Consider the following 57,671-nt stretch of genomic DNA (forward strand, 5'->3'; position numbering starts at 1 on the left):
GATTACCAGGCCTTTTTCACCTGCCAACGAGCACCCAATGAAGTCCCCCTCCGGTTTGCTGCTATCGGGTATTGAGCTGGATCGCGACAGTGCCACCCCGCTTTACCGCCAGCTCTACCTGCAGATTCGCAAACAGATCCTCACCGGGCGCCTGCAAGGCGGCATCCGCCTGCCGTCGACGCGCACCTTGAGCCAGGAGCTGAACCTCTCGCGCATCACCCTGCTCAATGCCTTCGATCAACTGATCGCCGAAGGCTTTCTGGTGTCGCGCACCGGTGCCGGTACCTATGTCGGTGACGAGTGGGAGCGCTCAGGCCAGGGCAGCACGCCGCCAACAGCTGCAGCGCCGCGACTGTCCGACCTCAGCCAGTCGATGCTGTCGTTGCGCAGTCATCATTTTCGCGGTGTGTCCTACTCGCACTACAGCCCCGATACGCCAACCTCCTTTCTACCCAGCCACGGCGCATTCGAAGCCTTTCCCCAGCTTGTCTGGAAGCGTCTGATCAGCCGTCATGTGCAAAAACCGAGCAAGGCGATGCTCGGCTATGGCGAGTTGCAGGGCCTGGAGGATCTGCGTCGGGCCATCGCCGACTATGTGTTCGATGCCCGCGGCATCGACTGCAGTGCCGACCAGGTGGTGATCGTTTCCGGCGCCCAGCAAGCCTTCAACCTGCTGGCCATGCTGCTGCTCAACCCCGACGACCCGGTATGGATGGAAGATCCCGGCCATATCGCCGCACGCATCGCCTTCCAGGCCCACGGCTGCCAGGTCGTGCCGGTGCGTATCGACGACCAGGGCATTGATGTGCAGCAAGGCATCGCCGACAGCCCCGACGCCCGCCTGGTGTTCACCACCCCCTCGCGTCAGCACCCGCTGGGCGTCACCCTGAGCCACGGCCGACGCCTGGAGCTGATCGAATGGGCCGCGGCCAACCAGCGCTGGGTCATCGAAGACGATTGCGACAGCGAACTGCGCTACAGCGGGCGGCAATTGCCGGCGCTGTATGCCATGGACCAGAGCGATCGGGTGATCTACGTCGGCACCTTCAGCAAAGTGCTGTTCCCGTCGCTGCGCCTGGGCTATGTGATTCTGCCGCAGGCCTTGGTCGAGCCGTTCTGCACTATTCGTGCGGTGATGGACCGCAGTCCGCCCACCCTGTTGCAGGCAGTCACCGCTGACTTCATGGCGGAAGGTCATTTCATCGGGCATATCCGGCGCATGCGTGCGCTTTACCAGGCCCGTCAGCTGTGCCTGCTGGAAGTACTTGAACGCCGGCTCGGGCACTTCTTCACCATCGCACCGGTTGAAGCCGGCATGCACCTGATTGCCTGGCTGCCGCAGCACCTGGACGACCAGGAAATCGCCCGCCAACTGGCTCAGCACGGCGTCCACACCTATGCCTTGAGTGACTACTGCCTGCAGCGCTACCTGCCCCCTGCCCTGTTGATCGGCTTTGCCGGCACCGCGCAGGAGCTGGCCGAAGCCAAGGTCGAGGCCCTGGTGCAGGCGCTCAAGGCCATGGGACAGCCGGTATAGCCGTCGGCCAGTGGCCTTATCATTTGCTTCGTAATGGATCTATCGAGCGTTCCCCAGCGGCGCGATAAAGAACGCGCCGGTAGAACCGGTGCCCGCACCAGGAACGACTCGAATGAATGCTATCCAAGAACGCTTCACCCGGTTGCTCGATAACAAGACTAAAGGCGCCGCAGCGCCGGTGCTGTTGACCCGCGAACTGGCCACCCGCCTGATCGAACGCATTGATCAGGTGCGTTTGTTTGCCCATGCCTATCCGTTACTGACCAACCTCACCCACGGGCGCCTGACGCCTTCCGACCTGCTCGACTTTGCCTATCGCCATGAGCTCAAGGGTTTGAGCCTGCACATGCTCGACGGCGAGCACAACAGCCTCTCGCAGATGAATGCCGGGCAATTGCGCGCCTTCGCCGACAAGGCCCGCCAGCTCGAACTTGAAGTACACCTTGAAATCAGCAGCACACTGAAGCCGGACGTTGATGCGGTGATCGCCGTGGCCAATGCCATCGGCACCCGCAACATCCGCGTGTACTCGCGCTACGAAGGCACGCTGTCGCAGGTCATGGACACCATCGCCGGCGATCTGCACTACCTCGGCCAGCAAGCTGACCTGCATAACCTGAACTTCGACTTCGAGCAGCATGAAGAGCTCAAGAGCGATGAAATCGCCCAGTTGCTCAAGCAGGCCAATCATCCGCGTCTGCATGCACTGTTCGACTTCGGCAACATGATCAACGCTTGCGAGCAACCGCTGGAGGCCTTGGCAAACCTGGCCCCGCACATTCGCCAGGTACACCTCAAAGGTGTGCGGGTCGTCCCGGAAGCACAGGGCTTTGGCCATTACGGTGTGCTTCAGGGTAGCGCCGAAGACGACCTGCCCAGCCCGCGCATGGTGTACGAGCTGTTGATGCTCGGCGAACAGCGTCCGCAGGTGATCGCCTTCATCCTTGAACAGGAAAACCACTACATCGCCCCGGCGTTCCGGCAATCCAACGAACCTGCCGACCCCTTTATCGCCTACCGCGAAATGAGCGATACACCGCTGCCTGCAGGCTTCACCCTTGAGCAGATGCTAGCCGGCGAGCAGCGCTGGGCGAACAACCAGGTCAGCTATGTCAAAGGCCTGCTCGCCGAACTGCGCACCCTGGCCGAACTGAGCCTGGCCACCAGCGCCTGACACCGCGACCCCACTACGCCTGGAGAATAACAATGACTGCGCAAGACAAGGCCAAATGGTTCAAATTCCTGATACTGATCCTCGGTGGCGGCACCATCTACAAGCTGGCCAACCTCAAGGACGCGTTCTACGTACCGATGCAGACGTTCATGGGCTTGTCCCATACCGAGATCGGATTGCTGCTCAGTGCCAACGCCATTATCGCGACCGGTCTGTTCGTGGTCGGCGGCCTGCTTGCCGACCGTTTCGACACCCGTAAACTGATTCCTGTCGGCCTGCTTGGCACGGGCGCGCTGGGCTTGTATCTGGCGACATTCCCGCCGTTCAGCAGCCTGATGATCGTCTTTTGCCTGCTGGCAGTGTGTGCCGACTGCATCTACTGGCCGGCGCTGCTCAAGGCCATTCGCGGGCTGGGCAATGACAAGGAACAGGGGCGCCTGTTCGGCCTGCTCGAAGGCGGTCGCGGGGTGGTCGACACCCTGGTGGCGTTCTCGGCGCTCGGTGTGTTCATTGTCATGGGTGCTGCTGAAGCGGGTCTGAAAGCCGCCATCGTGTTCTATTCGCTCATCGACATCGCCGCAGGCGTGCTGACCTGGTTTCTGCTCAAGGGCAACCACAGCGCACCGATCGTTGGCCCGAAGAAAAACCCGCTGGCCAACCTGCTGGAAGCGATCAAGGTCCCGGCAATCTGGGTGGTCAGCTGCAACGTGTTCATGGTCTACATCGTTTACTGCGGCCTGACCTACTTCATTCCCTACCTCAAGGAAGTCTATGGCTTGCCGGTTGCGCTGGTCGGTGCCTACGGCATCATCAACCAGTACATGCTGAAGATTCTTGGCGGTCCGGCCGGTGGCTTCATTGCCGACAAACAGTTCAAGAGCCCCAGCCGTTACCTGAAATGGGCATTCCTGGCACTGCTGCCGTTGATGGTGATCATCCTCATGGTGCCCAAGAGCCCGGGTTACATCTATGCAGGCATGGCCGCGACGTTGTCCTTCGCCTTTATCGTGTTCTCGATGCGTGGGGTGTTCTGGGCGCCTATGGGCGAAGTGGGGATCGCTCCGCACATTACGGGCTCAGCCTTCGGTATCGGCTGCCTGATCGGCTATGCACCGGGCATGTTTGCCTATGTGGGCTACGGCGTCATTCTTGACCACTTCCCAGGGCAGCAGGGTTACAACTATGTGTTCATGGCGATGATGGGGCTGGCGGTGATCGGCTTTGTAGTTGCCAGCTTGATGCACCAGTTGGTGCGCAGTAATGCTCAGGTTGCAGGTGCAGGGGCGCAAACAGCGGTATAAGCAATCGCACTGTGGGAGCTGGCATTGCCAGCGATGCAGACGGCGCGAATTAGCTGACACCGTGCCGCTACCATCGCCGGCAAGGCCGGCTCCCACATCATCAAGTGATCCCCATCACATCTCTACTTGCGTCCCCAGCTCGATCACCCGGTTGAGCGGCAGATTGAAGTACTTCAGGTTGCTGTTGGCGTTCTTCAGCAAGAACGCAAACAGCCCCTCACGCCAACGCGCCATGCCGATACGTTTGGTCGGGATCACCGTCTCGCGGCTGAGGAAATAGGTCGTGCCCATCGGGCTGAAATCCAGCGCCGGTACATGGCACAGCTGCAACGCGGCCGGCACATCGGGCTCTTCGATAAAGCCGAAGTTGAGGTTCACCCGATAGAAACCATCACCAAAGTCCTGTACCTCAAAACGCTCGGACACCGGCACCCGTGGGCGATCCTGAGACACCACAGTCAATAACACTACCCGTTCATGCAGCACCTGGTTATGCAGCAGGTTGTGCAGCAACGCATGCGGCACGGCGTCGGCCCGGGCAGTGAGGAACACCGCTGTGCCCTGTACCCGGTGCGGCGGCTGCGAGCGGATGCTGCTGATGAACAATGGCAGTGGCAAGGCCGATTCATCCAGGCGCTCGACAATGATCTTGCGCCCGCGCTTCCAGGTGGTCATGAGGATGAACAGCGCGATACCGGCGATCACCGGGAACGCCCCGCCCTGGAAGATCTTCGGCGCGTTGGCGGCAAAGTACAGGCTGTCGACCAGCAGGAAACCCAGCAACAGCGGCACTGCCAGCCAGCGTGGGGTCTTCCACAACAGCAGCACCACTGCCGCCGAGAGCAATGTCGTGATCAACATGGTGCCCGTCACCGCCACCCCGTAAGCCGCCGCCAGGGCACCGGAGGATTCGAAGCCGATCACCAGCAGCACCACACCGACCATCAACGCCCAGTTCACCGTGCCGATGTAGACCTGCCCTTGTTCCTGGCTAGAGGTGTGCTGGATGAACATGCGCGGCACATAGCCGAGCTGGATGGCCTGGCGGGTCAGCGAGAAGGCGCCGGAAATCACGGCCTGGGAGGCAATGATGGTCGCCAGCGTGGCCAGCCCGACCATCGGCAGCAACGCCCAGTTCGGCGCCAGCAGAAAAAACGGGTTACGCACCGCCTCGGGGTTGCCGAGGATCAGTGCGCCCTGGCCGAAGTAGTTCAGCACCAGGCCTGGCAACACCAGCAGAATCCAGGCGCGGGCAATCGGTTTGCGGCCAAAGTGGCCCATGTCGGCATACAGCGCTTCGGCACCGGTCAGGGCCAGCACCACGGCGCCCAGAATCGCCACACCGATACCCGGGTGCACCACAAAAAACTGCACCGCCCAGGCTGGATTCATAGCCAGCAGCACTTCCGGGCGCTGGACGATGCCGTACACACCCAGTGCGCCCAGCACGCTGAACCACAGGACCATGACCGGCCCGAACAGGATGCCGATGCGTGCGGTCCCGTGTTTCTGGATCAGGAACAGGGCCACCAGCACCACCACGGCGATCGGCACCACCCAATGCCCGATGCCATCAAACGCCAGCTGCAGGCCCTCCACTGCCGACAGCACCGAGATTGCCGGGGTGATCATGCTGTCGCCGTAGAACAGCGCCGCGCCAAACAGGCCGAGCAACACCAGCACCCGGCTCAAACGCGGATAGGGTGCCGCCGCGCGCCGCGCCAAAGCGGTCAGCGCCATGATGCCGCCCTCGCCCTGGTTGTCGGCACGCAGCACGAACAGTACGTATTTGATCGTCACCACCCAGATCAGCGACCAGAACACCAGCGACAGAATGCCCAGCACGCCGTCATGGTTGGCCTGCACGCCGTAATGACCGGCGAAGACTTCTTTGAGGGTGTACAGCGGGCTGGTGCCGATGTCGCCATAAACCACGCCGACGGCGGCGATGAGCAGGCTGATTGATGAGTTTTTTACGGGGGAATGGGCGGTTGCGGAGGATGCGGCTTGGCTCACGATAGGACGTCTCGGAACGGAGGGTCTGGAAACGCTGCCAGTATCCCTTTATGCGTAACGAGCCTTCGTAAAGAGTCCGTAATTTTTTTTAACAATTAACTTTATATCGCGGGGCAAGTCGAGTCGTCGCACCGCCGCTCCCACAGTGGTTGTCTGTGGGAGCGGGCTTGCCCCGCGATTGAATTAGCCCAGCAACGCGCTCAAGTCGAGCCCTTGGGCGCTGAGCGGTGGGCACCAGTAGTAACCACCGGTCAGCGGCCGGCTAAAGCGGTACAAGGCGTCTACCACACCGTCTTCCAGGCCGCTCATGCGCCGCAGCTGCACTTCAAAGGCATCGAACGAGTGACCGAAGGCCAGAAACGCCAGGCCCGCACCGCGCTCATCGGCCCACGGCATGGAGCGACGCACGATAAACGCCTCGGGCTCATAACTTTCCTGGGCCGTGCGTTTGACGTGAGCCGACTCCGGCGCGTCATCCAGTTCTTCATTGTCAGCTTTACGGCGGCCAATGATGTTGTCCTGCTCTTCCTGCGGCAGCGCCTTGAAGCAATCCAGGTCGTGGCGCCACAGCTGGAAGGCGGCAAAGCTCGAACCGCTCAGGCCGGGTACGTCAGTGGCCAGGATAGCGGCGTCGACCGCGGCGTCTTCCACCGGGTTTTCCGTGCCGTCTTCATAACCGGTCAGGTCGAAGCCGGTTTTGTGACGGAAGGCATCGGTGGCTTCAACCAGGCTAAAGGCCGGTGCCAGCAGTTTTTCCAGGGCCTGGCTGAGCAACCACAGGTCGCCGCGGTCGTCACCGCGCAACCACAGCCACAAGTCGTGCTGGGTGCACGGGTTGTCCACCGCCGCGGTCAGCTGCGGAAACGCACGCAAGCCCTCGATGCTACGACCCAGCACCTGCACCAGCGGCGCACCGAACCCAGCCACCACGCGGCTGCCATCGACCTGCTGTTGCAATACGTCAAGCACACCTGGCAGCGCGGCCGACGTGTGCAAGGTGAAGAACAGGTGACGGGCTTGTGCTGGAATCGGGGCGGCGAGAACGCCTGGCTGGAATTGCATTGGTGATCGGATCCTTAAGTAAAGCGTGAATGCTACTGCCTGGCGCCTGGGTCCACAAGGATCAGCGGGGAGCGGAGTACACGGCTCAGAATCCTCGCCTACACTGCCGTTCATCCCTTTTTTGTGAGCCTCCGACATGACTGCATCGCCACTGCTCAGTGCTTTTCTGCCGATTGCCTTGGGCTTCATCATGCTGGGACTGGGCCTGACCCTGACCCTGGCCGATTTCGCCCGCGTGGTGAAATTCCCCAAACCGGTACTGATCGGCCTGGCCTGCCAGATTCTGCTCCTGCCTTTTATCTGCTTTCTGATCGCCAAAGGTTTCGGCCTGGCTCCCGCGTTGGCAGTAGGCCTGATGCTGCTGGCGGCCTCCCCTGGCGGCACCACGGCCAACCTGTTCAGTCACCTGGCCCATGGTGATGTGGCCTTGAACGTGACCCTGACTGCGGTCAACTCGCTGATTGCGATCCTGACCATGCCGCTGCTGGTAAACCTGTCACTGGCCTACTTCATGACCGCCGACCAGGCCATTCCCCTGCAATTTTCCAAGGTGCTGCAGGTGTTCGCCATTGTCCTGGTGCCGGTGGCCATTGGCATGTTGATCCGCCGCTTGGCGCCGGGGTTTGCCGCGCGCTTGGAGCGGCCGATGAAGATCATTGCCGCGCTGTTTCTGGTGTTCACCATCGTCCTGGCGATGGTCAAGGACTGGCAGACGGTCGTTGACTATGCCCCGGTGGTAGGCGGCGCAGCACTGCTGTTTAACCTGCTGAGCCTGGGCATCGGCTACTGGCTGCCGCGCTTGCTGCAGATCCCCAAACGCCAGGCGATTGCCATCGGCATGGAGATCGGCATCCACAACGGCACCCTGGCCATTGCCCTGGCGCTTGCGCCGAGCTTGCTGAACAACTCGACCATGGCGATTCCGGCGGCGATTTACAGTTTGATCATGTTCTTCACCGCAGCGGGCTTCGGCTGGTGGGTGAACCGCGGGCATGACACCGTCCCGGTAGGAGCGGGCTTGCCCCGCGATGCGCGATGAAATTCAACCCCGAGGGGGACGAGGCGCCCCCTCAGACTCAGTCAGCCTAACCAGTCGAGCGTCACCAACAAGCGCCTTTCGCCGATTGGCGGTTGCGGCGAGCGGTGAATCAGCCCTCCTCCCTCATTGCCGATCCACTTCTCGCCCTTTGCCAGCAGTACATGGCCGGCCTTGCACCGCTCTATCAACCCCGCATCGCCGGGCTCGGCCGCCGGGTCGCCCAGACGATGGCGCGCCATCACCCCTTCACGCAACCACTCACTGCCCACCCCGGCGTAGCTGGTGATCAACCTGACAGGCACATGGTCGACATGAAAGCGTGGGCACATGGCCTTGTCGAGAATACGCAGACGCAGGCCGATACGTTTGGTGTCGAACAGGCAGGCAAAGGCGCTGACCAGCCAGCTCAGGTCCTGCACAAAGGCCCCCTGCCCGGGCAGATCACTATAGCCCTCGACCAGGCCACTCAAGTTCGGCGTATGCTCCGGGCTGGCCAGCTCAAGCACGATGGATTGCCCCAGCGGCTCGCCCTGAGCGAGCAAGGCCGTGGCAAAATCGTTGATTTGCGCCGGTAGCTGGCGCTGCCAGACGGCCAGATTTACCTCATCGCGCAGCACCTCACAGAGCACGTTGATCTGCTCGCTGCTTATCTGCCTTAACGGCTGACGATCATTCATGTTTCGGGCTCCGTCAGGTTCAGGCGTGGCGCAGATGTTTTTCACGTTGCTCCTGGCGTTCTTTGGCTTCGATGCTCAGGCTTGCGGTGGGCCTGAGCAGCAAGCGCTTCAAGCCGATCGGCTCACCGCTTTCCCGGCACCAGCCGTATTCGCCGCAGGCCAGGCGTTCGAGGGCTTCATCCATCTTGTCGAGCAACTTTTTCTCCCGTTCCAGCAGACGCAATTGCCAATGGCGCTGCTCTTCGGCACTACCGATGTCGGCGGGGTCGCTGCTGGTGTCGCGCTCGCGCAGGGCTATGAATTCTTCGTCGATCCGGTTTTGCAGCTCGGCACGCTGGCGAAGCAACAAGCTCCGGAAGAACTGCTGTTGCGCGGCATTCATATAGTCATTCGCCGGCTGAGCCAGCAGCTCGGCCTCGGTGAATACGGTGGACATGGATGGAGGCTCTACCTGATGTAATGATGTTATAACATAACATATCTTATTCATCGAGAGCACACGCCATGATCCGCAAAAACCCTTCCGGCCATCTGCCTGTGATTGCCGAGTCCGCCTACGTGGATAAAACCGCAATCATCTGTGGCAAGGTGATTATCCATGACAACGTCTTCGTCGGCCCCTATGCGGTTATTCGCGCCGACGAGGTAGATGAAACCGGCGACATGCAGCCGATCATCATCGGTGCCAATTCCAACATCCAGGACGGCGTGGTGATCCACTCCAAGTCGGGTGCGGCAGTGACCATTGGCGAACACAGTTCCATTGCCCACCGCTCGATCATTCACGGTCCTTGCCAAGTGGGACATCGCGTATTCATCGGTTTCAATAGCGTGCTGTTCAACTGCGCCGTAGGTGATGGCTGCGTGGTACGGCATAACGCCGTGGTGGACGGCTGCGATCTGCCTGCGGGCTTTCACGTCACCTCAACCCAGCGCATCGGGCCGAACACCGATCTTGCCAGCCTGCCGCGCGTCAGTGCCTCGGCCAGCGAATTCTCCGAAGACGTGGCCCGCACCAATATCGACCTGGTGCGCGGCTACAAAGCCCTGCAGAACGAGTTTTGACCATGAGCAACCTACTGATCCGTAACGCCCGCCTGGTCAACGAAGGTCGCGAGTTCGATGCCGATGTCTGGGTGCATAACGGTCGTATCGAGAAAATCGCCAGCAGCATTGATGGGGGCAGCGCGGACATCGAAATCGATGCCGCCGGCCAGTACTTGCTACCGGGGATGATCGACGATCAGGTGCACTTTCGCGACCCTGGCGCCCCGCACAAGGGCAGCTTCGCCACGGAGTCGCGCGCGGCAGTGGCCGGCGGCATCACCAGCGTGATGGACATGCCCAACACCAACCCGCCCACCTTGACCCTGGACGCTCTGACCAACAAGGAGCGCCGGGCTGCTGCCTGCTCACGGGTTAACTACGGCTTTCACTTTGGCGTCAGCACCAACAACCTGGATACCGTCGCCGGCCTTGACCCCAAGCGCGTTGCCGGAGTGAAGGTTTTCATGGGCGCATCCACCGGCGACATGCTGGTCGATGACATGCCGTCCCTTGAGCGCTTGTTCGCCGACTGCCCGACAGTGCTGCTGGCACACTGTGAGTACACCCCACGGATCCGCACGCGTGAGGCCGAGTTCCACGCGCACTACGGCGCTGAGATACCCCCGGCCATGCACCCACTGATTCGCGATGCCGAGGCCTGCTACCAGTCCTCCAGCCTGGCAGTAGCGCTGGCCAGGCGATTCGACACCCGCCTTCATGTGCTGCACTTGACCAGCGCCCGTGAACTGAGCCTGTTTCGCTGCGCTCCGTTGGCAGAAAAACGCATCACTGCCGAGGTCTGCGCCCATCATCTGCTGTTTGATGACAGCGACTACTCGCTGCTCGGCCACTTGATCAAGTGCAACCCGGCAATCAAAACCCGTGCCGACCGCGATGCCCTGCGCCAAGCCTTGCTCTGTGGCCAACTGGATGTAATCGGCACCGACCACGCTCCACACACCCTGGAAGAAAAGCAACGGCCCTATGCTCAGGCTCCTGCCGGCCTGCCATTGGTGCAGCACGCCCTCCCCGCCTTGCTGGAACTGGTAACCGACGGCGTGCTGCCACTTACCACTCTGGTGGAGAAAACCAGCCATGCGGTGGCCGAACTGTTTGCCGTCGAAGAGCGTGGCTTTCTGCGTGAAGGCTACTGGGCCGATCTGTGTCTGATCGAGCGCCTGAATGAACCGTACCCGGTGCTATCCGAGCCGTTGTTCGCGCACTGCGGTTGGACGCCGTTCCAGAGCCGAAGCCTGCGGCACAAGGTGCATACTACCCTGGTGTCCGGCCAAGTAGCCTGGCACCAAGGCCACGTACAGGATGACTGTGTAGGCCTGCCGCTACGCTTCAATCGCTAACCTCTACTTTCGGGAACTGCCCACGAATTCAGCGGGGGCGTTCTCACTCCCATACGCCATCCAAACATCAATTTATCTAGATGTCAGCCTTCAAACATATGGATTCATTCTGATGTATGGCTCCTTTACTCTTAATTCGCTCCTTTCCCCAAGGAGCACGTTTCGTCGGTACGCCTGAACACAAGGCGATCCTAAAAATAATGTGTTTGCCGACTCAAGGAATTCCTATGTCAACCTCGTTCGCACCTAACCGTGCCTGTCGTTGCACACGCGTCAGCAGCTCCACTTCTTCTGGAGGTGGGCAATGAGTGCTTCACCATCTCGGCAAAGCGCCGATGAACATCTGTTACACAGCCAAGGTTATTCCCAGGAATTGCACCGTGGGCTTTCCCTTTGGTCATCCTTTTCCGTCGGGTTCGCCACGGTGTCACCTGTGGTCGGGATCTATTCGGTGATGTCATTGGGGGCGATGAGCGTCGGCCCCTCCTGGGTCTGGGTGGTCCCGCTGTGCCTGGCATTGCAGTTGCTGGTGGCCCTGGTCTACGCCGAGCTGGCCTCGCAGTACCCGCTCGCCGGCGGTTGCTACCAGTGGGTCAAGCGCCTGGCGGGTGACCGCTGGGCATGGTTTACCGGGTTCATGTATCTGGCCTCGGCATTGGCCTCATTAACCACAGTGGCCTATTTGGGCGGGTTCTGGTTATGGCTGTTTTTCACCGGCGAAGCGCCCTCAGCCAATGCGCAAGTGTTCAGTGGCGCGGTGCTGTTGCTTCTGGGGCTTGGGGTGAATCTGTTCGGTATCAACCCGCTGAAGTACTTCGTCAGCGCGGGCATTATTGCTGAAGTCATCGCATCCGTTGTTATCGGCGTGTTGTTGCTGGTGTTTTTCCGCAACCATTCGTTTTCGTTGTTGCTTGAAGGTTTGACCTCTGCACCCGGTACTGACAGTTCATATTTGTCGGGTTTCCTGACGGCTATGGCGGTCGGCGGCTGGGCCTTCCTCGGCTTTGATGCCTGCTCGCAAGTTTCCGAAGAAACCGCGGATGCCCGGACGTCGACCCCGCGTGCCATCTTGCGTTCGATGATTCTGGTCGGCTTGACCGTGATGCTCACCGCATTTGCCGTCACCTTGTCCTACACCGATACCGCCGCCATGGTTTCCGGCCAGGTCATCGATCCAGTCACACCCGCCGTTGTCGACGCTTTTGGCGCCTGGTCGGAACGACCGTTCGTGGGTGTTGTACTGGTGGCGTTCATCGCCTGTGTTGTGTCGGTACAGACTTATATAGGTCGCGCGATTTTCGGCATGGCACGGGATTCAATCCTGCCTGCTTCGGCTTTCCTGCGCCGCGTAGACAAACGCAAAGTGCCCTTTGTGGCGATGGTGTTCAGCACCCTGTTCGCCAGCTTTGGCTTGACGCTGGGCTTGAACGCCACAGCCGTTGGCACCTTGATCGCGTTTGGTAGCGGCGGCTTCTTCGTGGTGTTTTTGATCGTAGTGACCTGCGCCCTGCTCGCTCGCTTGAGCGGCAAATGGAAAGCCGAAACGGGAACCTTCAGCCTTGGCCGCTGGGGTGTGCCGATCAATCTGGCAGCGTTCTGCTGGCTGGTATTCGAAAGTATCAACGTAGCGTGGCCACGTGAATCGCTCGCACCACCCGGGGCCCCGTGGTTCCAGGTGTGGGCGGTAATCCTGGTGTTCTCGATCCTGGCGGTACTGGGCCTGATCTACATGATTTACGCCAAACCCTATCAACGAACGCTCAATCCACAACCGAGCCTGCAATAACGCCCCTTGTCTTGTCGTGCCAGGCGCATCAGTCATGCGCCTAGCCGGTCTGGAGTTTCAAATGTCCTCTGTTCACTACTGGAATTACCCCACCGATATTTTCTGCGGATCCGGTGCACTTGGCGCACTGGCCGAACGGTGCAAATTGCTGGGGATGCACAACCCGTTGCTGGTCACCGACCCCGGCATGCTGGCCCTGGAACCTTTGGCGCTATTGAAGGCTCACCTGACGCAAGCCGATATACCGTTTGCTGTATTCAGCGATGTTGCCAGCAATCCGACCATGCAAGACGTCGCGCTAGGCGTTGAAGCGTTCAAGGCTGGCAAGCACGACTCGCTGATCGCTTTGGGCGGCGGCAGTGCCATGGATGCGGCCAAGGGCATTAGTCTTGCCGCCGTCGATGTTCAAGGTCTGGACCGTTTCGAATGGTCGCAGGTCATTGTCCACTATCCCACCCTGACGGACTTTCCACACCTGGACCTTCCGCGCCTGATAGCCTTGCCGACGACCGCTGGCACCGGCTCGGAGCTGGGTCGCGAAGCTGTGCTGACGCGCAGCGAAGACAGCATCAAGCGGGTAATCAGTCACCCTGAGCTGCTCCCGGCAACGGTAATCCTCGACCCGGTACTGACTCGCGGTTTGCCAGCGGCTTTGACGGCGGCGACGGGAATGGACGCCCTGACCCATCACATCGAAGCCTTTTGCTCGCCCTTGTATCACCCAATGTCTTCTGGTGTTGCGGTCGAAGGCATCCGGCTGATTCAGCAACACTTGGTCCACGCCCATAGCGACGGCCAGAACATGGTCGCCCGGGAAGGCATGCTGGTCGCTTCCGCCATGGCCGCAGTGGCCTTCCAGAAGGGTCTGGGCGGCGTGCATGCCCTCGCCCACCCGCTGGGTGCCCGCTATCACAAGCATCACGGCCTGTTGAACGCGATCCTCTTGCCCTACGTCTTGCTTGCCAACCGGGACACCATCGAAACAGGCATCGGCCGACTTGCACGCTACCTGGAATTGCCTCAGCCAGATTTCGAAGGTTTTCTCGACTGGGTACTGGAGCTGCGCAAACGCCTCGGCATACCTCATTCGCTGAGTGAAATCGGTCTTGATGCAGACGATGCTGCATGGGTCGGAGAGCAGGCGCTTGCCGACATTTCCTCTTCCGATACCAATGCCTGTGTTCTCGACGCCGATGATTACAGCCAAATTTTCCGCAACGCCGTTCACGGCGTTCTGCAGGGAGCGAAACCATGACCGCCGCGCATTACATCGGAGGGCGCTGGGTATCAGGTGACAGTGCTGATTGCATCACCGTTTACGATCCGTCTCTGGGCGAGCCTTTTGCCGAACTGACTGCGGCAACGCCCTCACAGGTCGATCAGGCCATCGCCGCTGCGCGTCAGGCGCTTCCCGCATGGCGCAACAGCAGTGCGTCCCAACGTGCAGCCTATTTGAAGGGTTTCGCCGAACAGATCGAACTGCGTCGCGAAGCACTGATCACGCTGCAAATGCAAAACAACGGCAAGCCTCGCCACGAAGCTGTGGTGGACATCGATGATGCCATCGCTACGTTCAACTATTACGCCGGTCTGGCCGAACGGCTGGATGATCTGCAGGACCGTGAGGTGCTGCTGTCCGTACCCGGTTTCACCGCCCACACGCGTTTTGAAGCGGTGGGTGTTGTCGGCTTGATCGTGCCGTGGAACTTCCCCTTGGTCACCAGCGCCTGGAAGCTCGCACCGGCGTTGGCCGCCGGCTGTACCGTAGTGATCAAACCATCGGAAATCACTCCGCTGATCGAACAGACTTACGGACATATCGCCGATGCCCTGGGCCTGCCGGCGGGCGTGTTGAATATCGTTGGTGGTAAGGCCGAAACAGGCGCAGCGCTCAGCAACCATCCGGGCATCGACAAGTTGTCGTTTACCGGTAGCAACGCAGTCGGCAGCCAGGTGATGAGCAGCTCGGCCGCCCATTGCCGGCTCGTCACCCTGGAGCTGGGTGGCAAGTCCGCGATCCTGGTATTCGACGATTGCGATCTGGACCAGGCGGTTGAATGGATTGTCGCCGGTATCTGCTGGAATGCCGGGCAAATGTGCTCGGCGACTTCGCGCCTGCTGGTACAGGACAGCATCGCTGATGCGCTGACCCTACGTTTGAAGAGCGCATTCGAAAAGCTTCGGTTGGGCAATCCACTGCATGGCGAGGTCGATATGGGGCCGCTGACCAGCCAGGCGCAGTGGTCCAAGGTGAACACTTATTTTGCCATCGCCCGCACTGAAGGCTTGCAGTGCGTAACCGGCGGCGACGTGCTGCATGATCCGGGCTGGTTCGTTCACCCGACGATCTATGCGGACGTGCCGCCTACCAGCCGCTTGTGGACCGAAGAAATTTTTGCGCCGGTGTTGTGTACCCGTCGCTTTGCTTCGGAGGCAGAGGCGTTGGCGTTGGCCAACGACAGCCGCTTTGGCCTTGTCGCCACCGTCATCAGCGCCGATCTGGTTCGGGCAAAACGCGTCGCCGATGCCCTGGATGTTGGCCACGTCTGGATCAACTCGGTTCAGGCGGTGTTCGTCGAGACCTCCTGGGGGGGCACAAAAGGCAGTGGTATTGGCCGTGAATTGGGGCCGTGGGGACTGTCCGCGTATCAATCGGTCAAGCATGTTACGCGCTGTCTTGGTTGATACCTACAGCGGGTGTTCGGCCAGTAGATCATCGATGAAGGCACGCACCGCTTCACTTTGATGGCGCCCGACATGGGTGATCATGCTGTGCTGCACTTCGTAACGCAGCGTCGCTGGATGCAAAGCGCGCATTTGTCCGCTTGCCAGCCACGGCCGGGCGTAATGGGCTGGGAGATAGCCCAAATGTGTCCCGGCCAGCACGCCATGGGCCACCGCTTCCATATGATGGGCGGTGGCCGATGCCCGGGTCGGTGCGACAGGCAGAACGGCATTGGCCGGCAGGAAGCCATGCGTGATCCAGTCAACGGCTTGCAACTGTTCGACGCTTGGTTCGGGCACTTCGAACAATGGGTGTTGGTGCCCGCAGAAAATGCCGATCTCTTCTTTGTACAAGGGCTGGTAGGCCAAGGTCGGTAACGGCCGGCTGAAATAGGAAATGGCCATGTCCAGTTGCCCGTCAATCACCGCTAATTCAAGCTCCGTAGGCGAATTGACGAAAATGTGCAGATGCATGTCGTGTGCACGTTGATAAAAACGGGCGATAGCTGCATCGATTCTGGCTGTCGGCAAGGTCGCGATATTGTCGGCCAGGCCAAGATACAGATCCCCTACCAGGCACCCGGCCAGGTCCTGGGCTTCGTCGCGAAAGGCATCCACCGCGCCAAACAAGGTTGACGAGGCCTTAAGGATGCGCTGACCTTTTTCGGTCAATCGAAACCCGCCCTTACCCCGTTCGCAAATTCGATACCCGAGGCGCTTCTCCAAGCCTGAGATATGTGTGCTGATGTTGGACTGGCTCATGTTCAGCTCGGCCTGGGCCGCGGTAAAACCGCCACATTTAACGACGACGGAAAAAATCCGCAGCAAGCGCAGATCCATGTCCGTTATGTTTCTGATCACGGGCTTCTCGTCAGGAGGAAGTGAATTGGTCACGCTCGTGGGTGCGCGTATATGGGCGCTATTCAACGTCAGGGCAAGTTCAGCGTCAATGAGTGAGCAGTGAATGGCAGCCTGTGCTTCCAAACGGGTCCAGGCACCTCGGAATATTGGGTTGCGAAAGCCCACAAGGGCGGAGGATCGGGCCACATAGGAGGACCTTCCCATGGCTACCTACTGGTAGATAAGGGTAAATGTCGCCGACGCATTGGCCGGACCGGGCGTTACCGTACTTGAGGTCTGCAGATAACGGGCACGCAACGGGATGGTGTAGTTGCTCTCGTAGTCACGCAAATAAATGTTGGAGCTGCGCACCGTCGCCAGCGGCAGCGGGTTGCTGTAGCGATCCGCGATCTGCACACCAATACCCGTGGCTGCGGGGGCACTGCCGGATCCGCCCGGATCAAGACTGAGCACCCCGTTGCTGGCGTTGATCGCAGGGCGAGCCGGATCGATGCGTAGCTGCAGGTTGTTCTGAGTACGGTATCCAGAGTAGCCGTCACCACCCGGATCTTCGCCCCCTTGTGAAATCCAGCTTGAACTGCTCTCAGCGTAGATGCCATGAAAGGCCGGGCAGTTGTTCAAGGCAATGTTGAAGTCTTTCCAGCCAGTAGCACTGCCCACCCTGGTAAAGGATTTACTCAGGTGTGTCCCCATAGGTACCAATACATCGGGGGTTTTGCAGGTGTTCGCTACGATTTGAATGTCCCCCGAATGGTTCACCCTGTAGAGCAACATCCGCGCGTCGCCAAAGTAGCCCTGCAGTGTAAGTTGGGGCAAGCGGTTGCCGCGAAGCACACCGGGGCTGACATCGCCGATCTTGATCAGGACCAGCTCGAAGGAGGACTTTTCACGCGATACGGCCTGGACACATTGGTAGCCCGCAGTACAGGTGACGGAGCTTTTAGCCGTGGTCATTGGCAGCACACCGTCCAGCTCATTCTTGAACACCACCCCTATACCAGGGATATCGGTCTTGTAGACCTTGTTGGCGTAAGGACCCGTTGACCAGTTGGCCTTGGGATATACGGCGCTGACGGTGTACTGGAACCATCTTTGGAATGGCGCGAATTCGCAAACCACTGTAGACCTCTGGCTTGCAAGGACCATGAAGGTCTGGCGAAACACCTCCGTACCCAACGGCAGGTCACGGCCTACGTTGATTGCTGAGATCTGCAGCGGCATGATGCCGTCAGGTGGCTCGACGCCTTCGTATTTACAGGTAACAGCCATGGCTGATGCGGCCATGCTCCACAATAGCGCAGCGGTCAGTATCGATTTGACCCGCAAACCCATGTTCATAGCTTTACCTTCTGCTTATTTGTTATGGGCGCACGCTCAGCGACCTGTTTACTAGCCGCACACACGGCGTCCACTTGTACAAGTTGCTGGCTGGCATCCGCTGCGGCAGGAATGAGCAGCGCGCACTGTTGATCGATATTGCTGCCCCAGTTGATCAGCAAACGCCGTGTCTCGGGTTTGACCCGCGCATAGAGTTGGCCACCCTGTCCGACCATGCCTACCGAAGTGCCTTCGCCGTCGGTCACGCCAGCGCCAAATGGCAAGGCGCGGCCATCGTCCAGGCGCACGTTCAACAGCACCGCCCGGCCTTGATTGGTGCCGTATTTCAGCTGCACCACAGCACCCGCGCGTGGTGCCACCTGCTGGCTGGTTTCGCTCAGCTCGACGCTCAACGAAGTGCCTATCGGGTCGATCGCCACTTCGTTGAGCTCATAGGGGCGTAGGTACGGCACCACGGCATTGCCGCGGCTATCGAGTTTGAGACCAGGGTAACCGGCGACCTTCGCCCCTTCGGCACCCGGAGCGCTGACCACGGCCATGGTTTCGCCGCGATAAGGCGTCAGGGTCACGCCTTCACTGTGGGCAACCACGGTGCCACTGGCGCCAACCGAAGTGCTGGTATAACCCTCACCGCGTCCCACACTGGCACTGAGCATGGTGCTGGCACCGGTGTACTGGCCATTGAATGTGGCGTTGTTGCTGTTACCGGCACCATCGTGGCCAATGGTTGCGCCATAACCATACTGACGGTCGGCACCGGCCGTGCCACTGAGGCTGACCTGCTGGTTGTAGTGGCCTTGAGTGTCACGACCAACCTGGCTCATCAGTTGCGGGCCGTAGCCCGAACCGCCGAACTCCAGGGGCATGCTCATGGTCAGCAGATAGCTGTTTTCCATGTCGCCCAGGCCCATGCGGCTGCGGTTGGCGTTGAGGCTGAAGCTGACCCGGTTGAACTGCTTGCTGTAACTGAACTGGTACTGCACATCACGGCCAGGCAGGTCCCAATAGTTTTGCGCATAACCACTGAGCGCGACTTGCCCCCATGGGCCCAGGCTCTGATCGGCGCTCACCGACAGGCGACTGCGTGGCCGTCCGTATGCACTGGTGTCCAAACCGTTTTTTTCGCCATCAAGCAACTGCAAGGCATTGCTGAAGTCCAGGTAGCCGTCGGTAGAAAACCGGTAAGCAGCCACCGAGAAGTTACTGCCGGTGCTGAGGATGTTTTTGCTGTAGGACAGGCGCATGCTCTGTCCTTTCGAGGTGCCTGCGGCAAGCGCGGTCTGGGCGTGGGTGACATCCACGGCCATGGCACCGATCGGCGTGCCGAATGCCAGACCGGTGAGTACCGCCATGTAGTCATCACTCGACTGCATCCCACCGTAGCCGGTGAAGGTGTTGTTCAAGCCATACTGCAGCGTGCCCTGCAGCAGCCGGGCCTGATCATCAATAAAATTGTTGCGGGTTTCACCCACGGTGAGGCTGAAGCGCGAAGTACCCGGGCGTAGCAACTGGCTGACCGAGGCATAGGGCACGATAAAGTTCTGCTCGGTGCCATCGGCTTCGGAGACGGTGACACTGAGGTCGCCGCCGTAGCCGGTGGAGTACAGGTCGTCGATGACAAACGCACCGGGGGCTACGGTGGTTTCCAGCAAAATGTTGCCGGCCTGGCGGATCGTCACCCGTGCATTGGTGCGGGCAATGCCACGCACCACCGGGGCATAACCGCGCAAGGAATCGGGCAGCATGCGATCGTCGCTGGCCAGTTGCACACCGCGGTATGAAAGCGTGTCAAAAATATCACCGCTGGTGTTGGACTCCCCAACCAACAACTGGCTTTTCAGCGCGGTGATGTCGCGCTGGGCGTAGCTGTCCAGGGCCTGGTATTTGTTGCCCAGCCGCGGCTGCCAGCTCATCGAGGCATTGTGGCGCAAGCGCCAGTCGCCCAGGTTGAGCCCGGCATTGAGGCCTAGATACGCCGAGTCGTAGTTGCCGTCATGGGTTTTGTTGCGGTTGCCGTTGAAGTTGTAGCTAAGCATGCCGGCGGTTACCCCGCGGTCCCACAGCTCCGGGCTGACATAGCCACGGGCGTTACGCTTGAGCGATGCTTGAGGAATACTGACGTCGAGCACCTGTTCTTCGGGTGAAAAGCTGGCACTGGCCCCGGGGATCAAGTTCGCTATGGATGGACAGCCCTGACCTGCAAGCTGCTGGCTGGCCTCGGGTGTCAGGCGCGTCATCTGCACGCCTAAGCGCTCAAGCAAGGCCGTGGTCATGCAGATCACCGGCTTGCTGCCATCTTTCTCGGCGTCAATACGAATTTCCTGGCGGCTGCTCAACAGACCGTTAAGCTTGACGTCGGCACTGTATTGCCCTGGCATCACCGGGTTACCGGCCTGGTAGGCACTCAGATCAAGATCGCGCGAGTCTTCGGGCAGGAATGCATCATTGAACTGGACGTCCTCTGCCAATACGCATTGCCCTACCCCTGCACCCAGCGCAATCGTCAGCACCTTGCGTATCAGGACCGTGAGCGAATTCAAGGCGAAGCCGGGCTCCGCCCGCAGGAAATACCTGGAGCTGGATGTGGTAGGCATAGGTAACTCGCGAGCAATAACGTCGAATGGGTGAGTCAGGGCTTGAGCGCTTTGCGCGTCGGTACCAACGCCCCGTAATCGTTGATGGCGTTGAACTCCACCTGGGCATTGCCAGCAGGCCGGGATTTGAGTCTTTCCAGCGCAAACTGACGTGTCTCTCCCGGGCCGACCATGCCATCGGCGCCACGGTCGCGCTGTGCACCGGCGACCAGCTCGAGCTCTACCACCGAGACGTGGAACGCCGAAGGGTTGTACGCCTGCAAAGCCAGGCCCTGACCATTGCTGGCAGGCACCACTTGCCATTGCACTTGCTCGATTGCCTCGGTCGGCGTGCCCGGCAGGCCATCAGGGCGATAAAACAGTTTGATCCGCGAGCGGAAGGCCATCTGCAGCATGTTTTGCGCCTCGGCATCCTGAGGCTTGGGTGGAATTTCCAAAACGTTGAGCCAGAACACCGACTCCTTGTTCGCTGCCAGCGCCGCGCCAGTGAACATCACCCGCAGGCTCTGGCCTTTGCCCGGATCGATACGCGCCACCGGTGGCGACAGGACAAACGGCGCCTTGGAGTTGGTGGGTGTGGATTCGGCATTACCGGTATCGATCCACGACTGGCTCAAGGCCGGTTGTGAGCCGTTGTTGTTGAGCTTCACGGTAATTTCTTTTTGTCCGGCCGGATAAACCAGTCGGGTACCGGTGATCACCACACCGGCCATAGCCTGAGAACAAGTCAGCGTTATCAGGCTGACCAGCAGCAACTGTTTGAATGGTCGTTTGCAATACATATAAAAGCCCCGCCAACACCTGTAATCACGCCCCCTTCTTGCAGAAAGGGGCGTGGACTTTTGTCTGCCTCTTACGGGTAAGCGATGGAGTAAGTCACGGAGCTCGTCACGGTGCCGGCAGCGGCTACGCCTTCCGCGTAGTACTGCACACCATAGGGCAGAAGCGCGCTGCCTGAAGCGATATCGATCTGGGTGGTGGCGGTTCTTTGCGACTCGTGCCCTGCTTTGATTGCGTTGTTGGCGCTGGCGCTGCTGGTATCGACCAATTGCAACTGCACACCCTTTGCCGTGCCGCCGACGTTTTTCAGGTTACCGCTGCTAGGATCGACAGAGCTGCCGGCTTCGAAGAAGGTATAGGCTTTTTTCGAGGCTGCACCGCACTCGCTCAGCTCCATAGTGAATCCGGTCAGGCCTGCAACCTGGCCCTTGGTGCCCAGCGTTTTGGCCGCGACAGCTGGCAAGGTGACGGTGCTGGAGTTGCTACCCCCGTTTACTTTGACAACACAGGTTTCGGCTTTGATTTCGCCGTTGAACGTGATGGTGCCGTCTCCCGCCGCCATGGCGAAAGGGGTCGAACCGGCAGCGATCATTAGTGCAAGAAGGCGGGATTTGTAGTGCATGAAGTAACTCCGAGAGAACGATTGTTGTGCTGTTAGTTGTGCACGCTCATGATCGCTAGCGGTCATGGTCTGTTGCGTGGTCAAGTTTAAGTAACACGCTAATCGTTCAATATAGGAGTGGTCCGAAATTCAGCCATGCACCTCAGATAATAACGAACAAGGCAAAAGTAACACTGAGCATTGAAGTAAATTAAAGATCAGTTCCGCAGCATCGCGGTCTATAGGACCACTCCTAAAAATACTCCAGTTTATGCAAGGCTAATTACGCCCCCTAAATAAAACTTACTTTAGAGGCCTACACTGTAATATCCATCAGAGCGTGCCACTGTTCGACAACAATGCGCAGATAGGCCGCGGTGTCGGCGTTGCGCCAGTTGGTCTGGACCCGCAACGTGTGTTCCAGTGTTGCCGCAGCCGCCGCCAGATCGACCCATTCCAGCGTCAATGCGGCGCCGTGCAATCGATGGGCTGCATGGAGTGCGCTTTGCCTGTCGCCCAGCGCTACCGCCTCGAGCAGATGGCTCAGGTCGGCATGTAGCTCCTCATGCACGGCAGAAAGCTCTATCACCTGGGGTGTGCAGTCCTGCTCCTGCGGCACCAGCGGCACGTCACACCACAGCTCGATGGTTTCCTGCAATTTTGTCAGGCGGATCGGCTTGCTCAGCACGCCGTCCATGCCAGCATCGAAACAGCGCTCAAGGTGTTCGTTACCGGTCAACGCCGAGATGGCGATGATCGGGCAGTAGGTGCGTTGCAGGCTGTGTTCCAGCTCACGCAATTCAGCGGCCAGGCTGTAACCATCCTGGTCTGGCAGATCGCAGTCCATCAGCACCAGATTGACCGGCTGCTGGCTGAACAATGCCAGTCCTTGCGCAGCATCCTCTGCCAGTATTACTTCACAGCCAAAGCCCTGTATTTGTGCGTGCAGCACTTGTCGGTTGGCCAGGGTGTCCTCCACCACCAGCACGCGCAGGCCGCCGACCTTCGAAGTGTCGGCAGTGACAGACTGCTGCGCCTCGATTGCACAAGGCAAGTCAGGCGTTGCTGCCATCTCTACCGGTAACACCACCTCGGCCGTCGTACCCACTCCCTGAGTACTGATGAGAGTGAGTTTGCCGCGCATCAATTTCACCAGACGCCGACAGACCACCAGCCCCAGACCGGTACCGCCCGTGCGCTTGAATGCGTTACGTGACCGGGCATAAGGCCGGAACAACGCCTGCAGTGCCTGCGGCGACAGACCGATGCCGCTATCCACGACCCGCATCAACAACTGTCGGGAAGTGGTCGTCGCCCCCTCCAGCAACTGCAATTGAACCTCGACACGACCGGCGTCGGTGAACTTGATCGCATTGGTAATCAGGTTGCGCAGTACCTGGGCCACGCGCAGGTCATCCAGCAACAACGGCGCGATGTTGCGCTCGCCGCTGAGGCTCAGCTCCAGGCCTTTTTCATCGGCAAGCAGGAAATGCGCATCTATCTCCCGTTGCACCAACGCCGGCAAGTCCACCGGCTCCAGGTTGAGCTTGAGTTGGCCGGCCTCGATCCGCGAGATGTCCAGCACGTCGTCCACCAGCCGCAGCAGTGTGGTTGCACCGTTGTTGGCCAGGCCAGTGAACTGTTGCTGCTGTTCGTCGAGGGGGGTGTGCTCGAGCAGCTCTACCGCAGCCAGTACGGCGTTCATCGGCGAGCGGATTTCATGGCTCATGACCGCCAGGAACATGGCCTTTTCCCGTTCGTTCTGAATTGCCCGGCGCCGTTGCTGGCGGCTTTGCCAAATCAGTGCCAGCAACAGCAGCACAACAGCCAGCAACATCCACAGCTCGCCGTCGTAGTGCTCGGCGATGGCCGACAGGGGCGGGATGTCAAGGTTCATATCGGCAAACCAATCGTCGTAGATGGCCTTGCGTTCTTCTACGGTGATCGATGCCAGTGTTTTCTCCAGAATGGAAAGCAACAGGGGCTGGTTGTCGCGCACGGCCATGCTGACCCCGGTGTGCAACTGAGGTACCACCCCGGACATCTGCAACATCCCCTGATACTGCCGGGACAGATAGGGAATCAACAACCACTCCGAAGCGATAGCGGCATCGGCTTTACCGTCTTTGACCAGCGCCAGCATGTCCACTGCATTCTCGGCGGCGATGAGCTTCACCCCTGGCGCTTGTTCCCTCAAGAACCCGGCATAGACTTCACGCCCCAGCATCACCAGGGTCTTGCCAGCCAACTGCTTGAGATCAACGCTAGGCCTGTCGCCGAAACGGTTGACGAGGATGGTCGAGCTGGTGTTGTAAGGAGCGGTGTACAACATTCCGTTATCGTCTGCCGGATTCTCAGACTTGCGTCGCGTGGACAGAATGTCGACCTCGCCCCGGAGCAATTGATCCTTGCGCGAACTGCGGGTGCTGGTGGTTACGAACTCGAAGCGCAGACCGGTGCGTTGCTGCACGAGCCCAAGGTACTTGGCAGAGAGCCCCCTTAACTCGTTGCCGTTCAAGTACTCGAAGGGGACGAGGTTATCGAACACACCGACACGCAGGACTGGATGGGCAGCAATCCAGTCCTGTTCCTGCGCAGTCAATTCCATCGCTGCGGAATTGGCGTATGCGCTCGCTGTGGCCAGGCTGGCTAGCAGACCGAACGTCGATAGCAGTCGGCGGGTGAGCAGACTCACAATGCCCCCCCCCGATGAGTCCACCCCGTCGGCAACACGTCGAGCGGCATCCCACCGCTCAAGGCGTCCCAGTGTTCGACCAGCGCCTTCAACGCCTCCAGGTACGCAGGAGTGTCCCACGCCACCTCGCCTCGCAGCAGCTTTTCAAGGGTCTTGCTGTCTCTGGCCAACGCCTCCCATTCCATGATCAAGGCTGCACCGTTCAACCGGTGGGCAGCATGCAGGGCAGCCTTGCGATCGAACAGGGCCATGGCCTTTACCAGGCTGCCAACGTCGCGGGCCATTTCCCGGTTGATTGCCGCCTGGTCGAGTGTCGGGGTCATCAACGCCGCACTGGGGGCGGCCAAGGTGACATTGCACCAGGTCTCGATGACTTCGCGCAATCGGTCCAGACCGATGGGTTTACTTAAAACCCCGTCCATTCCGGCAGTAAAACAGCGTTCCAGATGCTCAGCGCCGGTCAGCGCCGATATAGCGATGATCGGGCAATGTCCACGGCTCAGCAGCGGCTCCAGCTCACGCAACTCGCGGACCAGGCTGTAGCCATCCTGATCGGGCAAGTCGCAGTCCATCAGGATCAGGTCGTAGCGGCTTTCGCGAAACAATGCGCGGGCCTGCGCGGCGTCGGCCGCCACTACCGGTCGACAGCCAAAGCCACTGATTTGCGCGCGCAGCACCTCCTGGTTAGCCAAGGTGTCTTCCACTACCAGCACCTGCAGACCGCAAGGGGTTGCCATACTCGGCAGCGCCGCTGTGACGGTAGAAACCGGTAGGGGGCTAGGCGCGCGAGTCACGGGCAAAAGAAGGGTTATCGCAGTACCCACTCCAGGCTCACTGTCCAGTACCAGCGAGCCGCTCATCAACTCTACCAGTTGTCGGCAGATCACCAATCCCAAGCCGGTACCGCCCGATCGCCTATACGAGTGACTGGCCTGTGCATAGGGCCGAAACAATGAAGCCTGGACTGCGTCGGAGATTCCGATGCCGGTGTCCCTTACTTCAATTTGCAACTGCGTTTGCGCGCCCTTCTCCACCAGCAGACGCAAGTGGACATCGACATGGCCTGCATCGGTAAATTTGATCGCGTTGGACAGCAGGTTGTGAAAGACCTGCCCCAAGCGCGTGCTGTCCAGCATCAACAGGGGCAGTTGCGACTCGATATGCAGGTTCAACACCAGATACTTTTCCCGAGCACGCAGGCGTTGCAGCCCCGCCACACCCTGTAATAACGCCCCGACATCCGTCGGTTCGAGAGCAAGGCGCAGCTGCCCGGTTTCCAGCTTGGACACATCAAGCACATTGTCCAGCAGCCGCAGCAGTGCATTGGCACCGTTGTTGGCCAAGTCGGCAAAGTGACGTTGCTGATCATTGAGGCGGGTGTGTCCGAGCAGTTCCATGGCCGCCAACACTGCGTTCATCGGTGAGCGGATTTCATGACTCATGACCGCCAGCAACTGGGTCTTTTCCAGTTCGTTACGTACCGCCCGGCGACGTTGCAACAGGCTGCGGTAAACCAGTACAAACAGTCCGACCAGCATCAGCGCTGCCAACAGCAGTGCATGCAAGTAGTGGGTGCTGATGCTCGATAACGAAATCTGGTCTGGCGCCAGATCGTAATACCAGTGTTCGTGGCTATCAGTGCGCTGCTGTGCAGCGATCGAGTTCAAGACTTTCTCAAGGATGGAAAGCAGAACGGCCTGGTCTGAGCGCACCGCTAAATTCACATTCAGTTGCTCGCGGCCGACAACACCCGAGGTATCCAGTACGCCCTGGAACCGTCGGTACAGATAAGGCATCAGAAAGGTACCGCTGGCCACCACGGCATCTGCATGACCGTCTTTGACGAGGGTCAGCATCTCCAGGGCCGAACTGCTTCTGATCAGCCTGGCCTTGGTTTTCCTGCTCCTGAACATGGCCTCGTAATGCTCGATATCAGGGATCACCACGGTTTTGCCTTGCAACTGATCAAGATCGAAGGCGTCGGGGGCATCGAGGCGGGTCACAATGATCGGTGAGGTGGTGTGGTACGTCAGCACGCTCAAATTGCTCGGGAGCGGCGTGCCTTTGAAATGAAAATAAGATGACAGCAGGTCAACCTGGCCTTCCTGCAACCAGGCCTCACGCACCGCCTGCCTGTTGCCTGGCACATAACTGAACGTCAAGCCGGTCTCGCGACTCACCGCTTCAAAAAAGTGCGATGTCTGCCCATGCAGTTGCCCACCCTCCATGTACTCGAACGGAATCAGATCATCGTACACGCCTACCCGCAGCAGCGGATGAGCCTTGATCCAGCGTTGCTCCTCGACGCTCAGCTCAATCGTTCCCGCCCAGGCAACAGAGGGCCAGTACCCTGCCAGAAATAGAATCAGCGTCGCTCGGCGCACCCACCCACTCATGACGGCCCGATGATCTTGTTCAGCTTGAACAACTCATTGTTCGAGGTCACCCCGAGCTTGCGAAACGCCGAGGTTTTTTGTGTGCTGATGGTTTTGATGCTGCGGTTGAATTTTTCCGCGATGTCGCTCACGGTCATGCCCGCCAGGTAGCAGCGAATGACTTCCTGCTCGCGACTGGTCAGCTCGGCCTGAACCAGCGGGTCCGGTGCTTCGCTCTTGTCTTCAGTGGCACTGGTTACTGCCTCGGCCAGCCGATAGGTCATGTCGGCATTCAGGTACACCGCACCGCCTGCAACCCTGCGCACAGCCTTGACCAGTTGCGCCATCTCTTCGCCTTTGCCGACAAAGCCCCGGGCCCCTACGCGCATGGCCAGGCCCACGGTAGCCGGGTCGTGGTGGGACGAGAGGATAAGAATGTGACAGTCAGGAAACTTGACCCGCAACGCGCGAATCAACGACACCCCGTCCAGTTCGTCGGGGTTCAGGGAAAAGTCCAGCAGCAGCAAGTCGGCAGGCGCTTTCGCCAGTCCTGCGATCAGGTCCCGGCTTCGCTCATAAACACCGACGATTTCAAAGTCTGCTTCGGCTGCCAGGGTGTTGGCCAGCCCATGGCGCACAACGGCGTGGTCATCGAGTAACGCAATGCGTATCCGTTTCATGGCGAACGAGTCCAGTCGAACCAGTGCGCAAGGCACTGTTGAAATAAGGGATAGCGGATCTAATCAGCACCCTGGTAAGCACCTGAGTATACCCAACAGCGGGCATTTTTCACCTTGTGCTTGCCCCCTTCCGAGGCTGTTCGCAGAGTCACTCAGACGCCTGATCAACGCCCTTCAATGATATGTTTTATCTTGAACAGTTCGTTGTTGGAAACCACGCCCAACTTGCGAAACGCCGCGGCCTTTTGCGTACTGATGGTCTTGATGCTGCGATTGAATTTCTCGGCGATATCGGTGATGGTCATGCCCGCCAGATAACAGCGAATGACCTCCTGCTCACGACTGGAAAGGCTGACATAACGTATGGCATCAGCGCGGCTTTTTTCGTCGCCGTCGTAGTTGACTGCAGTGGCTTCGGCAACCCGATAGGCCATGTCCGGGCTCAAATACACTGCGCCCGAAGCAACCATCTTGATAGCCTTGACCAACTGGCTCATGTCCTCACCTTTACCGAGAAATCCCCGGGCACCAACGCGCAAGGCGAGAATGACGGTTGCCGAGTCATGATGCGTGGAAAACACCAGAATGCGGCACTCCGGGTATTTCACCCGTAACGCGCGAATCAGCAAAACACCGTCCAGCTCATCTGGCCCGAGAACAAAATCCAGCAGCAGGACATCGGCCGGGGCTGTCGCCAGGCCGCTCATCAAGTCACGGCTGCGGGCGTAAACGCCGACCACTTCAAACTCCGACTCCTGCACCAAGCGATTGACCAATCCATGCCGCACAATTGCATGATCATCCAGCAAAGCAACTTTTAAGCGTTTCATAGATTACAGGACACTCTGTATAACGAGCAAAATACATCCAGGTATTACTGCAAATCGCCTGCAACTATCAGCATTAGTGCAAATAGGGCATCAGCGCGATTGTCATGTAATTTAGAGAAGTACCGTCCTGCTGAGTATCGGAAAACTCCTAAAAGTTAATGCCGGTATACACCTGATAGATTTCAGGCGCGAGCAAACAACGCAACTATGCGTTCAAATTAGTTAAGCGTAGTTAGTACTGCTGGCGACCCTCCTGTTCGATCATGAATGCCATAAAATCGTCAAACTCCATGGGCCGGGCCAAGGCATAGCCCTGCCCTATCCGACAACCCAGGCGGTGCAACAAGGGGATGGTGTGTTCATCTTCGATACCCTCGGCGACCATGTTCAGATTGAGCAGCCCCGCCCAGTTGACGATGCCGGCAATGACCTTGCGTGATGAGGCGTGTTGTTCAACACCACGAACGAAAGCACCGTCGATTTTCATCTCGTCGAACGACTGGTTGGCCAACAGCTTCAAAGTCGCCGCGCCCGAACCGAAATCATCCAGTGACACCTGGAAACCCTTGGCGCGTATGGCCGTCAGTGAGGCCGAAAGCTGCAGTTCGTCCGGTTCGGGTACATCTTCGGTGAGCTCGATTTTCAGCAAGCGGTTCGGCAAGTCGGCCTGGTACATGCGCGCAGCCAGACGATCAGCGAAGTTCGCGGTGCAGATGGTCTTGGCCGATGCGTTGACCGCAATCGGGATGCGGATGTTCTCGCGCTTCAACGCCGACAACGCCTTGAGGGTCCACATTTCCACCAGACTGAACAACAACAAGTCCAGTTCAAGGCGGTTGACCAAGGGTATCAGCACCGAAGGCGGTATCTCGCCGAAGCGCGGGTGCCGCCAGCGCACCAATGCTTCAGCACCGACGACACGCCGGGTGAGCAATTCGAATTGCGGCTGGAATACAAAGCGCAGGCCAGCTCCGGTGGTCAGGGCATTGATCACTTCGTCCTCGGCCAGGCTATCGAAAATGACTGCAGCCACTGGCTGCTCACGTTTCGCACGCCTCAGCACCTGTGCGCGCAAAGCGTCGCCAAGATCCATCGCCCCGCCCTCACGCACGATCTCTACGGTAATGCCCGCCGCGCGCGCCAGCCGTGCATGCGACTCCAGCGCGCTGATCGCGACCCCGCCCAAGCGCTTGATCCAATGCGCACTGGTGACCTTCTCGCAGATCAGCGAGACATGATCGTCAATCACTTGCGGCGGCGGGTTGAGGGTGGTTTCTCCGGTCCAGAAGATGCTCGGGAACTGGCTCAAGGTGCCAGCCTCATGCAAGCTCCTGAGCAGGCTCGGCAACATCAGGCCGTCACCACATTCGGGGCGAATCTCACAGACGATGACGTCAACGCTGCTTTCGTGCAGCCAGGCCGCCACCGCACTCAAGGAGTCGACGCTGGTCACAGGCGTGATGCCCATGCCGCCCAGGGCTGAGGCGAGCCGCGCGGCTGACGCGGCGTCAGACGCCAGGGTGATCACACGCAACACGCTGAACTCGTTGGGCACAGCGGCATTCAAGGTCATGGCAAGAAGGTTCCAGGGTTTGTTCTGGAAAAAATCTTATCAGCCACACATTTGAAACAAATAGGAATGGGACTAAAAGTAACTGCAGGGCTATCCGAGGACACCAGACTGCGCCTGCACAACCTCGGAGCCATGCTGTGACAACCTGCCCCCCATACGAGTGTCCGCCATGAGCGAATTCATCTACTGCCATCCCAGCCACAACCGCGCAGCCGACTACCGCCACATTCGCGTCACGCCCAGCACCGGGGCCCTCGGCGCCGACGTCGAGGACCTCGACCTGAACCGCCTGGACGCCGCAGGCTTCGCCGAATTGCGCCAGGCGCTGCTTACGCACAAGGTGCTGTTTATCCGCGAGCAGAACCTCAGCATCGCGGACCTGGAGCGGGTCACCCTGCAGTTTGGCGAATTCGGCCGCGAGCCCTACGTGACCACCATGACAGACCATCCGCATGTGGTGCACGTGGTCAAGGAAGCCGACGAGAAGGCGCCCTTCGTGTTCGGCGGTGCCTGGCACAGCGACTGGACTTTCCAGGAACGCCCGCCGGCCTTTACCCTGCTCTACGGCCACGACATCCCGCCTTACGGTGGCGACACCTGCTACGCCAATCTGGCGCTGGCCTATGAATGGCTGTCGCTAGGCATGCAGACGCTGCTGGACAACCTCGATGCGCTGCACAGCCCTGAGCGGGCCTACGGGGTCGGCGCCAATCACAACGCTCTGCTGGAAAACATGGCAATCCACTATGGCTGCGACACCTCGCAGGACTTGCGCAGCCACCCGCTGGTTACTCGCCATCCGCAAACCGGCGAGAAGGTGCTGTTCATCAATCCCGCCTACACCACAGGTATCCAGGGCTTGCGCACGGAAGAAGCAAAGCCGCTGCTCGACTACCTGTTCAACCTGGCCACCGCACCCGCCTTCACCTGCCGCATGCGCTGGCGCCAGGGAACCTTGGCCATTTGGGACAACCGCAGCACCTGGCACCTGCCGATCTCCGACTACCACGGCATGCGCCGCGAGATGTTCCGTACCACGGTTGTCGGTGAGGTGCCCAGCCGGTGAAGGTGTAAACCTGTAGGAGCGGGCCTTGCCACGCGATCTGCCGCAAAGCGGCAGTAAACCCGAGCGACGCGGTGTATCAGAAGTATCGCGAACTCAGGATTAGCGGCCGCTACGCGCCCGATCGCGGGACAAGGCCCGCTCCCACCGGGTGGCGCTAGAGATTCTGCAATGCCTCCTCCAGCGCGCCGATGGCTGCTTCGACCTGGGCCACAGCGTGCTCGAGTTGCGCAAACGAAACCTGAGGGTCCAGGCACGCGGTCTCCAGTTGCCGACAGCGTTCAACCAGTTGCTCGCCCTTGACCACCCGCGCCGCGCCCTTGATTCGATGCGCCAGGTGGGTGAGCTTGTCGGTGTCCCCTGCTTGCAGCAACGCCTTCAACGCCTGGCAGTCCTTGCGATTGTTGTTGATCAGCTCGTTGAGGATCTGGTGAAACTTCACCGGCTCACTACTGATCAGCAACTCCAGCGGGCCCAGGTCGACCAGGCGCAATACTTCAGGGGCCGGTATCAACGGCTCTGACGGCAAATGGACAAGCTCGGGAGTGTCCGTCTCGTACCCCGGCTGCAGGGCCAGCAGACGGGCGTCCAGCTCATCCAGACCAATGGGTTTGATCAGACAATCGATCATCCCGGCCTGGATGCACAGCTCGATCTCTTTCGGTTGCGCGTCGGCGGTCAGGCCGATGATCACCGTCGCTTCCAGCCCCTGTTCCTGTTCGGTCTTACGGATCGCCCGGGTGAGGTCGACGCCATTCATCACCGGCATATGGCAGTCGGTAATAATGATATCGAAGGGTTGCTCGCTCCAGCGCTCGTACGCCACCTGGCCATTTTCCGCCTCACAGACTTCATGGCCAAGAAAGCTCAATTGCTCACGCAACACCTGACGATTGATCCGGTGATCATCCACCACCAGCACTTGCAATTGGTACCTCGGCTGGGCCTGGATCAACGCAGGCACCTGGCGCACGTCGATGTGTTCAAGCACTTGCAGGCGCATTTCAACATCAATCCGGGTACCACGCCCCAGAGTACTGGTCAGAGTCACCCTGCCGCCCATCATCTCGCACAGCGAGCGGCAGATCACCAGGCCGAGGCCGGTACCTTCAGTTTGCTGCACATTGCGCTGGGCCTGGACGAAAGGTCTGAACAAGCGTTGCTGGTCGCCAGAACTGATGCCAACGCCTGTGTCTTCGACGCTGAGATTGACATTGAGCAGGCTGTCGTTGACCAAAAGACCGGAAATGCTGATCTTGATCGAACCCTCTTCTGTGAACTTGATGGCATTGCTGACCAGATTGGAAAGGATCTGTTTGAAACGCAGAGCATCGATCAACACATCACAGTTAATGCTCGAGTCGATGTCGAGGATCAGGCTCAAACGTTTCTGTCGGGCCAGTCCTTCGAACACCCTGGCCACCGATTCGACCAACTCGCGCAGGTTGGCACGCTTGGGCGACAGGCTCAGGCGTCCGGACTCGATGCGCGCGATATCGAGGATGTCGCCGATCAACTCCAGCAGGCTTTTTGCCGAGGTATGGGCAATTTCGATGCTGGCCCGATCAATGGGTTTGCTGTCGGCGCGCTTGAGCGCAAGCTCCAGGATGCCGATAACGGCATTCATGGGCGTGCGAATTTCATGACTCATGGTCGCCAGGAAACTGGATTTCGCGCGGCTGGCGTCGTCGGCCAGGTTCTTCGCTTCTTGTAGCTGTTCAATCAATTGGCGGTGTTCGGTGATATCCAGCCAACCGCAGATGACGCCTTTGGTGACGCCTTGCGAATCCTGGAACGGCTGTACCCAGTGGTTGATCCATACTTCCCGGCCTTGTAGCTGGATGGCGTGCACCGACTCGATGGTCTGGCCGTCGCGCATGGCCTGCAGGTAGTTGCGATGAAAGTCCGGCAGGCTCTCGAAGTTTTCCTTGGGTAACTGGCGCACCGTTTTGTTCATCACTTGCTCGGCGCTCAGCCCCACGCTTTTCAGGTAGCTGCGGTTGCACGACAGCATGCGTCCCTTGAGATCACGCACATACAGCGGCGGCGGCATGCAGTCGGTGAGTGTTTCGACAAACTGCAGTTGATCGTTGAGCATGCGTTCGGCCTTGAGCCGCGCCTTGATCTGCCGACGCAGGTAGACCACCCAGACCAACGACAGCAACAACAACAACGCGGCACCGGCGACAACTTCAACGATCACCCGCTGATAATTTATCCAGGTCTGGCCGCTCATTCCCGGAGGTGAGCGCCAGCGGTTGGAGATCGCATTGAGCTCATCCGGGGCAATGCTTTGCATGACCTTGTCAATGATCGATTGCAGTTCAACATCGCTGCGACGCATCGCAAAGTTCGTCGTGGACGGCCCGACATCAAGCACCCGGTTGATCACCAATTGGTCGCGAAACAAGCGTTCAATGTAATAACGCGCTGCCGGCAACGCCACCATGGCGGCATCGGCGTTGCCCTTGTAGAGCATGTTCATCGTATCCAGCGTGGTGCCGGCTTCGATCACCGTTGCTTCGGGGTAGCGCTTGCGTAGCTGTTGTATTGCTACATGTCCGGACGGAATCGCCACCCGCTTGTCGATCAGACTCTCCAGCTTGCCTTGCTGCTCCCCGCTGCTGAGCAACACAAAGGGGCTATCGATCACTGGCCTGGAAAAACGCAGGTACGCTTCGCGCTCGGGGCTGGCGGTCATCAAGGCCAGATCAGCCTCATTTTTATGTAGCGTTTCGATCATCTGCGGGAAACCGCCGCTGCGCAAAATTATCTCGAAATGCAGGCCGGTACTGAGGGTTATCACTTCGAGCAGGTCAGCGAACCCGCCGGAAAAAACACCGTTGGAGTCGAAGTAGGCACCCGGTGCCATGTCGTCATTGATCACCAGGCGCGCTACCGGGTTGCGCTGGATCCAGCGCAACTGCTCTACGGTGAGGTCTAGGGGTTGTTCACTGGGAATGAAGCTGTTGCCGACCCAGCGCTTGGCCAGGTTACGCAACTGATCATCGCCGATTGCCTCGATGGCGACATTGATGAGGCGCTGCAGGCGTGTGTTGTCCGTGCGCAACGCATAACTGTAGCCGCCTACCGAGAGGTCACTGAAACGCTCAAAGCGCAAGTAGCCATAGTACGCACGATTGATGCGGTAGTAGGCGCTGTAGAGATCGTCCAGATAAACGTCGGCTTGACCGAAGGCGGCTGCGGCAATCGCCTTGTCATGGTCGGCATACACCCGTAGGTCGGCCCTGGGATAGCGTTGTTTCAACTCGGCACTGTGTTCATTGGTGATCGCTACCCGCAAACCGGTAAGGTTCACGGATGAATGCCGTGGTTCGGCGCTGCGCTTGAACAGGGCCAGGCGGTCCCTTGCGTAGGGCTTGCTGAGCAGCAGATCCTCGCGCGGCGCGAGGCTACCGTGGCGGCTGATGACGTCGACGCGTCCGTCTTGCAAGGCCCTCTCGGCATCGTCTTCGTTGACAAAAGAAACGATTTTTACTTTCAAGCCCAGTAACTGCGCGACCAGGGCGGTTGCATCGGCGCTGATACCCTCGTACTGGTGGTCTTCGGCATTGACCGAATACGGCGCTGACTCGCTGGACGACACTCCCACCCTGAGCTCGGCCTTGTGCCGCAGCCAATGCCAGTCTTCGGTGGAAATTTCAATATCGTGGCGATCGATACGCAGCTGGCTGGACAGCACCTGCGGGGCCAGGGGCAACGATACAGCCACAGCCGCAGCGCTATTGAAAAGCACGCAGATGAACAGGCAGAAAGAACGTAAATACATGCGAGATCAGAGACCGTAAGAGCCGCGGGAGTACGGGAGCCAGTGGGTTGAAGACAGTTCATCCAGAAACACGGCGAGATGCTGGATAGCCGTCATGGCTGGTGCAATGATAAATCAAAGCCGTTGCCGTCGTTCACTCATCAGTGCCTGCCCCTCCCGTGGCTTGCGCCTGCGCCATGCAAAAGTCGATAAAGTGACTTTCCGGCATGGGTCGGGCAAACAGAAAGCCCTGGGCAAGGGTGCCACCCAGTTCAATCAGGCGTGCTTGCTGCTCGACCGTCTCTACGCCTTCAAGGACCAGCGTTATATCCAGCGCCCGCGCCAACGCCACTGAACAGCTGATGATCGCGGCGCTTCGGGGTTGGCTTTGCATTTTGTGCACGAACGTGCGGTCGAGCTTGATCTGGTTGAACGGCAGCTCACTGAGTCGATCCAGAGAAGAGTAACCGGCACCGAAATCGTCCATGGCCAGGCCGCAGCCGAGCATACGCAGGCGTACCAGGTTCTCCAGGCTACTGGCAGGCGCACTGATCAGACCGGATTCGGTAATCTCGAACATAACCCTGCTCGGCGGCACTTTTGCGCGCTTGAGCAAGAGCGGAATGCGCTCGGTCAGTGCATTGCAGGCCAATTGTCCAGGATGCAGGTTGAACGCCAGGTTGACCACGCGCCCTTGTGCCGTCAGGCACTGGTGCAGCTCCAGCCCCTGTTCGAACAGATGCCAGAACAGCCTGTCGAGCAGATTGTGCTGTTCCATCAGCGATAAAAAATGCGCAGGCGACAGCACGCCCCACTGCGGATGATTCCAGCGCGCCAGCACTTCTGCCCCGACCAGTAGCTGCCCCTCAAGGGTGACTTTGGGTTGGTAGTACGCCTCGAATTCACCGTTATCCAAGCCCCGCTCTACGTCACTCAGGCATGGCAGTTCTGCAGGGCACAGCAACCTTGGTGCGGCTTTGCAGTGTTCGTGGTAACGCTTGACCAGCGGGCGGAATCCCTCGAGGTTGAACGGCTTGCCCAGATCACCGAGATAGGTCAGCCCAAGGCAGTGGATCATCGCGACAGTAGCCTGGCGCAAGATCGGGTCCAGCTCACTGCACAGCACCACCGCACCGACTTTGCCACTGCTGCTGGCATGACGCAGGAAGGCCAGGCCATCCATGCCCGCCATATTCAGGTCACACAGGACAATATCCACAAAGCTGCAGGCGGCCAGGATAGCCACAGCGTCATCACCGTCTGCCGCTTGCAAGACAGGACTCGATAGTTGTTTTTCCAGGGCGGTCACGGTCACGAGGCGCTGGAAGGGTTCATCTTCCAGGACCAGAACAGTCAAGTCTTGCATTGCAGGTCTACACGCAAAAAAGGGAGAGGCATTGTGCGAGGCACGCTTCCTACACCTCCATGGGAGATTTCCCATGCTCCCTAGGAATTTTCCTAAGGTAAACTACAAGAACGCACAGCCCTGTCCTGCTCGATTAATGGTGTTAATCTTTTACAGCCCAGGTTGTGCCGTTCCGTGACAAGCGTTTTCTCAAGGTAAAAATCACACTATGCATAGCGTTCTGATAGTTGACGATCATCCGGTCATTCGACTTGCCGTCAGGGTCCTACTGGAAAAGCACGGCATGCGTGTGGTCGGTGAAGCAGACAATGGCGTTGATGCGCTTCAGCTGGTACGCGATCTGACACCACAAGTGGTCATCCTCGATATCGGCATTCCCAAGCTGGACGGCTTTACCGTTATCTCCCGGATCAAAGCCCTTAATGTGCGCAGCGAGATACTCATCCTCACTTCACAACCGGCCGACTCGGTGTGCCGCCGCTGCATCCAGCTGGGCGCCCGCGGCTTCGTCAACAAGGAAGAAGACCTCGGCAGTCTTATCACCGCAATCAAGGCGGTGGACGCCGGCTATAGCTTCTTCCCTGCCCTGACATTCGACAGTGTCAATTCGTCGGAACAACTGACTGAGCGTGAACAGATTCAATCACTGACCGATCGGGAAGTGACCGTATTGCAGTATCTGGCCCAGGGTTACTCCAATAAGCAGATTGGTGAAAAGCTCTTTCTCAGCAATAAGACCGTCAGTACCTACAAAACCCGGCTATTGCAAAAACTGGGCGCTACTTCATTGGTTGATCTGGCCGAGTTCGCCAAACGCAATGCGTTGACGCCCTGAGCGGCACCCAATGACTCTGTAGGAAATTTCCTAGGCCTGCGTCGGCAACGTCCTACTCCCTTCTCCCCCCCTCGCTCCTAAACTTATCCCAGCTCAACGGTGCACAGATACCGCAGCTGAGAGAGTGTTCCATTGAGTCCCCTTCAAGGACATCAATTTATATCTAGGAGTGTGAAATGAAATTTAGTACGTTGGCCGGCGCAATCATGGCAGTTTCCCTGGCAGCTACTGCTGCTGTTAGTGTTGCTGCAGAAAAAGACCAGGGTCACGGGATTATTACCTTCAAGGGCTCGATTATCGATGCGCCTTGCTCTATCGCTCAATCTTCTGCTTATCAAGAAGTTGAAATGGCGCAGATTGCCAACGTCGCGCTGAAGAACGGCGGCAAGTCGCAGATGACCCCCTTTAAAATTGAACTGCTCGGCTGTGACCTGGATACCTTGAAGTCGGTGACTGCGAAGTTCACCGGTATGCCTGGGGGCACCGCCGATCTTCTCGCCATCAAAGGCACCACTGGCGCGAGCCTGGCTATTGCCGACCACAACGGTGACCTGATCAAGAACGGCAACGAGTCGTCTGCGCAGTTGCTGTCCAATGGTGATAACTATCTGATGTTCAACGCTTACCTGCAGGGTGACATGATCGCTTCAGGCGGCGGTGGCGAAGCAACACCTGCTGTTGTTACCCCGGGCAACTTCGAATCCCTCGCCAACTTCACCCTTAGCTATCAGTAACGCGCATCGTCACTGAGGTGTCCCGAAGTACGCACCCCGTGCGTGCTTCGGGGAGCTTGCGGAGGTTTAGATGACTCGCTCAACCGCAGCGCTGCTGATGCCGTTGGTCCTGTATGTCCTTGCCCAGCCCGCCTGTGCTGCTGAGCCGACGCTCAACTCCGCGCTCAAGGGGCGCGTGCAACTGATCGGCAGTATTGTCGATAGTGCCTGTAGTATTCACGTAGGCAACGACAGTCAGACGGTCGCTTTCAAACCCACTGCATTCAGTGGTTTGGCGCGCGGCGACAGCGCATCTCAACAATCGCTGAACATCTATGTCAGCGATTGCATCAGTCCCGGTTCGCGCAGCACTACCCGTCCTTCTCAGCGTTTCAAATTAACCTTCGAAGGCGAACAAGACGGCAAGTATTTCAGTGTCCAGGGTGCCGCCAAAGGTATCGCACTGCAAATAAAGGATGAACACGGAAAGTTGATCTCGCCCGGTATGTTGCTTGAGCACAGTTCATTGTCTGCCGACTTGCTGATGCTCAATTATTCACTGGCATTAGTGGGTAGCGGGCATGTACTCGAAGCGGGCGACTTTCACGCCACGATCAAGCTGAGTATTCAGCACTTCTGAACCGCAGACGCTCATTGCGCAGTGTCCCTCAAGGATTTTGTCACGTGGATCACCGAAAGGTACTGGCTACCACTGCATTGTGCTGTGTTGCAGCGTGGGCAAGTGCGGCCGAAGAGTTCCAATTCAACACCGATGTACTAGACCTCAAGGATCGCGAAAACCTTGATCTCGGGGTGTTTGCATCGGCGAACTTCATCATGCCCGGTCAATATACGTTGAAGGTACATGTGAACCGCGATTCATTGACGGAATTTACGGTTGTCTATTTACCTGCGCACGACAATCCGAAAAGCAGTGTTGCCTGTATTTCCCCAGAGCTGGTCAATGAACTGGGGTTGAAAGAACAGACGCTCAAGGGCCTGATCTGGTGGAACGCGGGTGCCTGCCTGGACCTCAGCAGTGTCCCCGGCATGCTGGCACGTGGCGACCTGAGCACTGCCGGGCTGTACCTGAGCATCCCGCAGGATCAGCTGGAATACACCGCAGCAAACTGGGACCCGCCCTCACGCTGGGATGAAGGTGTTTCCGGACTGCTGTTCGACTACAACTTCAACGCTCAAACCACCGAGCGCAAGGGCGGCAAAGGCCGTAGCGACAATCTCAGTGGCAATGGCGTCGCCGGCATCAACCTGGGCGCATGGCGCTTGCGCGGCGACTGGCAAACTCAAATGCAACGCAGTGAAGACCAGCCGTCACAACAGCAATTTGCCTGGAGCCGCTTTTATGCGCTGCGGGCCGTGCCGTCACTGCGCTCGAGCCTGATCCTTGGCGAAGACTACCTGGACTCCAACCTGTTCGGCAGTTTTCGCTACACCGGCGCCAACCTGAGCAGCAACGACAACATGCTACCGCCCAACCTCAGGGGTTATGCCCCTGAAGTCAGTGGTGTGGCGCGCACCAACGCGCGCGTGGTGATTCGCCAGCAAGGCCGGGTGCTCTACGACACCCAGGTACCGCCAGGCGCTTTTCGTATCCAGGACCTCAACGATGCGGTCTCTGGCCAACTTGATGTGCGCGTCGAAGAACAGGACGGCAGCGTCCAGGAATTCCAGATGGACACCGCCAGCATCCCCTACCTGACCCGTCCTGGCACGGTGCGCTACAAACTCGCCGCGGGCAAACCCTCCGACTGGGAGCATCAGCTGGAGGGGCCGGCCTTCGCCACCGGTGAGTTTTCCTGGGGTGTGGACAATGGCTGGTCGTTGTATGGCGGTGGCCTCGGCGCCAAGGACTACAGTTCCCTGGCCGTGGGCGTGGGCCGCGACCTGATGGCGTTCGGCGCCCTGTCGGTTGACGTCACCCAATCGCGGGCGACATTGCCGGACCAGGACACCCTGAGCGGCAAGTCCTACCGTGCCAGCTACTCCAAGCGTTTCGACGAGTACGACAGCCAGGTGACCTTCGCCGGCTACCGGTTCTCCGAAGAGAACTACCTGAGCATGAACGAGTTCATCGAAAACCGCCGTGGCGGCCAACCGCTGAACCAGAGCAAGGAGCTGTATACCGCAACCTTGAGCAAGCAGTTTCGCGATTCCGATCTCAGCGTGTTCTTCAACTACAACCACCAGACCTACTGGAACAGCCAGGCAAGCGATCGCTACAGCCTGTCGTTGTCACGCTATTTCAATGTGGGCGGTTTGAAAAACCTCAGCCTGTCGCTGACCGCGTACCAGAACAAATCCAATGGAACGTCCGATGACGGCGCTTACCTGTCGCTCAGCATCCCCTGGGGCAACAGTAGTTCGATCAGCTATAGCGCTTCGGCCAACCGTGGTGATAACACCCATAGCCTGAGTTATTACGACCGCATTGATGAACGCAACCACTACATGCTCAGCGCTGGCAAGTCTTCAAGCGGCGAAACCGCCAGTGGTTACCTCTCCCATGATGGTGATCAGGCCCAAGTAGTGGCCAGCGCCAGTTACCAGACCGGTGAATACACCTCGGTCGGCCTGTCCCTGCAAGGCGGCGCCACACTCACCGGCCAAGGTGCAGCACTGCACCGCAGCAGCGTCATGGGCGGTACACGACTGTTGGTCGATACCCAGGGCGTGGCGGGCGTCCCAGTCCGTGGTAACGGCGGGGTAACCCGTACCAACCGCTTCGGCAAAGCGGTGATTACCGACGTCAACAGCTACTACCGCAACCAGGCCAGTATCGAACTGGACAAGCTGGCCGACGATGTCGAGGCCACCCAGTCGACCACTCAGGCGACCTTGACCGAAGGTGCTATCGGCTTTCGCCGCTTCGATGTCATCGCTGGCCACAAAGCCATGGTCGTTATCCGCATGGCCAATCGCGGCGCCCCGCCTTTTGGCGCAAGCGCGCAGAACAGCCGAGGCCAGGAAACCGGCATCGTCGGCGAACAAGGATCGACTTATTTGAGCGGCATGAAGCCGGGCGAATCCATGTCGCTGCATTGGGGCGGCAGCGCGCGTTGCCGTTTCACCCTGCCCGACCAGGTGGTATCGCCTGAACGACAACTGGAGCTGGTGTGCCAGCCCGTCAGCGAGGCGGACAACGCCGCTGCTTAATCCTTTGTAACAGGTACCTACTTAATGATCAGTTTCAAACGTAACACCCTGCCCCTGCTCGCCTTGCTCGGCGCCTGCACGGCACAAACCAGCCTGGCAGCCGTGTCGCTGGACCGCACCCGAGTGATTTTTATCGGAAGCGAAAAATCGGTGAGCATCAGCATCAGCAACCAGAACGCGCAACTGCCCTACCTGGCCCAGGCCTGGATCGAGAACGAGCAAGCCGAAAAGATCACCAGCCCTTTGGTCGTGCTGCCGCCGATCCAGCGCCTGGAAGCCGGCGGTAACAGTCAGTTGAAAATCCAGGGCCTGCCGGAACTTGGCCAACTGCCTCAGGACCGCGAATCGCTGTTCTATTTCAACCTGCGCGAAATTCCGCCCCGTAGCGATAAACCGAACAGCTTGCAGATTGCCCTGCAAACGCGGGTGAAGCTGTTCTACCGGCCCGCGGCAATCGCCGCAAAGGCCGGTGTGAATGAAACCCCCTGGCAGGAAAAACTGACCCTGACGCGCCAGGCTGATCGCTATGTGGTGAATAACCCGACGCCTTACTTCATCACCGTGATCGATGCCACGCGAGACCTCAAGGCCGCCAGCGCGACCGACTTCAAACCCTTGATGATCGCCCCGAAGTCGCAGCTCGACCTGGGTTTGACCAGCAAGACGCTGGGCGACAAGCCGGTGCTGACCTACGTCAATGACTTCGGCGGCCGTCCGCAGCTGCAGTTCAGTTGTGTGGCGAACACCTGCACCGCCAGCGCCGTCGCCAGTAAACGCTGACACCTGAGCCATGACCTCTTCAAGTGAGTGGAAACGATGATGCCTGGATTCCGTCGCTGCCTGGCAGCCCTGCTCTGCAGTACCGCTGTTGCATCCCTGGCGCATGCCGCTGACAACCTGGCGCAGAGCGCCGAGTTTCAGGTAACCGGGACCTTGCTTGAAAGCGCCTGTTATCTGGACCCCAGCTCCGCCTATCAGACCCTGTATCTGGGCGACCTGAACACCGCCCGGCTGTTGCGCGTTGGTGATCAGGGCACACCCGTGGCCCTGCACCTCAAGCTGCAAGGCTGTGTGCGAAGTGACGGTGGCCGACGCGACAGTCAGCATGGAACTCTGATCTGGAGCGCAATTGAGCCAGTGGTGGCGTTGACCTTCAAGGCGGTTGCCGATGCCGACACCCCCGAACTGATCAAGGTGGCTGGCGCCGAAGGTTTCGGCCTGCGCCTGCTCGATGTCCAGGGCCAGGACGTACGTCTGGGCCGCACTGCTCCGGTCTGGTTCGTGTCGCCGGGAAAAAGCCAGCTGACCTATTACATCCGTCCCGAGCGCACCGCCGCGCCTTTGCGCCCGGGGCCCTTCCGCGCCAGCCTGAATGTGAACCTGGCCTATGACTGAGGGCTTGAGCATGACTGCCGCACGTACTGCATTTGTGCTTCTGCTGCTTGGCTGCGCATCGCCGACGCATAGCGCTGAACAGCAGACAGTGACGATCAAAGGCACTGTCTTTGCCGCGATTCCCTGTGTGATCAACAACAACAAACCCATTGCCGCACCCTTTGGCGATGTGCAGACCGCTGGCATTGATGGTCACTACAAGACCATCACCTTGGACTACTCACTGGATTGCAGTCGCTCGGCAAGCAATGAACTACGGATGCAGGTACGCGGTGACGTCGCGGGATTCAACACCGCGTTGCTAGGGGTTCCGGGGCATGAAAACCTCGGCGTCGCCCTGAAAAAAGACGGTAACCCGCTGGCGATCAATACCTGGGACGACTTCGACACCAACAAACGGCCAGTGCTGCAAGCGGTTCTGGTCAAACGCGAGAACAGCGAACTCAAGGCCGGTGCGTTCAGCACCAGCGCAACTCTGGTGGTGGACTATCGATGAATACCCTGCTCCGCGTTTTGCTGATGCTGTCGGCCGCTGCCTTGCCTTTGCCTTGTCTGGGCGAGGCCAACATGCAGTTCAGCGGCCAGCTGTTTGCCCCGCCTGGCTGCACTGTCAGCGACAAGGGCGGGCGTATGGAGGTGCGCTTTGAAGGCAACATCGCGATCAACCGGATCGATGGCAAGGACTACCGCCGCCAGACGATTCCCTACCAGATCGAATGCCCGGGCGCCGCTGACGCCGGCATTACCTGGCACATGCGCCTGACCCTCATAGGGGCTGATGCATATTTCGACCCTAGCGCACTGAAAACGTCGGAAACCGACCTGGGCATCCGGGTGCTGCTAGGCGGTACCGCACTGATTCCCAATCAACCCCGAGAGATCGATCTCAACACAACAAACCTGCCGGTGCTCGAAGCCGTACCGGTCAAGTCGATCGGCGCCGAGTTGCCCAGCACCAACTTCACAGCCTCTGCGCTGTTGATCGCCGAACTCTACTAGGAGCACCTATGGGCAAGTGGGCCATGAACCTCAGCGCCTGGATCGTCGCCGGCCTCTGGTTGCCTGCCGCACAGGCAATAGAAGACAACCTGTACTTCTCCGGCACCCTGGTGAATGAACCTTGTGTGCTCGCCGAAGAAGATCAGCTGCAAAGTCCGGATTTCTTCCAAGGCGTGATCGACAAGGACCTTTATCTTCACGGCAGAACCCGTGGTCACCCGATCAAGTTGCGTCTGCAAAATTGCGACCTCGACGTCGGCAAGCGCATGGTCAGCATCACCTTCAGTGGCAGCGAAAGCACCGCACCGCCGGGCCTGCTGGTACTCCAGAGCGCTACCGTCCAAGGCCTGTACATCGGCCTGGAGACCACCGGCGGTACAGCCATGCCATTGAACAAGACCCACCGCATGGGGGAACTGGCCAGTGGCGACAACCTGCTCAGTTTTAATGCTTACCTGCAAGGCGACCCTGAGGTGCTGGCCAGGCGCGCCCTTGGGCTGGGCGAATTTGGGGCATCCCTTACCTTTGCATTGAGTTACGAGTAATCATCATGAAAAAGCCCTCCGCATCTGCATTAGGCAGCGCCGTGGCATCCGTGCTGTTATCCGCTGCTGCGGTGCAAGCACACGCCATCATCATCACTACAACGGAGAGTCGCTACGAGCCGGGTGGCACACGTCATTACTTCACAGTGAACGACTGGATGTCGGGCGAGGCAGGACGGCCTAACCCGTGCCAATCGGACGATCCGCGACAAACCATCTGTAGAGTTGGGCTTGTCGCGAACAAACGTCCCGGGAACTACAGCGGAGTTGGGTATTACGCCGAATGGGAGGTGCCGGTTCGCCGTGGCAGCTCGTCTATGAACGACCTGCAATGGGATCTGTATTACAAAGGTCTTCGAATACCGCTGAGTGCATCCATTCTGGTCCCTGCTAAATACACCAGCGATGAAGTCTGCATAACGTTCAGTTACTCGAGAATCGGGCCCGACCTTGGCGGCGGCATCGGCCTTTTCGGCCCATGTACCCGTGTTGCAACGCCGGTGCTGCAATGCGAAATCACGGGCGATACCACCATCGACCATAAAAGCCTGCCCGACAATGCGCTGGACGGGGCGAAGGCCTCGACCCAGCTCAGTCTGCAATGCCGGGGCCCGGCCAGCGTGACCGTCTCGGCCTCCAGAACAAATGCTTATGGCGTACGACTCAGGGACGACGGCAGCCTGTACTCGAAGATCACTGTAAACGGCAAGAACGCCACAACGGGCATCAATGTGGCGGTTGCAGATGGCCTGAACACCCCGCTGGATATCACCTCGACCTTGAGTACCCGCGGAACAGTGACCCCGGGGCCGTTTTCCGGCTCCACGGTGATCACTGTTTCTCCGCCTTGAGCTGTGGTGTGTGTCTATGGAAGGTGTGTTAACGCATAGCCAACTGCATCGACATCTGCCGGCGGCGATACGCCGAATCCCGGCTGGCCAGCCAGTAATACAGCGGCGACGTCACCAGCAGGCCAACCAGCCACGACAGGTCGGCACCATCGATATACGCCGAGACCGAACCGACATACAACGGTGTGTTCATGAACGGAATCTGCACCACGATACCGATGGCATAAGCCAGCAATGCCTGCGGGTTGTAGCGGCCATAGATACCGCCATCGACACGGAAGATTGAATCGATGTCGTACTTGCCCTTGTGAATCGCATAGAAGTCGATCAGGTTGATCGCCGTCCACGGCACCAGCACCACCAACAGGGCCAGGACCATATCGACAAAGTGCCCGATAAAGTCCGCCGAGGCGCCAATCGCCGCGACACAGCAACCGCTGAGCACCACCAGCGACAGCACTGCCCGGCTTTTGGCGGTAGGGATCCAGCGGTGGGCGAAGGTCTGCACCAGGGTGATCAGTGACAGCACCGCGCCATACAGGTTGAGGGCGTTATGGCTGATCACGCTGAGCAGGAACAGCACCAACATCAACGGGCCGATGCTGCCGGTGGCCAGTTTCACTGCATCCATGGTGTCCATGCCCGCCGGAGTGGCCAGCACCGCCACCGCACCGAACACGAACGACAGGCTCGAACCCAACGCCGAACCCAGGTAGGTAGCCCAAAAGGTCGACGCCACACCAACGTCCTGCGGTAGGTAGCGCGAGTAGTCCGAGACATACGGGGCAAAGGCGATCTGCCAGAGCGCCGCCAGCGATACCGTCGCCAGCCAACCAGAGATGTTGAAGCTGCCACGGGTGAGGAAGTCAGCGGTCTGGATGTGGGTGAGGATGTAGCCGAAGCCGAGCACGATGCCCACGCCCAGCACCCAGGTGCCAATACGGTTGAGCACATGGATGAAGCGGTAGCCAATGATGCCGATGATCCCCGAGCCCAGGGCGCCGATGACGATACCCACCGGCACCGGCACGCTGTCGACCACGCCATGCAGCGACTTGCCGGCCAGGACGATGTTGGAAGCGAAGAAGCCGATGTACATCACCCCGGCAATCACCACCACCAGCAGTGCACCCAAGGAGCCGAATTGGGCCCGGCTCTGGATCATCTGCGGAATGCCCATCTGCGGACCTTGCGCCGAATGCAGCGCCATCAGCACGCCGCCGACCAGATGGCCAACGAGGATGGCGATGATGCCCCAGACCAGGTTCAGCCCGAACAGCTGCACGCCCAGGGCGCCGGTAACAATCGGCAGCGGCGCGATGTTGCCGCCGAACCAGAGGGTAAACAGGTCTCTCACCTTTCCATGGCGATCTTGTGGGGGCACGTATCCGATCGTGTGTTTTTCGATAAGCGGAGCGGATGTTGCGGTGGTCATGACGAACTCCAAGGCAAGGATGAGTACGTGGACGTACTTCGATCGCGCCGGCACGAAAGGCGCTTTCTTGTAGGAGTGATCATGAGCAATGCGCGAAGCCAGGAAAATTACTAAATATGTTCCTTCAGACCTTAAAAAATATTGCCGGGTGTTTTTTCGCCTGCAGAGCACGCGGCGGTGCGCCATAAGTGCGGCGGAACAATCGGCTGAAATGCGCTTGGTCGTAGAAGCCCAAGTCCAGGGCAATCGCGCTCAATGACTGGCCCGCCAATACCCGTGGCAAGGCCCGTTCCAGGCGTAGCTGGGTCAGCCATTGTTGGGGTGGCAGCCCGCAATGGTTGCGGAAGCGGCGCAGCAGCTGCCAGGGGCTCAATTCGACGAACGCGGCCATTTCTTCAAGAGCAGGCGGCTGATCCAGGCGTGATTCAAGCCAGTCGCGCAGCTGTTGCCAACGCTGCGGATCAAAGCCGTTGCCGGGCTCACTGACCTTGAGGGTCGAGCCCAGTCCGAGCAACAACGCCAGGGCTTCCCACAGTTGACTCTGAAATGCCAGCGAGTCCTGCTGCTGATGCAAACCATTGAGCAGCTGCTGCAGCTGCGGATGACGTAACTGCGCGGCGTTGAGGACCGGCAAGCCCTGACGGCCGTCGCTCAAGTCACGGCTGACCTCGGCTAGCCAAACCGGGTCGAGGGTCAGGATGCGAATGCCATAGCCCTGGTCGTTGGCACTGGCGCCGTCGTGAACGTGCTCCGGCGCCATCAGCAGGATGTCCCCTGCCCCGGCCAGCTGCTGCTCGCCGCCTGCGGCATAGCGCTGCTGGCCGGCGACGATCAGGCCGATGTGATATTCCAGATGAAAGTGCCGCGGAAAGGCAAATTGCTGGTAGCGCGCATCGATCAGGCGCACACCTGGATGCCCGGGGGCTTGATGGATGACGCTATCCAACTAGCAGGCCGCCCGCCACTGGCGGATCTGATCGATGCTCGCGGTGACGCCGCCACAGACGATCACCAGCACCTTCTGATACTGCTTGAGCGCTTCTGTTGGCGCATAAGCCAGGGCCAACGCCGCACCGCAGGCCGGCTCGACCAGAATGCGCTGGTCAGCGAGGAACCGCTCGCAAGCATCGAGTGCCTCGCGGTCGCTGATCACGTGGCTATGCACCGGACGTTCTTGCGTCCACTGGAATGCACGCTGACACACTTGCTTGGCCGCCAGGGACGTGGCCACGGTGTTGACGCTGTCCAGCGCGACCAGCTGCTTCTGGGCCATGGCGGCAGCCAGCGAGGCCGCACCTGCGGTTTCTACCGCAAACACCGGCACCTGCCCCCAACCGTTGCGGGCCAGGCCTTCGCAAACACCGGAGAACAACCCGCCCCCACCAACCGACAGCACCACGGCATCCGGCTTGAAGCCGCTGGCGGCGACTTCATCGATCATGCTGGCATGGCCCTGCCAGAGCAGCGGGTCATCGAAGGGATGGATGTAGGCATCGTCGTCACCCAGCAGCGACAGCGCCAGGGCGTTGGCCTCGTGCCAGGCCTTGCCGTGGACAATGACTTCGGCCTGTTCCTGGCGGATCAGCTGTTTGGCCCGTTCGGTGGTGGTTTCCGGCACCACCACCGTAACTGTCAGCCCCAGGCAACGGCCAGCGTAGGCGACGGCGATCCCGGCATTGCCGCCTGACGACGACACGAAACGGCGTTTTCCCTGTTTGGCATAAGCCTCACAGGCAGCGCCAATACCACGCAACTTGAACGAGCCCGAGGGCTGCAAAGCATCCAGTTTCAGCCAGACGTCCAGGCCACTGGCCAGGCTCAGCGGGCGGGATGCCAGCAGCGGGGTTTCGATATGCAGGCTCATGCGCTAACTCCAGTAGGGAACAACTCCAGCGTACGCTGATCACGCCGGGCGATCTTGTACAAAATTGCGCATTCCCCCGAACCTCAAGCTTTGATGGCCGGTGGGAGCGGGCTTGCCCCGCGATTGCGGTTTGTCAGTCACACTGCATCGCGGGGCAAGCCCGCTCCCACCGGAGGATGTACCAGATAGTTGTCAGCTTTGGCGGCGTCGTTCGCGCAACTGCCGCTTCAACCTGTGCATCGGCGGCGCATACAGAAAGCCGAACGACACACTGTTATCCCGCCCCTTCAACGCATGGTGCAGCAAGTGCGCCTTGTACAAACGCTTGAGGTATCGGTTACGCGGTCGCGGTTTGAACGGCCAGTGCCGGTGCACGATGCCGTCATGCACGATCACGTAGATCACCCCGAACGCCGCCACCCCTGCCCCGACCCACTGCAACGGCGCATGCCCGGCGCGGCCAATGGCCACCAGCGCGAAGGCAATCAGCGCCAGGGCCAGCAGGTAGACGTCGTTGGTTTCCAGCGCCCCCAGGTGCGGCTCATGGTGCGAGCGGTGCAGGAACCAGCCCCAACCATGCATGATGTAGCGATGCGCCAGGTAGCCGATGCCCTCCATGGCCGTCAGGGTGCAGAGAAAAACAGCGAGGTTGAGGATCATGGCGACATCTATCGGCTGGTGGGCACAAACGGCCAAGAGCCTACCATTTTGACCCGCCCGGCAGGAGGCATTTCGTCACGCTATTGGCGCACGGTCACCGTCGCTGTGGTTCCGGCGCGCAGGTTGTCCTTGCCGGCATACTCGGGATCAATCTCGATCCGTACCGGTATGCGCTGGGCCAGCTTGACCCAGGTGTAGCTGGGGTTGACGTTGGCCAGCAGGCGGCTGCCCGGAGCATTTTCGCGGTCGGTGATCGCGTAGGCGATGCTTTGCACCTTGCCTTCGAAGTGTTCACCGCTCATCAGTGCGATCTGCACCGAATTGCCTATCTGGATGCGCGGCAGCTTGGTTTCCTCGAAATAGCCACTGACATAGAACGAACTGCTGTCCACCAAGGCCAGCAACGGACCACCGGCGCTGGCGTAGTCACCCTGACGGGTCAACAGGTTGGTGACGTAGCCACTGACCGGCGCATAGATACGCGTGCGCTGCAGGTCGAGTTCCGCCTGGGTCAATGCTGCGGTCGCCAGCTGTACGTTGGCGCTGGCCAGGCTCAGGTTGGCTTGCCCGCGCATCAGCTCGGCCTGGGCAACGGCAACATCGGTGCTGGCCTTTTCCCACTCTTCGCCGGAGATCGCTGCGGTTTGCTTCAAGGTGCGCCGGCGCAGCTCTTCGCTCTGACGCTGCTTGAGCGAGGCCTGGCTGGCGATAATCGCCGCCTGGGCCAAACCTTCGCTGGCACGGGCGACTTCGATGGCGCGACGGGCATGTTCGACCGCCAGGGCATAACGGTCCGGGTCGATTTCCAGCAGCAGCTCGCCCTTGTCCACGTGCTGGTTGTCGGCGACCCGCAGGGCGACGATGCGCCCGGCGACATCGGCCGACAGTGTCACTACGTCCGCTCGTACCCGCGCATCGCGAGTCCAGGGCGCACGGGTGTAGTGCTCCCAGGCGAACCAGCCAAGGATCAGCGCCAGTGCCACGATTACCAGGGTCGACGCCTGGGCCACAAGCTTCTTCACCGTTTCAGCTCCCCATGAACAGGATGATCAAGGCACAAATACAGGTGTACAACGCGCCCTCGAACAAGGCCGGGTGCCACACCCGCTGCATCACGCCCAGGCGCTGCAACAACCACAACAGGGCAAACAACAGCGGCATGGCCAACAACAGCGCCTGGGCAATCGGCGGCAGGTAAACACCGCCGATTTCGAAATCAATGGGCAAGGGCTGGCTCTCCTTCGGCGGCGGGATCAAGGTAGCGGTTGTAGTGACGCAGGAAGCCGGCGATCACCAACAGCGCGACGCGAATGCGAAACAGCGAACGCAACTGCTCAGCCGCTGCCGTGAATTGCTCGCTGTGCAGGGCATCGAGCTCTTCGCCCAAGGTTTGCAGGGTGTCGAGCAGCACCGCCAGTTGCCCCCGGGTTCGCCCGGCCACATAGCGACCGGTGTCGCGCAGCACCTGTTCCAGCCGCGTACGGGTGCTGTCTGTAAGCAACAGGTTAGCCCGTCCCTGCTGCTGCAACTGGCGTAACGCCACGCCCAGGGCCATGCAGGCCAGATTGACTTCGAACAGCCCCTTTGAGCGGGCGTCCTGTGTGGCCGGCAACAGCCCGATGATCAGTGTCAGGCGGTCAACCATGCGGCTTTCGAAGGCAAACTGGCGCTCATCGGAGCTCGGCCCCTTGAGCAAGGCATACACCTGTTCACGGGTCTCGCGGAACAACCGCTCGATACGCAACTGCGGGTTGAACGGAAACAGCCAGGCATACACCAGCAACGACAGCACCCCGCCACATACATAGGCGCCGGCAAACTCGAACCACTGAATCGCCGTGTTCTGCCAGGCGCCGATGTTCTGCGGCCCGAACATCAGGAAACTGGACAATCCCAGGCCCATGCCGATCCCCGCAGTCATTGGCGTCGACAGTCCGACCGCAACCACATACAGCAACGGCAATAACAACAGCGCGAGCATCTCGAAATCGACCACCTGGGGGATCAGCCAGAACTGGTACAGCGCCGAGACCAGCAAGGCCATGCCCAAGCCGCGCACGTAGTTCTGTGCCGCCATCAACGGACGCGGAAAGGTCGCCATCAGCGAACAGAGAATGCCTACCAGAATGACCCCGGCGCGGGCTCCGTCCCACGCCGTCTCGATCCAGATCAGCCCGGCGACCAGCAAGGCAACAAAAGCACGACTGGCGTTCATCGCCGCCAGGCGAAAGTCCAGATGCAACGGGTTGGTACGCGCCTGGCGGTACAGACAGTCCCCTGCGCGACCGTCCTGAATGGCGTCGCTGAGTTCGAGCATTTCACTCAATTGCTCAAGCAATCGCGCCTGCTCCCAACGCAACGCCCACGCCAGGGAGCGCAAGGTCGGCGGCAAATCGGGCGCCAGTTGCTCAGCTTGCAGGGCGGCTTGATCAAAGCGCCGTTGCAGGGCGCTGAAGTGTTCCCGTGCACTGGCGGGCATGGCCCTGCCCTGTTGCGCCACTTGATCGAGAAACGCCAGTTCGTCGCTGAGCAACTGGTTGATGAAGTCTGGATACGCGCCTTGCCAACGTTCAGCGATCATCAGCTTCTGATTACGCAGCACGGTCAGCCGCGAGCTGAGCAGCACCAGCTGGTTGCCCAGCAATTGCACCAGGTCGTTGGCGCTGCGCAGGTGGGGGGCATCGAAATACAAATGACGGCGCAGCCCTTCCAGCGCGCTGATCTCACCGAGAATCTGCATCTGTCGCTGGCTGAAGGCTGCGGCGCTTTCTTCGCCGCGAATGGCTGCAGCAGCATGCGCGGCCATCAGCTTGATCAGGTTGTCGACTTTACCGAAGTAGCCCGTGGCCACCGCCTGCGGCCGGGCACTGAGCAGGCTGACCGCGCAAACGCAGGCCACCGCCAGCAGGGTTTCGGTGACCCGGGTAATGGCCAGCATCAGGGTATTGTCCTGCTCGGGGATTGCCAGCATGGCCACCACTACGGCGGTAAAGCCGCTGAGCACGAAGGCATGCGAACTGGTATAGCGCAGCAAGGTGCCGCCCGCGGTGCACAAGGCCAGCCACAGCGCCAGGGTGACAATGAACGGCAACGGCGCCTGGGGAAACAGCGCCATGATCAGCACCGCCACCGCGGCCCCGACGGCGGTACCCACCACCTGGGCGAAGCTGCGCTGCAAGGTCATGCCGCCCAGCGGCTGACTGACGATAAACACCGCCATGATCGACCATTTCGGTTGGTCGAGGTCGAAGATAAAGGCCAGGTACAGGGTCAGCAGACAGGCAACGATGGTCCGCAGGGCAAAACGAAAGGTGTCCGGCCCCGGATGCATAACCATCTTGAAATAATTGATCAGTGGCTGCATACCGCTCCCTCACCGCGCCGTGATGCTTACCTTAGCCACAGCGGCGGGCCGGCGGAAGCGGCGTTCACACACTACAGCGTTGCAAATCCGGAACAGTGGCGTTCCAGTGGGTTGGGGAAGCAATTGTCATGAAAACAACCTTGACCCTGCTGCTTTTGAACGTTAGTTTCTCGCCCGCATTTTTGCATGCCTATACAGGAGTCCTGCATTGGACAGTAGCTCTAGTCGATTGCGACAGGTTCATACGGCGCGCTAGTTCAGCAGACTCTTTCTGCCACTGCCCCGCCGTACATGGTGGTCAGTGGTGCCTCACATCCCCAGCGGATACGACGCTTCATTCTCCCTTCCTGCAAGCCCGACACGATTGTTCGTGGCCCTGGCCTGTGACCCTGCGCAATCCATTTATTCATACCGGCATCGACCGTATTCGATGCGTTGCGGCCCTGCGCCGTGGATTCGAGGTTTGTCATGGATTGGAAAGTATTTCTCCTGCGCGTCACCGTCGCGCTCGTACTCGGTGCCCTGATCGGCGCTGAACGTCAACTGCGCCAGCGCCTGACCGGCCTGCGCACCAATGCCCTGGTCAGCACCGGCGCCTGCCTGTTCGTGCTGATGACCCAGGCCGTGCCGGGCATGGCTGCCACCGATGCTTCGCGTATTGCCGCCTATGTGGTGTCGGGCATCGGTTTTCTCGGCGGTGGCGTGATCATGCGCGATGGCCTGAACGTGCGCGGTCTGAACACGGCCGCGACGCTATGGTGCACCGCTGCGGTCGGGGTGCTGTGCAGCATGGGGCTGCTGCTGGAGGCGGCAGTCGGCAGCTGTGTGGTGCTCTGTGCCAACATCCTGTTGCGCGACATTGCCCAGCGTCTGAACCATCAAGAGGTGCTGCCGGCCAATGAAGCCGAGCAGCGTTTTGAGGTGCGCATCACCTGCCGCGCCGAAGACGAAATCCAGGTGCGCAGCCTGATGCTGCACAGCTTCGGCAGTGGCGGTCTGCGCCTGCAGTCACTGCACAGCGAAGACCTGGCCAACCCGGCGAAACTGGAAGTGCGCGCCGAGCTGCTCGGCAGCCCCGACGCGCCGACCCAGCTGGAACGTCTGGTCAGCCGGGTGAGCCTGGAAAAAGGTGTCAGCTCCGTGCGCTGGCAGGTACACGAACTTACTGCCGATTAACCGCAAGCACGCAGCGGCTGCACAGCGAAAATATGCTCAATGGCGAGCAAAATCCGCTGCAGCCGCCAGGCGTCAAAGGGGTAACCTGTAGCAAAATAATCAGCCAGAGGTGCACTGTGGCGTCCTATACCTTGCGTCAGTTGAAGTATTTCGTCACCACCGTGGAGTGCGGCAGCGTCGCCGAGGCGTCGCGCAAGCTGTACATCGCGCAACCGTCGATTTCAACTGCAATCAAAGGCCTGGAAGACAGCTTCGGCGTGCAGCTGTTTATCCGCCATCACGCTCAGGGCGTATCGCTTACGCCCGGAGGCGCACGCTTCTATCGCAAAGCCCTGGAACTGCTGCGCATGGCCCGCGAGTTCGAACAGAACGCCCTGGCCGATAACGACGTGGTTTGCGGACAGATCGATATCGGCTGTTTCGAGACCGTCGCCCCGCTCTACCTGCCACGCCTGATCAAGGGCTTTCGCGAGCGCTTTCCGGGGGTCGAGATCCGCCTACAGGACGGCGAGCAGCAGGAGCTGGTGCAAGGCCTGACGGGCGGGCGTTACGACCTGGCGATCTTCTACGATCACGACCTGGACAGCACCATCGAGACCGAAGCATTGATGGCGCCACAACGGCCCTACGCCTTGCTGCCGGCCGGGCATCGCTTTGCCGAGCAGGCGCAGGTATCGCTGCGTGATCTGGCGCTGGAGCCGATGATCCTGCTGGATGTGCAGCCCAGCCGTACCTATTTCGTGAGCATTTTCGAAGAGCTGGGGTTGAGCCCGAACATTATCTTCAGCTCGCCTTCGATCGAAATGGTGCGCGGCATGGTCGGCCAGGGTTTTGGTTTTGCGCTGCTGGTTACCCGGCCACACACCACCAGCACCTATGATGGGCAAGAGCTGGTCTGTGTGGAACTGGCTGAAGACGTTACCGGCTCCGGTCTGGTGGCCGGCTGGTTGAAACGTGCGCAGCTGACCAAGCCTGCGCAGTTGTTTGTCGATTACTGCAAGGAGCAGTTTGCGGCCTGGCTGGTATAAACATCAACAACATCGCGGGGCAGGCCCGCATAGGATTGTAGGAGCGGATTTATCCGCGATGGGGCGCGAAGCGGCCCCAAAAGATGGGCCTGCTACGCAGTCCATCGCGGCGGTCCGGCGTCCCGGTAAATCCGCTCCTACAGGAACCAGCTGACAGACAGTTGCTCCCACTGAAGCTCACAGCGGGCTTGTCCCGCGATAATTTGTTATCAATTGCTGCAGAGGTACTCGGCCAGGCGATCCATCAGGCGGTCGCAGGCGGCCATTTGCGCGACACTGACGAACTCGTCGGGTTTGTGGCCCTGGTCCATACTGCCGGGACCACAGACCACCGCCGGAATCCCGGCCTGGTCGAACAAACCACCTTCGGTGCCAAAGGCCACAGTGCTGAAATCATCGCTGCCACACAGTTGCGCCACCAGTTGCGCGGCGGCGCTTTCAGGTGCGGTGGCCAGGCCCGGATAGGCCGAAATCGGCTCAAAGCGAATCGCCGTGTCAGCCTTGACCGCCTGCATGGCCGGCAACAGCGTCTGCTCGGCGTAGCTTTGCAGTTCATCGACAACCGCTTGCGGCTCGAACGCTGGCAAGGCACGCACCTCAAAATCGAAGCGACAATCCGCCGGCACGATGTTCAGCGCCGTACCGCCCTGAATCACCCCGACCTGCACCGTGGAGAACGCCGGATCAAAACGTTCATCGTGGTGTTCCGGTGCGGCCAGGCGCTGGCCGATCTCACCGAGGCGACCGATCAGGCGCGCCGCCTGTTCGATGGCGTTCACGCCATACGGCGCATAGGCCGAATGGCACGGTGCGCCATGAACATGGCAACGCATCGCCAGCTTACCTTTGTGACCCAGCACCGGCTTGAGTTCTGTCGGCTCGCCGATCAGACACAGGGCCGGCTGTGGAATACGTTGCGGCAGTACTTCCAGCAGACTGCGCACCCCCAGACAACCCACCTCTTCATCATACGAAAACGCCAGGTGCACGGGGCGGCGTAGCGGGCTGGCAAGAAACACCGGCACCGCGGCCAGTACCGAAGCCAGATAGCCTTTCATGTCCGCCGCGCCACGGCCATAGAGCTTGCCATCGCGCTCGCTGAGGGCGAACGGCTCAACCGTCCAGGGCTGGCCGTCCACCGGCACCACATCGGTATGCCCCGACAGCACCACGCCGCCCGCCACTGCCGGCCCGATACTGGCCAGCAGGTTGGCTTTGCTGCGCTCGGCGTTGTAGATCAGCTCGCAACTCACCCCCAGGCCTTGCAGGTAGTCACGCACGAACTCGATCAATTGCAGGTTCGAGTCGCGGCTGACCGTGGCAAAACCGATCAGCCTGGCCAGCAAGACACGGCTGCGCAGCTCACTCATCGCCCGGCACTCCATAGCTCGGGGCCAGGGTCGGGTTCAGGGCGCGGGTCAGGTAGTCCTGCAGTTGCGGTTCATAGGCACTCCAGAGCTTCTGCAGTTCGCCGATAGGGTTCTCGTCGGCCCAGTCCACGCGCAGATCGACGATCGGCCAGACCAGCTCGCCAACCACCGACAGCGCCGCCGAATGCACCGCCCCCGCCTCCCCGCCGGCGTCCTGCCCGGCTTGCAGTGCGCTCAGCAAGCGCGCCGCCAGGCAGCCTTCGCTGTTCTCGAAGGCTTCGACCATGCGCTCGATCACCGCGCTGTTGGCCAGCAGGTTGCCAGCGGCCACACATTGCTCGCCGGCCAGTGCGTTGTGCGTGCCCAAGGCATGATTGCCACTGAACACCGCTGTACGCCCTTGCGCATCGACTACCGCAACCTGACGGTATTGGCTGTAGCCGTTGCGGGTCAGTGCATGGTCCAGCGCCTGATGCGGCGCCAGCCCTTCACCCAGGGCATCGAGCACTTGCGGCCCGAGGGCCGGCAAGGTGATGTTCTGGCTCGAAACCGCACCGACACCGGAGCGCAGCCAGGGGCAACGGGCACCGACGGCAATGCTCGACGAACTGATGGCAATCCCTAACTGGCCGGTTTCGGCGCAGCGACCGACGATGGAAAAGGTCATGGCACGCTCCTTATTCGGGGATGACTGCGATCACGTCGATTTCCATCAGCCACTGCGGCTGGCCCAGGGCGCTGACGACCAGACCGGTAGAGATCGGGAACACGCCCTTGAGCCATTTGCCGACTTCCTGGTACACCGGCTCGCGGTAGCGCGGGTCGATCAGGTAGGTGGTGGTCTTGACGATATGGCTCAGGTCGCTGCCCGCCTCTTCGAGCAGTTGCTTGACGTTGCGCATGGCCTGTTCGGCCTGGGCCCGTGGATCACCGAGACCCACCAGCTGGCCGTTGAAATCGGTACCGACCTGGCCACGCACATACACGGTGTTACCGGCGCGGACCGCTTGGCACAGGTCGTTGTCCAGGGTCTGGTTCGGGTAGGTGTCTTTGGTGTTGAACATGCGGATACGAGTATGAGTAGGCATCAACGGACTTCCATAAGGCTGGCGGATTGAATGTGAGTTACGGGGACTTCGGCCTGGCGTTGCGAGGCATCCCGGTAATCGAAATAGGCGCGTTGCTTGATGATGTGTTCAGCGATATGCCGGGCGTCGTGCCACACACCCCAGATAAAGGCCGAGCCACGACGTGCCAGCCATGGCAGGCCGACGAAGTAGATACCCGGTTCGCTGGAAACGCCGCGCTGGTGCTGCGGCTTGCCGTCGGCCTTGAAGGCGTCGACCTGCAGCCAGTTGTAATCGACCGAATAACCGGTGGCCCAGATGATCGTGGTGATGCCGGCCTTGGCCAGGTCCAGCTCCAGGATCGGGTTACTGATGCAGTCTGGGTCCGGCAGCATGATCCGTGCTTCCGGCTCTGGCGGAAGATCCAGGCCATTGGCGGCGATATAGGCGTCGGCGGCGTCTAGCAAGGCCAGGTAGTTTTCGTCGCCGCGGGCAATGTTTTCCGCCAGGTTCGATTCGAAACTCACCACACCGTTGTTGATCGTCTTGGTCAGGCCAACCAGGGTCATGCCCTGCTGGGCCAGGCGGCGGAAGTCCACGGTATGACCGCCACGCGCACCGCTGACGGCAATGGTCACGTGCTCTTTGCCGGGTTGTACGCCCTCGGCGTCCCACAGGCCGAGTACACCCAGCCACCAGCAGAAGTCGCGGTTGCGATAGGCGCGTGGTGGACGATCATGGGCGCCGACCGAGAGGTAGACCTGCTTGCCGGCACGCTGCAGCTCATCGGCAATCTGTACACCTGAAGAACCGGCGCCCACCACCAGCACAGCGCCTTCGGCCAGTTGCTGAGGGTTGCGGTATTCGGCGGAGTGCATCTGGTAAACCTTGCCGTCTGCAGGTGCGATCGCCGGAATCACCGGGCGCTGGAACGGGCCAGTGGCAACCA

Annotated in this window: 49 protein-coding genes (1 of these 49 only partly in view); 22 read left to right on the forward strand and 27 right to left on the reverse strand. The window is 59.8% G+C overall.

Annotated features, from left to right (window positions below):
- Nucleotides 1–37: 37 nt before the first annotated feature.
- The 3 genes from pdxR to ACVI9W_RS25470 all read left to right on the forward strand — a co-directional run bounded on the left by pdxR (nt 38) and on the right by ACVI9W_RS25470 (nt 4,012).
- Nucleotides 38–1,537, forward strand: a complete 1,500-nt coding sequence (gene pdxR, locus ACVI9W_RS25460; protein ID WP_342622199.1) for a MocR-like pyridoxine biosynthesis transcription factor PdxR — start codon at nt 38–40, stop codon at nt 1,535–1,537.
- Between the two features lie 112 nt (nt 1,538–1,649).
- Nucleotides 1,650–2,711 carry a sugar phosphate isomerase/epimerase family protein gene (locus ACVI9W_RS25465; RefSeq protein WP_461531719.1) on the forward strand — a complete coding sequence of 354 codons (1,062 nt, stop codon included), beginning with the start codon at nt 1,650–1,652 and terminating at the stop codon, nt 2,709–2,711.
- A gap of 32 nt (nt 2,712–2,743) precedes the next feature.
- Nucleotides 2,744–4,012: an MFS transporter gene (locus tag ACVI9W_RS25470; RefSeq protein ID WP_461531720.1), complete on the forward strand. Its 1,269-nt coding sequence runs from the start codon at nt 2,744–2,746 to the stop codon at nt 4,010–4,012.
- Between the two features lie 114 nt (nt 4,013–4,126).
- Here ACVI9W_RS25470 and ACVI9W_RS25475 read toward each other — a convergent pair whose 3' ends face one another.
- The gene (locus tag ACVI9W_RS25475; protein WP_461531721.1) at nt 4,127–6,028 is read right to left on the reverse strand and encodes a potassium transporter Kup; all 1,902 of its coding nucleotides are present in this window, start codon (nt 6,026–6,028) and stop codon (nt 4,127–4,129) included.
- Between the two features lie 183 nt (nt 6,029–6,211).
- A complete protein-coding gene (locus tag ACVI9W_RS25480; protein ID WP_461531722.1) occupies nt 6,212–7,090 on the reverse strand; it encodes a Dyp-type peroxidase in 879 nt (292 codons plus the stop codon).
- Nucleotides 7,091–7,226: 136 nt separating this feature from the next.
- On the opposite strand from ACVI9W_RS25480, the gene ACVI9W_RS25485 reads away from it, so the two are divergent.
- On the forward strand, nt 7,227–8,129 hold the full coding sequence (locus tag ACVI9W_RS25485; protein WP_461531723.1) for a bile acid:sodium symporter family protein: 903 nt from the start codon (nt 7,227–7,229) through the stop codon (nt 8,127–8,129).
- Nucleotides 8,130–8,170: 41 nt separating this feature from the next.
- Here the strand turns inward: ACVI9W_RS25485 and ACVI9W_RS25490 are convergent, their stop codons facing one another.
- Nucleotides 8,171–8,806: a DUF1826 domain-containing protein gene (locus ACVI9W_RS25490; protein ID WP_461531724.1), complete on the reverse strand. Its 636-nt coding sequence runs from the start codon at nt 8,804–8,806 to the stop codon at nt 8,171–8,173.
- Between the two features lie 19 nt (nt 8,807–8,825).
- Complete coding sequence (dksA, locus tag ACVI9W_RS25495; RefSeq protein ID WP_461531725.1) at nt 8,826–9,242, reverse strand: RNA polymerase-binding protein DksA; 417 nt, start codon at nt 9,240–9,242, stop codon at nt 8,826–8,828.
- Between the two features lie 68 nt (nt 9,243–9,310).
- Between dksA and ACVI9W_RS25500 the strand changes: the two genes are divergently transcribed.
- The 5 genes from ACVI9W_RS25500 (at nt 9,311) to ACVI9W_RS25520 (ending at nt 15,682) form a co-directional block, all read left to right on the forward strand.
- Entirely contained in the window at nt 9,311–9,871 is a 561-nt protein-coding gene (locus ACVI9W_RS25500; RefSeq protein WP_461531726.1) for a gamma carbonic anhydrase family protein, read from the forward strand.
- A gap of 2 nt (nt 9,872–9,873) precedes the next feature.
- The gene (locus tag ACVI9W_RS25505) at nt 9,874–11,211 is read left to right on the forward strand and encodes a dihydroorotase (RefSeq protein WP_461531727.1); all 1,338 of its coding nucleotides are present in this window, start codon (nt 9,874–9,876) and stop codon (nt 11,209–11,211) included.
- A 304-nt stretch (nt 11,212–11,515) separates the two neighbouring features.
- A complete protein-coding gene (locus tag ACVI9W_RS25510; protein ID WP_461531728.1) occupies nt 11,516–12,997 on the forward strand; it encodes an APC family permease in 1,482 nt (493 codons plus the stop codon).
- 61 nt (nt 12,998–13,058) lie between these two features.
- A complete protein-coding gene (locus ACVI9W_RS25515) occupies nt 13,059–14,252 on the forward strand; it encodes an iron-containing alcohol dehydrogenase (protein ID WP_461531729.1) in 1,194 nt (397 codons plus the stop codon).
- Complete coding sequence (locus ACVI9W_RS25520; protein ID WP_461531730.1) at nt 14,249–15,682, forward strand: aldehyde dehydrogenase family protein; 1,434 nt, start codon at nt 14,249–14,251, stop codon at nt 15,680–15,682. The genes ACVI9W_RS25515 and ACVI9W_RS25520 overlap by 4 nt, the downstream gene beginning before the upstream one ends.
- 3 nt (nt 15,683–15,685) lie before the next feature.
- Here the strand turns inward: ACVI9W_RS25520 and ACVI9W_RS25525 are convergent, their stop codons facing one another.
- The 10 genes from ACVI9W_RS25525 to ACVI9W_RS25570 all read right to left on the reverse strand — a co-directional run bounded on the left by ACVI9W_RS25525 (nt 15,686) and on the right by ACVI9W_RS25570 (nt 30,048).
- Nucleotides 15,686–16,582 carry a LysR family transcriptional regulator gene (locus ACVI9W_RS25525; RefSeq protein ID WP_461531873.1) on the reverse strand — a complete coding sequence of 299 codons (897 nt, stop codon included), beginning with the start codon at nt 16,580–16,582 and terminating at the stop codon, nt 15,686–15,688.
- 210 nt (nt 16,583–16,792) lie between these two features.
- On the reverse strand, nt 16,793–17,920 hold the full coding sequence (locus tag ACVI9W_RS25530) for a fimbrial protein (RefSeq protein ID WP_461531731.1): 1,128 nt from the start codon (nt 17,918–17,920) through the stop codon (nt 16,793–16,795).
- Nucleotides 17,917–20,514 carry a fimbria/pilus outer membrane usher protein gene (locus ACVI9W_RS25535; RefSeq protein ID WP_461531732.1) on the reverse strand — a complete coding sequence of 866 codons (2,598 nt, stop codon included), beginning with the start codon at nt 20,512–20,514 and terminating at the stop codon, nt 17,917–17,919. Before ACVI9W_RS25535 ends, ACVI9W_RS25530 begins: the two co-directional genes overlap by 4 nt.
- A 35-nt stretch (nt 20,515–20,549) precedes the next feature.
- Complete coding sequence (locus ACVI9W_RS25540) at nt 20,550–21,296, reverse strand: fimbrial biogenesis chaperone (RefSeq protein WP_461531733.1); 747 nt, start codon at nt 21,294–21,296, stop codon at nt 20,550–20,552.
- Between the two features lie 71 nt (nt 21,297–21,367).
- Nucleotides 21,368–21,916, reverse strand: coding sequence for a fimbrial protein (locus ACVI9W_RS25545; protein ID WP_461531734.1), 549 nt, complete (start codon nt 21,914–21,916; stop codon nt 21,368–21,370).
- A 295-nt stretch (nt 21,917–22,211) separates the two neighbouring features.
- The gene (locus ACVI9W_RS25550) at nt 22,212–24,590 is read right to left on the reverse strand and encodes an ATP-binding protein (RefSeq protein WP_461531735.1); all 2,379 of its coding nucleotides are present in this window, start codon (nt 24,588–24,590) and stop codon (nt 22,212–22,214) included.
- Complete coding sequence (locus tag ACVI9W_RS25555) at nt 24,587–26,974, reverse strand: ATP-binding protein (RefSeq protein ID WP_461531736.1); 2,388 nt, start codon at nt 26,972–26,974, stop codon at nt 24,587–24,589. The genes ACVI9W_RS25550 and ACVI9W_RS25555 overlap by 4 nt, the downstream gene beginning before the upstream one ends.
- Nucleotides 26,975–26,982: 8 nt before the next feature.
- The gene (locus ACVI9W_RS25560) at nt 26,983–27,645 is read right to left on the reverse strand and encodes a response regulator (RefSeq protein WP_461531737.1); all 663 of its coding nucleotides are present in this window, start codon (nt 27,643–27,645) and stop codon (nt 26,983–26,985) included.
- A 164-nt stretch (nt 27,646–27,809) separates the two neighbouring features.
- Nucleotides 27,810–28,475 (reverse strand): response regulator, encoded by a 666-nt coding sequence (locus ACVI9W_RS25565; RefSeq protein ID WP_461531738.1) that lies wholly within the window; start codon nt 28,473–28,475, stop codon nt 27,810–27,812.
- Between the two features lie 232 nt (nt 28,476–28,707).
- Nucleotides 28,708–30,048, reverse strand: coding sequence for an EAL domain-containing protein (locus ACVI9W_RS25570; RefSeq protein ID WP_461531739.1), 1,341 nt, complete (start codon nt 30,046–30,048; stop codon nt 28,708–28,710).
- 169 nt (nt 30,049–30,217) lie between these two features.
- Between ACVI9W_RS25570 and ACVI9W_RS25575 the strand changes: the two genes are divergently transcribed.
- Nucleotides 30,218–31,114: a TauD/TfdA dioxygenase family protein gene (locus ACVI9W_RS25575; RefSeq protein ID WP_461531740.1), complete on the forward strand. Its 897-nt coding sequence runs from the start codon at nt 30,218–30,220 to the stop codon at nt 31,112–31,114.
- A 154-nt stretch (nt 31,115–31,268) separates the two neighbouring features.
- Here ACVI9W_RS25575 and ACVI9W_RS25580 read toward each other — a convergent pair whose 3' ends face one another.
- Both ACVI9W_RS25580 and ACVI9W_RS25585 read right to left on the reverse strand, forming a co-directional pair.
- Entirely contained in the window at nt 31,269–34,901 is a 3,633-nt protein-coding gene (locus tag ACVI9W_RS25580; RefSeq protein ID WP_461531741.1) for a transporter substrate-binding domain-containing protein, read from the reverse strand.
- Between the two features lie 133 nt (nt 34,902–35,034).
- Complete coding sequence (locus tag ACVI9W_RS25585; protein WP_461531742.1) at nt 35,035–36,246, reverse strand: EAL domain-containing response regulator; 1,212 nt, start codon at nt 36,244–36,246, stop codon at nt 35,035–35,037.
- Nucleotides 36,247–36,454: 208 nt separating this feature from the next.
- Between ACVI9W_RS25585 and ACVI9W_RS25590 the strand changes: the two genes are divergently transcribed.
- From ACVI9W_RS25590 to ACVI9W_RS25635, 10 genes are all read left to right on the forward strand, one after another.
- Nucleotides 36,455–37,081 (forward strand): response regulator, encoded by a 627-nt coding sequence (locus ACVI9W_RS25590; protein ID WP_461531743.1) that lies wholly within the window; start codon nt 36,455–36,457, stop codon nt 37,079–37,081.
- Nucleotides 37,082–37,257: 176 nt separating this feature from the next.
- Complete coding sequence (locus ACVI9W_RS25595; protein ID WP_461531744.1) at nt 37,258–37,815, forward strand: fimbrial protein; 558 nt, start codon at nt 37,258–37,260, stop codon at nt 37,813–37,815.
- Nucleotides 37,816–37,885: 70 nt separating this feature from the next.
- Nucleotides 37,886–38,434 carry a fimbrial protein gene (locus ACVI9W_RS25600; protein ID WP_461531745.1) on the forward strand — a complete coding sequence of 183 codons (549 nt, stop codon included), beginning with the start codon at nt 37,886–37,888 and terminating at the stop codon, nt 38,432–38,434.
- Between the two features lie 44 nt (nt 38,435–38,478).
- Nucleotides 38,479–40,968, forward strand: a complete 2,490-nt coding sequence (locus tag ACVI9W_RS25605; protein ID WP_461531746.1) for an outer membrane usher protein — start codon at nt 38,479–38,481, stop codon at nt 40,966–40,968.
- A 24-nt stretch (nt 40,969–40,992) separates the two neighbouring features.
- Complete coding sequence (locus ACVI9W_RS25610; RefSeq protein ID WP_461531747.1) at nt 40,993–41,748, forward strand: fimbria/pilus periplasmic chaperone; 756 nt, start codon at nt 40,993–40,995, stop codon at nt 41,746–41,748.
- A 39-nt stretch (nt 41,749–41,787) separates the two neighbouring features.
- Nucleotides 41,788–42,363 carry a fimbrial protein gene (locus ACVI9W_RS25615; RefSeq protein WP_461531748.1) on the forward strand — a complete coding sequence of 192 codons (576 nt, stop codon included), beginning with the start codon at nt 41,788–41,790 and terminating at the stop codon, nt 42,361–42,363.
- 10 nt (nt 42,364–42,373) lie between these two features.
- On the forward strand, nt 42,374–42,859 hold the full coding sequence (locus ACVI9W_RS25620; protein WP_461531749.1) for a fimbrial protein: 486 nt from the start codon (nt 42,374–42,376) through the stop codon (nt 42,857–42,859).
- Nucleotides 42,856–43,362: a fimbrial protein gene (locus ACVI9W_RS25625; RefSeq protein WP_461531750.1), complete on the forward strand. Its 507-nt coding sequence runs from the start codon at nt 42,856–42,858 to the stop codon at nt 43,360–43,362. The genes ACVI9W_RS25620 and ACVI9W_RS25625 overlap by 4 nt, the downstream gene beginning before the upstream one ends.
- An 8-nt stretch (nt 43,363–43,370) precedes the next feature.
- On the forward strand, nt 43,371–43,907 hold the full coding sequence (locus ACVI9W_RS25630; RefSeq protein ID WP_461531751.1) for a fimbrial protein: 537 nt from the start codon (nt 43,371–43,373) through the stop codon (nt 43,905–43,907).
- Between the two features lie 5 nt (nt 43,908–43,912).
- Entirely contained in the window at nt 43,913–44,758 is an 846-nt protein-coding gene (locus tag ACVI9W_RS25635; protein ID WP_461531752.1) for an MrpH family fimbial adhesin, read from the forward strand.
- Between the two features lie 28 nt (nt 44,759–44,786).
- Here ACVI9W_RS25635 and ACVI9W_RS25640 read toward each other — a convergent pair whose 3' ends face one another.
- The 7 genes from ACVI9W_RS25640 to ACVI9W_RS25670 form a co-directional block, all read right to left on the reverse strand.
- Nucleotides 44,787–46,193 carry a purine-cytosine permease family protein gene (locus ACVI9W_RS25640; RefSeq protein WP_342622214.1) on the reverse strand — a complete coding sequence of 469 codons (1,407 nt, stop codon included), beginning with the start codon at nt 46,191–46,193 and terminating at the stop codon, nt 44,787–44,789.
- A gap of 124 nt (nt 46,194–46,317) precedes the next feature.
- On the reverse strand, nt 46,318–47,139 hold the full coding sequence (locus ACVI9W_RS25645) for an AraC family ligand binding domain-containing protein (RefSeq protein WP_461531753.1): 822 nt from the start codon (nt 47,137–47,139) through the stop codon (nt 46,318–46,320).
- Nucleotides 47,140–48,057, reverse strand: coding sequence for a pyridoxal-phosphate dependent enzyme (locus tag ACVI9W_RS25650; protein ID WP_461531754.1), 918 nt, complete (start codon nt 48,055–48,057; stop codon nt 47,140–47,142).
- Nucleotides 48,058–48,249: 192 nt separating this feature from the next.
- Nucleotides 48,250–48,717: a sterol desaturase family protein gene (locus tag ACVI9W_RS25655; RefSeq protein WP_038611102.1), complete on the reverse strand. Its 468-nt coding sequence runs from the start codon at nt 48,715–48,717 to the stop codon at nt 48,250–48,252.
- 80 nt (nt 48,718–48,797) lie between these two features.
- Nucleotides 48,798–49,739 (reverse strand): HlyD family efflux transporter periplasmic adaptor subunit, encoded by a 942-nt coding sequence (locus tag ACVI9W_RS25660; protein WP_461531755.1) that lies wholly within the window; start codon nt 49,737–49,739, stop codon nt 48,798–48,800.
- Nucleotides 49,740–49,743: 4 nt separating this feature from the next.
- On the reverse strand, nt 49,744–49,944 hold the full coding sequence (locus ACVI9W_RS25665) for a DUF1656 domain-containing protein (protein ID WP_038611108.1): 201 nt from the start codon (nt 49,942–49,944) through the stop codon (nt 49,744–49,746).
- Entirely contained in the window at nt 49,934–52,081 is a 2,148-nt protein-coding gene (locus ACVI9W_RS25670; protein WP_461531756.1) for an FUSC family protein, read from the reverse strand. Before ACVI9W_RS25670 ends, ACVI9W_RS25665 begins: the two co-directional genes overlap by 11 nt.
- A gap of 468 nt (nt 52,082–52,549) precedes the next feature.
- On the opposite strand from ACVI9W_RS25670, the gene ACVI9W_RS25675 reads away from it, so the two are divergent.
- Both ACVI9W_RS25675 and ACVI9W_RS25680 read left to right on the forward strand, forming a co-directional pair.
- Complete coding sequence (locus ACVI9W_RS25675; RefSeq protein WP_191832550.1) at nt 52,550–53,257, forward strand: MgtC/SapB family protein; 708 nt, start codon at nt 52,550–52,552, stop codon at nt 53,255–53,257.
- A 116-nt stretch (nt 53,258–53,373) separates the two neighbouring features.
- The gene (locus ACVI9W_RS25680; protein WP_038616624.1) at nt 53,374–54,285 is read left to right on the forward strand and encodes a LysR family transcriptional regulator; all 912 of its coding nucleotides are present in this window, start codon (nt 53,374–53,376) and stop codon (nt 54,283–54,285) included.
- A 209-nt stretch (nt 54,286–54,494) separates the two neighbouring features.
- Here the strand turns inward: ACVI9W_RS25680 and argE are convergent, their stop codons facing one another.
- The 4 genes in view from argE to ACVI9W_RS25700 are tightly spaced (at most 10 nt apart) and all read right to left on the reverse strand, a layout consistent with a single transcriptional unit that may run on beyond the window.
- Nucleotides 54,495–55,655 carry an acetylornithine deacetylase gene (argE, locus tag ACVI9W_RS25685; RefSeq protein ID WP_461531757.1) on the reverse strand — a complete coding sequence of 387 codons (1,161 nt, stop codon included), beginning with the start codon at nt 55,653–55,655 and terminating at the stop codon, nt 54,495–54,497.
- Nucleotides 55,648–56,322, reverse strand: coding sequence for a DUF1028 domain-containing protein (locus tag ACVI9W_RS25690; RefSeq protein WP_038611119.1), 675 nt, complete (start codon nt 56,320–56,322; stop codon nt 55,648–55,650). Before ACVI9W_RS25690 ends, argE begins: the two co-directional genes overlap by 8 nt.
- Nucleotides 56,323–56,332: 10 nt before the next feature.
- Nucleotides 56,333–56,743, reverse strand: a complete 411-nt coding sequence (locus ACVI9W_RS25695) for a RidA family protein (protein WP_003201555.1) — start codon at nt 56,741–56,743, stop codon at nt 56,333–56,335.
- Nucleotides 56,743–57,671, reverse strand: the 3' portion of a protein-coding gene (locus tag ACVI9W_RS25700; RefSeq protein WP_461531758.1) for a flavin-containing monooxygenase. Its footprint extends 391 nt past the window's final position; only the last 929 of its 1,320 coding nucleotides appear in the window; its start codon lies off the right edge, out of view — the gene reads right to left on this strand; the stop codon is at nt 56,743–56,745. Before ACVI9W_RS25700 ends, ACVI9W_RS25695 begins: the two co-directional genes overlap by 1 nt.

It is taken from the genome of Pseudomonas sp. 210_17 TE3656, assembly GCF_054821965.1.

Coding starts and splice junctions, on each gene's coding strand:
- pdxR (WP_342622199.1), top strand. CDS start 38: ATGAAGTCCCCCTCCGGTTTGCTGCTATCGGGTATTGAGCTGGATCGC.
- ACVI9W_RS25465 (WP_461531719.1), top strand. CDS start 1,650: ATGAATGCTATCCAAGAACGCTTCACCCGGTTGCTCGATAACAAGACT.
- ACVI9W_RS25470 (WP_461531720.1), top strand. CDS start 2,744: ATGACTGCGCAAGACAAGGCCAAATGGTTCAAATTCCTGATACTGATC.
- ACVI9W_RS25480 (WP_461531722.1), bottom strand. CDS start 7,090: ATGCAATTCCAGCCAGGCGTTCTCGCCGCCCCGATTCCAGCACAAGCC.
- ACVI9W_RS25485 (WP_461531723.1), top strand. CDS start 7,227: ATGACTGCATCGCCACTGCTCAGTGCTTTTCTGCCGATTGCCTTGGGC.
- ACVI9W_RS25490 (WP_461531724.1), bottom strand. CDS start 8,806: ATGAATGATCGTCAGCCGTTAAGGCAGATAAGCAGCGAGCAGATCAAC.
- dksA (WP_461531725.1), bottom strand. CDS start 9,242: ATGTCCACCGTATTCACCGAGGCCGAGCTGCTGGCTCAGCCGGCGAAT.
- ACVI9W_RS25500 (WP_461531726.1), top strand. CDS start 9,311: ATGATCCGCAAAAACCCTTCCGGCCATCTGCCTGTGATTGCCGAGTCC.
- ACVI9W_RS25505 (WP_461531727.1), top strand. CDS start 9,874: ATGAGCAACCTACTGATCCGTAACGCCCGCCTGGTCAACGAAGGTCGC.
- ACVI9W_RS25510 (WP_461531728.1), top strand. CDS start 11,516: ATGAGTGCTTCACCATCTCGGCAAAGCGCCGATGAACATCTGTTACAC.
- ACVI9W_RS25515 (WP_461531729.1), top strand. CDS start 13,059: ATGTCCTCTGTTCACTACTGGAATTACCCCACCGATATTTTCTGCGGA.
- ACVI9W_RS25520 (WP_461531730.1), top strand. CDS start 14,249: ATGACCGCCGCGCATTACATCGGAGGGCGCTGGGTATCAGGTGACAGT.
- ACVI9W_RS25530 (WP_461531731.1), bottom strand. CDS start 17,920: ATGAACATGGGTTTGCGGGTCAAATCGATACTGACCGCTGCGCTATTG.
- ACVI9W_RS25535 (WP_461531732.1), bottom strand. CDS start 20,514: ATGCCTACCACATCCAGCTCCAGGTATTTCCTGCGGGCGGAGCCCGGC.
- ACVI9W_RS25540 (WP_461531733.1), bottom strand. CDS start 21,296: ATGTATTGCAAACGACCATTCAAACAGTTGCTGCTGGTCAGCCTGATA.
- ACVI9W_RS25545 (WP_461531734.1), bottom strand. CDS start 21,916: ATGCACTACAAATCCCGCCTTCTTGCACTAATGATCGCTGCCGGTTCG.
- ACVI9W_RS25560 (WP_461531737.1), bottom strand. CDS start 27,645: ATGAAACGGATACGCATTGCGTTACTCGATGACCACGCCGTTGTGCGC.
- ACVI9W_RS25565 (WP_461531738.1), bottom strand. CDS start 28,475: ATGAAACGCTTAAAAGTTGCTTTGCTGGATGATCATGCAATTGTGCGG.
- ACVI9W_RS25570 (WP_461531739.1), bottom strand. CDS start 30,048: ATGACCTTGAATGCCGCTGTGCCCAACGAGTTCAGCGTGTTGCGTGTG.
- ACVI9W_RS25575 (WP_461531740.1), top strand. CDS start 30,218: ATGAGCGAATTCATCTACTGCCATCCCAGCCACAACCGCGCAGCCGAC.
- ACVI9W_RS25580 (WP_461531741.1), bottom strand. CDS start 34,901: ATGTATTTACGTTCTTTCTGCCTGTTCATCTGCGTGCTTTTCAATAGC.
- ACVI9W_RS25585 (WP_461531742.1), bottom strand. CDS start 36,246: ATGCAAGACTTGACTGTTCTGGTCCTGGAAGATGAACCCTTCCAGCGC.
- ACVI9W_RS25590 (WP_461531743.1), top strand. CDS start 36,455: ATGCATAGCGTTCTGATAGTTGACGATCATCCGGTCATTCGACTTGCC.
- ACVI9W_RS25595 (WP_461531744.1), top strand. CDS start 37,258: ATGAAATTTAGTACGTTGGCCGGCGCAATCATGGCAGTTTCCCTGGCA.
- ACVI9W_RS25600 (WP_461531745.1), top strand. CDS start 37,886: ATGACTCGCTCAACCGCAGCGCTGCTGATGCCGTTGGTCCTGTATGTC.
- ACVI9W_RS25610 (WP_461531747.1), top strand. CDS start 40,993: ATGATCAGTTTCAAACGTAACACCCTGCCCCTGCTCGCCTTGCTCGGC.
- ACVI9W_RS25615 (WP_461531748.1), top strand. CDS start 41,788: ATGCCTGGATTCCGTCGCTGCCTGGCAGCCCTGCTCTGCAGTACCGCT.
- ACVI9W_RS25620 (WP_461531749.1), top strand. CDS start 42,374: ATGACTGCCGCACGTACTGCATTTGTGCTTCTGCTGCTTGGCTGCGCA.
- ACVI9W_RS25625 (WP_461531750.1), top strand. CDS start 42,856: ATGAATACCCTGCTCCGCGTTTTGCTGATGCTGTCGGCCGCTGCCTTG.
- ACVI9W_RS25630 (WP_461531751.1), top strand. CDS start 43,371: ATGGGCAAGTGGGCCATGAACCTCAGCGCCTGGATCGTCGCCGGCCTC.
- ACVI9W_RS25635 (WP_461531752.1), top strand. CDS start 43,913: ATGAAAAAGCCCTCCGCATCTGCATTAGGCAGCGCCGTGGCATCCGTG.
- ACVI9W_RS25640 (WP_342622214.1), bottom strand. CDS start 46,193: ATGACCACCGCAACATCCGCTCCGCTTATCGAAAAACACACGATCGGA.
- ACVI9W_RS25650 (WP_461531754.1), bottom strand. CDS start 48,057: ATGAGCCTGCATATCGAAACCCCGCTGCTGGCATCCCGCCCGCTGAGC.
- ACVI9W_RS25655 (WP_038611102.1), bottom strand. CDS start 48,717: ATGATCCTCAACCTCGCTGTTTTTCTCTGCACCCTGACGGCCATGGAG.
- ACVI9W_RS25670 (WP_461531756.1), bottom strand. CDS start 52,081: ATGCAGCCACTGATCAATTATTTCAAGATGGTTATGCATCCGGGGCCG.
- ACVI9W_RS25675 (WP_191832550.1), top strand. CDS start 52,550: ATGGATTGGAAAGTATTTCTCCTGCGCGTCACCGTCGCGCTCGTACTC.
- argE (WP_461531757.1), bottom strand. CDS start 55,655: ATGAGTGAGCTGCGCAGCCGTGTCTTGCTGGCCAGGCTGATCGGTTTT.
- ACVI9W_RS25690 (WP_038611119.1), bottom strand. CDS start 56,322: ATGACCTTTTCCATCGTCGGTCGCTGCGCCGAAACCGGCCAGTTAGGG.
- ACVI9W_RS25695 (WP_003201555.1), bottom strand. CDS start 56,743: ATGCCTACTCATACTCGTATCCGCATGTTCAACACCAAAGACACCTAC.